Source organism: Demetria terragena DSM 11295, assembly GCF_000376825.1.
GTDB classification, from domain to species: domain Bacteria; phylum Actinomycetota; class Actinomycetes; order Actinomycetales; family Dermatophilaceae; genus Demetria; species Demetria terragena.
On sequence record NZ_AQXW01000004.1, the window covers coordinates 2229192 to 2285159 of the forward strand.

Consider the following 55968-nt stretch of genomic DNA (forward strand, 5'->3'; position numbering starts at 1 on the left):
GCGAATGCCGATGGACGCCGGGACCTCGTATCCCATGCATGAGTAGCCGTATTCGACGTGGTATCCCTTGCGGTCGCGCACCCGCCAGAGCTTGTGTAGGTCGCCGGGCATGGAACCAGCGGCGCATAGCACCACATCCCGGGGGTCACTTAGTTCGTTCACGGCGCCGAGCACGCTGCCCTGAGTGAGCAGGCCATCGGTGAGTGCGTCCGTCACCTCTGCTGGCGGGTCGTACGCCTCCGTCACCTGCGCGTCCCACTCTTGCCAGAGCGAAGCCTGCTCCGTGCGGTAGGTGTCCTCGACACTCCAGCCGTCGAGTTCACTCGTCAATGCAGTCAACGCTTCTCGTGCGTCGGCGACGACAGTGAGCGCCGATTGCTTTCCAGCATCAAAGTTCGCGATGTTGAGGTTGACGAAGCGCACGTCAGGGTGCCCGAATGCGGTGCGCGAGGCAGTGGTGAAGTCGCTATAGCGGGTGCCGATGCCGATGACGAGGTCTGCGTGCTCGGCGACCGTGTTCGCGGCGGTTGTGCCTGTCGAGCCTACGGCGCCGAGCAGTTGTGGGTGACCGTGGGGGAGCGACCCCTTGCCGGCCTGAGACTCCCCGACTGGAACGCCGGTGGCCGCGCAGAACTCCGCGAGCGCATCCTCGGCCTGCGCGTAGTGCACCCCGCCGCCGGCAACGATCATCGGACGCCTGGAAGCGCGGATCAGGTTGGCAGCAGCGGTAATTCGGCCGCTCTCAGCAGGTGGTCGGGCAACATTCCAGGTTCGATCCTCAAACAGTTCGACTGGCCAGTCGTGGGCCTCCGCCTGAACATCCTGGGGAAGGGAAAGGGTCACCGCGCCGGTTTCCACCGGGTCGGTAAGTACTCGCATGGCCGCGAGCAACGCCGACGGAAGTTGCTCGGCCCGGGTGACCTCGTCGAAGTAGCGCGAGACTGGCCGGAAGGCGTCGTTGACGGTGATGTCACCGGCATACGGCACCTCTAACTCCTGCAGCACCGGCGACGAACGCCGGGTGGCGAATGTCCCTGAGGGCAAAAGCAGCACGGGAATGCGGTTGATGGTCGCGAGCGCAGCACCGGTGAGCATGTTGGTCGAGCCTGGGCCAACGGACGCCGTGCATGCCCACGTCTGGAGTCGGTCGCGCTGCCGGGCGTAAGCGACCGAAGTGTGCACCATCGCTTGTTCATTGCGGGCCAACACATAAGGAAGCCGTGGCGTCTCGCCCGCCGCGATCGCCGCATCCTCCTGCTGCAGCAGCGCCTGGCCGACGCCGGCGACGTTGCCATGGCCGAAGATGCCAAAGCACCCGGCGAACAGCTTCTGGCGATTTCCATCGCGTTCAGTCCACTGCTTTCCTAGGAACTCTACGATCGCCTGAGCGACAGTCAGTCGCACTGTGCCTGAACAGAATTCGTTCATGACTTTCCTCCCAAGGGAAGGCGAGGGTCAATCTCCTGGTCACCCCAGGCGTCGCGTACCCACCCGTGATTCGGGTCATCACAGATCAACCAGGCGCGCTCGTCGCCTGGCCCAGCCATGACGTTGAGGTAGTAAAGGTCGTACCCCGGGGGCGCCGTCGCAGGTCCATGCCAGCCGTGAGGAACCAGCACAACATCACCGGTATGCACCTCGGCCAGGACGTCGATCGGTCGACTTTCAGTGCCGTAAACCCGTTGGTATCCCACGGGATCGCCATGATCGGAACCATCTTGAGTCTGGACCTCGAAGTAGTAGATCTCCTCGAGTTCGGTCTCCTCGCCGGGCCGGGCCTCGTCGTGCTTATGCGGTGGGTAAGAGCTCCAGTTGCCCGCCGGAGTGATCACCTCACAGGCGATGATCTGATCTGCGTCGAGAACGTTCGGCTGACCAAAGTTGCGCACCTCCCGCGAGGCGACGCCCGCACCACGCAGTTCGACGGGCACCTGGGATGCCGGAAGGTGTCGGAATTCCTGTCCGCTCGGGTGCTCGACAGCGGCTGCGCACACCGCGATTCGCGCTCCGTCGGCAATACCGGTGAGCGTGAGTGCGGAGCCCGCGGGGACGTACGCCACGTCCGTCGGCCCAGCAAATACCGAGGTTCGGCCAACCAGGTCGACCGACGACGTCTCGCCAGTGACGTCCGTCGCGGTCACGCGTACCGGGCCGGTCAGGGGCACGACGATGTGCTCGAATCCGTCGTCGGAGATGGTGACCGTTTCGCCTTCGACGGCTGTCCACACGCGAAGTCCAGTGTGTTTCCACCCCTCACGGCGATCATCAACCACGACATCGAATCCATCGTGGGCGGCAGTTCCACGTGGAATGACCCAGCGGGCGTTGTCCTGTCCGAGTCCGCTCATGAGTGAGCTCCTACGTTGTGGACGAGTTGGGCCGCAATATCGACGGCTGCGGCGACATCGTTGTCGGGTGGGTAGAGGAGCGCGCGTCCGACGACGAGGCCACGCACCGACGGGAGCGCCAGGGCCTTCTCCCAGGAACCGTACGTCTCCGTCGGGTCTCCCTGCGGATCGCCACCAAGGAGCAAGGTTGGCAGCGTCGTAGCGTCCATGACCCGAGCAAGGTCGTCAACGACCGGGAGTTTGAGCCAGGTGTGCGCGCTGGTGGTCCCGAGTCCTGAGGCAACGTGAATCGATCGGATGGTGCTGTCTGGATCGAGCAGATTCGTGACCCGACCTCGCTCATCGCGCGTGGACAGGAAGGGCTCGACCATGGCCATGAGGCGCCGCTCGGCGAGTTCGTCCACGGCGTGCGCCGAGGCCTGCAGCGTGGCGACGGTGCCCGGGTCGTCCAGGCAGATGCGGGTCAGCATCTTGCCTCCGTCGAGTCCACGCTGCGATATGCCCGAGGGGGTGTATCCGGTGAAGCGGTCGTCCATTTCGAACGAAGCGCCCTGCAGGCCACCGCGATTCATCGACCCAATGACGATCTTGCCCTCGAGCGCCCCCATGAGGAGAAGGTCCTCCAGGATGTCGGCTGTTCCGAGCACGCCGTCGACACCTGGCCGGTCTAGCGCCGCCGCAAGTCGATCGAGAGTGTCACCGCGGTCGGCCATCGCCATCGGGTTGTCTCTGACGCCGAGCGCGGCTCGGGCGGGGTGGTCGGCTGCTACCAGCAGCATGCGCCCGTCGTCGTGCAGCAACGGCCGGCGGCTGCGCGAGGCCCAGGCGTGATCGATTCGCTCGGGCTCGGTGGCGCGGATCATCGTGAGGTCTTGGCGCGACATCATGGTGTCTCCTCGGAACGGGTGGCCAGGGCGGCGGCCACTTCGGTCTCGTCCGGCATGGCGGTGGAGCACTCCAGTTTGCTCGCGACGATCGCCCCAGCGACGTTTGCGAACTCCAGGGTGCGGCGCAGGTCCCACCCGGACAACAGGCCATGGACGAGCGCCCCACCGAAGGCATCTCCGGCGCCGAGGCCGTTGACGACCTCGACGGGGAAGGGTGGCACCTCGACCCGTTCGTCGGCTGTCGCGGCGAGGACCCCCTTGGGCCCTTGCTTGACGATGGCGAGGTCGAGCCCGCGGTCGAGTAGCGCGTCGGCGGCTCGTTGCGGGTCAGTCTCGCCGACGGCGACTTCGCACTCTTCCTTGTTGCCGACCGCGACGCTCGCGCATTCGAGGGCGGCCTCGACATGCGTCCTCGCATCGCCAGGATCCGCCCAGAACATGGGCCGATAGTCAAGGTCCAAGACCGTGTGAGCGCGCCTTCCGCGTGTTTGGAGCGCCGCGAAATGCGTTGCACGAGAGGGTTCTTGGGATAGCCCAGTCACGGTCACCCAGAAGATATGAGCCTGCCGAATGGCATCCTCGCTGGGCAGATCGGCGGGCTCCAGCTGCAGGTCTGGCGCGGTGGGGTAGCGGTAGAAGTAGAGCGGGAAGTCGTCTGGCGGGTAGACCTCGCAGAAAGTCACGGGGGTGGGCGGACCCTCGTGGGCGCTGATGTAGGTCGGGTCGACGCCCAGGCGCTGGGACTCTTGGGCAACATAACGTCCGAACGGGTCCGCGCCGGTCCGGGTGACGAGTGCGCTGCGGCGGCCATACTGGGCGGCAGCGACCGCGACATTGGTGGCCGATCCGCCCAAGAACTTCTCGAAGGTCTTGACCTCCTCGAGACCGACACCGTGGTCGAGTGGGTAAATGTCGACGCCGGTGCGTCCCATAGCGATGAGGTCGTACGCGGCGCTCATGCGGCTCCCTTGATCTCGTTGAGGTCGACCAACCGACCCTCGAGCCGGGAGATGTCGCACGCCTCCGCGATGCGAAAGGCCTGGAGCGCGTCCTGCACGGTGCACGGACTCGCCTGGGTTCCGGCGACCACATCACAGAAGGCCGCCAACTCGAGCTGATACGCCGGGAGGAATCGCTCCATGAAGGACCATTTCTGTGGACCGCGGGGATAGTCGACCATTGCTTCGGCCGAGCGGACGGCAAGCGAGTCGTCGAAGCCGACGCCGATCGTTCCCTTCTCGCCCATGACCTCCATCCGGACGTCATGGCCGCCACCGTTGTAGCGCGTGGCGCTGACCGTGACCAGGGTGTCGTCGTCCAGGGTGAGGACGGCTGCGGCCGTGTCGACGTCGCCACCTTCGGCGAAGAAGTCGGCACCTTTGTTTGCCCCGGTGCCGAACGCATTTCTGACCTCGCGTCCGGTCACGAACCGCAGGATGTCGAAGTCGTGGACGTTGCAGTCCCGGAATAGCCCGCCGCTGGTCGGGATGTATTCAGCGGGTGGAGGGGACTGGTCGTGGGTGTTCGCTCGGATGGTGTGTAAGAAGCCCAACTCTCCTGAGTGAACGGCCTCGTGCGCTCGGCGATAACCCGCATCAAACCGGCGTTGGAAGCCGATCTGCACAGGCACCTCGCTGGTCTCGACGAGTGTGGCGACGGCCATCGTCTCATCGAGGGTTAAGGCCACGGGTTTTTCGCAGAAGGTGGGGAGTCCGGCGCCTACGGCCCGGGTCAGCAGATCAGCATGGCTCGACGTGGATGAGGTGATCACCACGCCATCGACGCGGCCGAGAAGTTCGTCGTAATCCGCAGCAACGACGTACCCATGCTCGGATCCGAGCATGGCGGCTGCGCCGGGGAGCGCGTCGGTGACGACGATCTCCTCGACATGGTCGAGTCCGGCGAGGGTGGCGGCGTGGAACGCCCCAATGCGCCCTGCGCCGGCGACTCCGATCCGCATGTGGCACTCATTCCTGACGTTGGTGGTTTGGGCTTCACTTACTCTGCCGGGTCTGCTCGTGAAGGGCAACTATATGTTAGGACATATTAACCTCACGCCGTACGGTTGACTAGGGATACGATGCGGCCATGAGTGCCATGCAGGTGCCGATCGTCATTGACCGGAGTTCGCCAGTCCCCCTGTATCACCAACTGGCCCAACAGTTTCAGCAGGCCGTTACCGACGGTCGGCTCCAGCCTGGGGACCCGTTCGAGAACGAGGTGGCGATAGCTCAGCGCCTGCGTCTTTCGCGACCCACGGTGCGTCGGGCGATCCAAGAACTTGTCGACCAAGGTTTGGTTATCCGTCGTCGTGGCCTCGGGACGACCGTGTCCAACCGCAAAGTGCACCGCAAAGTCGGTCTGACCAGCCTTTATGACGACCTGCAGGGTGCGGGCCAGACGCCGCGCACGGAGTTGCTGGAGCTGGAACTCGTTGAGAATGAGCCCGCCGCGGTGGGACTCGACCTGCCACCTGACACGCCGCTGCTCTATGTGAAGCGGCTGCGCTTCGCTGGCGATTCCCCGCTGGCGTTGTTGCAGAACTGGCTGCCGCCGGCGTACCACGACTTGTCGGAGGACGAGTTGCGCACGGGCGGGATGTATCAAGCCCTCCATAATCGTGGAGTGCGCCCGGTCGTCGCGCGCCAGAGCATTGGTGCCCGGATGCCCACGGCGCCGGAGCGTCGGCACCTACAACTCAGGGGAACCCAGCCGCTGCTGACGATGACGCGGCTCGCGTTCGACAGCGCCGGGCAGGCCGTGGAATATGGCGACCACTGCTACCGCGCCGCCGATTACACCATCGATCTGATGCTCGACGAGCGATAGCCGACGCGGGCGCCTTCGGCTTACTTCTTCGTCGGGGTGAAGTTGAAGCGAACGGTCTCGTCGTTCACCGCGGACACCTTCGCGGTGAATTTCTGCGCCTTGCCGTCCACCTTGACCTCGCACTGAGTCGTCTGGCCGACCTCCGCCTTCAGGCTGCCATCACAGGTGCTGTCTGTGACGTCTTTGCCCTTCAGTGCGGGCAACTTCTCCAGCGCCTTCGTGAGCTCGTCGGCGACCTGGTCGCTGTCCGCCTCCTGCGTGCCGCACCCTGAGGCGCCGAGGGCAATAGCGAGCGCCGCGGCTGCGACGGTCATGGTGCGACGAGTGCGGGGCATGGGTTCCTCCAGGAAAACGTACGGTTTCGCGCCATGCTAGTGGGCTCGCGCTAGAGGTCGGCCAGCAGTTCGATGGGGCGCTCGATGCCGTCGGCCACGGCCCGCAGGAATCCTCCTGCTGAGCCGCCGTCGCAGACCCGATGATCAAACGTCAATCCAACCTGCGTGACGTGGCGAATCGCCAACTCATGGTTGAGGACCCAGGGACGCTCGATGATGCGACCGACGCCGATCATCGCCGCTTCGGGGTGATTGATGATGGGCGTGGAGCCATCGACCCCGAAAACTCCGTAGTTGTTGAGCGTGAAGGTGCCACCGGTGAGGTCGGACGGAGCGAGGTTGCCCTCGCGGGCTCGCACGGTGAGATCGCGCAGTGCCTCGGCCAGGCTGCGGGTGGTGAGTTGGTCGGCGCCGTGGACGACCGGGACCACCAGCCCGCGCGGTGATTGTGCAGCGAATCCGAGGTTGACGCGTGGATGACGCACGATCTCGTGGCGTTCGGTGTCCACGCTGGCGTTGAGCTCGGGGTATCGCGTGAGCGCGGCGACGCAGATGCGGGCTAGTAGCGGGAGCACACCAATTCCCGCGTCCGGGTGCGCGGCCCGCAGCGCATCCTTCGCCTCCACCAATCCCGTCGCGTCCGCGTCGACCCAGGTGGTGGCGTCGGGAATCTCGCGACGGCTCGTGGTGAGTTTGTCCGCGATCGCGCGGCGAATTCCGGTGAGCGGGATCCGTTCGCCAGCGGATTGCTCGACGGCGGTCGAGCCTGCCTCGACGGCTGCTGCGATCTCTGCTTCGATATCGCTTCGCCGCAGCACCGCACCTCCGTGCCGCGCAGACAGCGCAGCCAGGTCAACGCCGTGCTCGCTGGCCAGGCGGCGCACGATCGGTGAGATGACGCGTACGGCCGCATTCGATCGGACCGTTGGTGCGCTAGAGCGCTCGATCGGTCCGATCGAATGCGCGTCCCCGCGGCGCAATTGCGCTCGACGGTTGGCGCGGGCGGTCGTGGACACACCGCCCGAGTCGCTGGTGCCATAGCCGATGAGTACGGCACCCGAGCCTTCGTCCGTGGCGGGGGGCTTAGCACCAGCCCGCTCCTCTTCGCGGTATTGCTCCTGGCTGGGGTCTCCAGCCGGAGCTACCGTCACGAGGGGCGTGCCCACGGCGATGAACTCGCCGACGGCACCGTGCTGTCGCTCGACCTGGCCGGCGTAGGGGCAGGGCACGTCGATTGTTGCCTTGGCGGTCTCGACCACCACCACGGGCTGGTCGACGCTGACCTCCGCGCCCTCATCGACGAGCCATTCGACGATTTCGGCTTCGGTGAGGCCCTCGCCGAGGTCGGGGAGCATGAAAACCTGACTCATGACGATGCTCCAACGTGAACCAGATCGGGCTGATCGTCCCATTGCAGGCGAGCAATGGCGTCCAGGATGCGATCGACGCTGGGCAGGTAATGCTCCTCCAATTTTGGTGCGGGATAAGGGATGTCCAGCCCGCTGACACGTAGCACTGGTGCGGCGAGCGAGTGGAAACAGCGCTCGGTAACGCGTGCCGCGACCTCGCCGGCAACGCCAGCAAATCCCTGGGCTTCGGCGACGACGACGCATCGGCCGGTGCGGCGTACGGACTCCACGACGGTCTCGTCGTCGAACGGAACGATGGTGCGAAGGTCGACGACCTCGACGTCCCATCCTTCGGCAGAGGCCGCCTCGGCAGCCTTCAGCGCGGTGGGGACGGACGGCCCGTAGGTCACGATCGTGACGTCAGTTCCTTTACGGCGCACTGATGCTCGTCCGAAAGGTGGTGCCTCAACCGGCAGGGAGAGCTCTTCCTTAGACCAGTAGAGGCTCTTAGGCTCCATGAAGATGACCGGGTCTGGATCCTCAATCGCGGCCCGCAGCAACGCATAGGCGTCGGCCGGTGTTGACGGTGTCACGACCTTGAGGCCGGGGGTGTGCGCGTAGTAGCCCTCGCTGGAGTCACAGTGATGCTCGACGCCCCCGATTCCGCCGGCGTACGGCACGCGAATGACCATCGGAAGTCCGACCCGGCCGGAGGTGCGATTGCGGGTCTTGGCCACGTGTGAGGTGATCTGCTCGAATGCGGGATACGCAAAGGCGTCAAACTGCATCTCAACAACGGGCCGAAAACCGGTGAGGCACATGCCAATTGCGAAGCCGACAATCCCGGCCTCAGCGAGTGGCGTGTCGAAGCAGCGGTCTTCACCGAGGTCCTTTGCGAGCCCGTCCGTGACCCGGAAGACGCCGCCAAGGGTGCCGACGTCCTCACCAAACATCACCACGTTGTCATCGGCCGCCATGGCATCCCGCAGTCCGTGATTGAGCGCCTGGCCCATCGTGAAGGTGCTCATCGAGTGACTCCTTCGGCGTGTAGTTCGCCCATGAGCATGTCGCGCTGTTGCAGCAATTGCGGGGTGGGCTCGGCGAAGGTGTGGTCGAACATCGCGGCCGGGTCAACCACGGGCTCAGCGTTCATGCCGTCGCGCAGATCGCTTGCGAGGCGCTCACTTTCGGCCTCGACCTCGTCCTGAAGCGCTTGATCAAGCAGCCCCTCGGCACGCAAGTAGGCCGCTATGCGGTCGATGGGGTCCTTGGCCAGCCACCCGGTCACTTCATCGGGCTGCCGGTATCGACTCGCATCGTCAGCGTTGGTGTGTGCGTCGATGCGGTAGGTGTGCGCCTCTACGAGGAAGGGGCCTTGGCCAGTGCGGGCGTGCTCGACTGCGGTGTCGAGGACGGCGAGAACCGCTGCCGGGTCGTTGCCGTCGATCTGCTCGCTGCGGACGCCGTAGCCAATTCCCTTGTATGCCAACGATGGCGCCTTGCTCTGCTTCGCCAACGGGACGGAGATCGCGTACTTGTTGTTCTGGACGAAGAAGATGACCGGCGCCTTGAAGACCGCCGCGAAGTTAAGTGCCTCGTGGAAGTCACCCTCACTGGTGGCGCCGTCGCCAATGAAGGCCAGCGCGACAGCGTCCCGGCCGCGGCGGCGTTCGCCATAGGCCGCGCCTGCCGCGTGGATGAGTTGGGTCGCCAGGGGAGTGCACTGCGGGGCGGTCTTGTGCGCGACCGGGTCATAGCCGCAGTGCGATGAGCCGCGCAGCAGGCTGAGGACCTCCAAGTGGTCGATTCCACGCGTGAAGAGGGCGACCGACTCCCGATAGGTCGGGAACATCCAGTCGGTCGGTCGAATGGCCATCGCGGCACCGACCTGGCAGGCATCCTGTCCGCGCGAGCTGGGATAGACCGCGAGCCGTCCCTGCTTGGTGAGGGCCGTGCATTGCATATCCAGACGGCGGCCGATGACCATTTGCCGCCACACCTCGACCAGGCGTTCGCCGCTTGGCATCGAGTACGGGCTCTGCTCGTCGGCGCGGCGCCCATCCGCCGTGAGCAACTGCACCGGCACCGGACTGGGCAGCAGGCGCGCCACGTCCGCGACCTGACCCTCCACGCTCGACCCACCACCACCGTTGGTCGAGTAGCCCGAGCCGGTGCCCTCAACGTTGGTCGAGTAGACCGAGCCGCTAGGCGAGGGCGTATCGAGACCCGCACCCAAACCATCCGCACGCGCTGTGGTGTCCATCACACCATCGTCGCTCCCGCTTGTCGATTGGCGTGCATTGGGCTCCCACAACAAGACATAATGACTTTCATGTCACCGTCAGCGACCAATTCGTCCAAGACTGGCGCTCCGAATGCCGCTGCTTCTGGACGCACTGCCGAGCTTGATGACACTGACCGTGCCCTCGTGGCGGAACTCCTCGCCGACGCCCGACTATCAATTCGCGCTATCGCTGAGCGTTTGCACATCAGCCGCGCGAACGCGTACGCACGACTCGACCGCCTCACCAGCTCCGGGGCGATCCAGGGCTTCGCCGCCCGCATCGACCCGCACCGGGTCGGGCTGACGACGACGGCGTATGTCTCGGTCAACATCGAGCAGAACACGTGGCGCCGGGTCTCGGCGGAGATGGCCCAGTTGCCCTTTGTCGACTCCATCGCACTGCTGGCCTCGGAGTTCGACGTCCTGGTGCTGGTACATGCGCCCGACAACGTCACGTTGCGCACGCTCGTGCTGGATCGCATTCAGGCGATCCCTGGGGTGACGGCGACGCGAACCTCACTCGCCTTCGAGGAGATTCGCGGGCCCGGGCCGGACTGGTCAGCCCTTCGGGGTAGGAAGTAAGGCAAACCTGCCTTACCATCGGCGTATGGCAACAGACGCAGGACTCGACCCACGGTTGGTGGAGTGTGCGCATGCCTGTTTCGATCTTGCGCGCGAAGGCGACGCGGAGCGTCTCGGCGCGATGCTCGACCGCGGGGTGCCCGTCGACCTGACCGATCCGTCCGGCAATACCCTGCTGATGCTCGCGGCCTATCACGGCCAGGCGGGTGTAGTGAGCGTTCTGCTGGAGCGCGGCGCCGACGTGAACCGCCTCAACGATCGCGGCCAGTCACCGATCGCCGGTGCGGTATTCAAGGGTGAGGACACCGTGGTGTGGCTACTCATGGATGCGGGCGCAGACCTTGATCTTGGCTCGCCGTCAGCGCGGGAGACGGCACTTCTTTTTGGTCGCGGCGAACTCATCAGTTAACGACTCGGGAGGCCCGGCCGGAAGTAGGTTAACCGGCGGGCACGCCCGCCGGGTGGGGCAGTTGGTAGTGACTGGCGTTGCGTAAAACGCAACTCTGCCCGAGGAATCTCAATATGCAAGAAGCCCCGTAACGACCCTTGATCGGCCAGTGCCGCTGTGAAACGTCCGTGATTGGAAGGCCGGTCGAATGACTGCTTTTGGGTGTGGGGTGGGAGCACACGCAGTAGCTGCGCCAACAAATGCTGGCATGGAGCCCGGATTTACCGCAATTAAAGTAGCCGACTCCCTCCAGTGGGCCACTGTCGGTGGGCTTAACTTCAGAAGACATTGAACGAGTGAAGGCGAGTGTTGGAGTCGACAGCACGGCCGTCCAGCTTTCGAGCATTCGTTCCGTGCGCGTTGATGCGGACCGGCAGGTTGAATTTCAGGGCAAGGATGGGCGTGTTGTTAAGGGAGGTTGGTTCGACGACGGTTTTTGTGTTCCACTCGTGACCGCTGGCCTCCTCGCCCTTGGGACGGCCGTGGTTGCGGGTCTGGCTGCGACGGGTGGCTTTACGGTTGCAGGCTTTTTCGTGAGTCAGGCGACCGGAAACGCATTGGCTAGCGCGCTGGCTGCTGGGTCAGCCCTGGAGGGGATCGTTGCTCATTCGATCTGTTGACTTTTAGTTCAGCCTGTGACCACAAATTGGAGGACTTGTGTCTGACGCAGAAAGTGTGCTTGTTCTGGTAGGCGTAGGTTTTGTCCTCGCCTCGGTCGGCACCATGTGGGCTAGCCAGAAAGGTGGGGCGTCTCGCCGCACACAGTTGTTAACCTTGACGACTCAGTTGCTCCTAGGATTCGCATTAGGGATTTGGTTCGCCGTGGTCTTCATGGGAGTCGTGGCCTGAATTCCTAGCGCACGATCTGTATCGGTAAACGGCCTTTAGATATATTCTCTGCCAGTCTGTAGGCCGACTCATGTGAGGTCAGGGTTCATCCTCGTACAGGAACCCATTGATTCGGGCAGTCGATTTGTTACCGTCATGAGTGCTGAACTCATGACCCGAACGTCCAGGAGGTCGTCGATATGTGGCCGTTCCGTCGGGAGCAGGAACGCGAAAGCGTTCCGCTCCTCCTGCCCGAACCGCTGGCTGCTGAGGTAGATGCCCTGCTCGTGCAGGACCAATACCACGACGCGATCAAGTTGGTGCGCAAATCAACCGGCGCTGGTTTAGTCGTGGGGGTCCAAGCCGTTGACCACCGGCGAGAGCTCCTCGGTGGCGTGTGACGAGGTTCTGAGTGCGAGGCGTCAGTCCGGGTCTTCGACGACCCGGACTGACGCTCGTACGTACATCGAACTCGACTCCACCAGATCGAGGTAGACCGGCGCCCCGCCAGGTCGATCAAAGAGTCGAACACCATCGCCGAGGAGCACGGGCGTGAGGTAGACGAGGACTTCGTCGAGTAGCCCGAGTTCTAAGCACTGTCGCGCGACGTTCGCGCCAAGCACACTCACGACTTTGTCGCCCGCTGCGGCTTTGGCCAAAGAGATCGCAGTCTCCACGTCGTCGATGAACGTCACGTCTGGCGTGGGGATGTCCGGGAGGCGGTGAGTGAGAACGAACATGGGTCCGCCGTACTGCCCGTCGTAGGCGCCTTCCTTGTCCGTGGCGGCATGGGGATCGTCGCCGTCATAGGTGCGACGTCCGCACAGGACCGCGCCCACCCTGTGGACTAACGGGTTGGTCCCGGTCTCGCTGTGGGGTTCGTCTTCGGGTGGGGTGGACGCGCCGCTGAGCCAGGACATGTCTCCTCCGGCTCCGGCGATGAAGCCGTCCAAAGACATGGCGCACTGATATTGCACGGTGCTCATGGAGGTACCTCCGCTAGGCGATGCGTTCGTCGGTGCTTGCGGGTCGCAGTCGGATCGTAAGTGGAAATGTGGGTCGCGAGGTCTGCGGACGTCCTGGCTGCCGTGCCCTTTCCCTAAGTCGCTCACTCGTCTGGGCCCGGTGGCTCAAAGATGTCTTCAATGGCGCATCCAAAATGCCGGGCGAGGCGGAACGCCAGTGGGAGGGAGGGGTCGTAGCGCCCCTTCTCCAAGGAGATGACGGTCTGGCGGGAGACACCCAGCGCTTCGGCAAGAGCCTGCTGCGACTGGCCGCTTGCGGCGCGAAGTGCGCTGATGGTGTTGCGCATCAGGATTCCCGGCGCTTGATGAGGAAGTAGCTCACGGCATAGCTGCCCAAGCCGACGACGGCGACATGAGCGGTGCCCAGGTGTTCCAGCCACGAGACGCCGATAGCTTGGCCGAAGAGGCTGATCGCGATCAGGATGACGATGGTGGCAGTCCAGGCTGGCAGGCCGGCTTGTTCGGCCCAGTGCGCCTCGACGTTGTGCCGCGCTGCCTCCTGTGCTTCATTCATCACGCGGCGGTTCAGGAGTAGGTAATAGACCCCAGCGGCCAGGATCGGCCCGCAAGCCGCCGCATAGGCGAACACCGAGACCCACAGCGGCTTGTCAGGATGAGCGTTGGACATTCCGAGGCCGATGAGTGCGCCGGTGCTGATGCCGAGCACCGTCGCGAGGGTGATCTTTGCGAACGGTTTCATGGTGTTGCCTCTCGTGGTCGCGACTGGACGCTAAGTAAAGCGTCATTGACGTTAAGCAACCTTGACACTTGGGCATGGACGATGTCAAGCGTCCTTGTCATGACCCCGTCGTGGCGGTATCGAACCTTGAGCGTTCGCTCGCGTGACAAACCCGGCGTGCGCCAAGATGGCGTCCGTGCCAGTTCGCAGACGCCTCCTCGCCCTCGTCGCCATCACGACAATGGGCACTGCTTCCTGCAGCGCTGGGGCGGGCAACGTTCCCGACGGCGCTGGTGTCGGGGAGGGTCAGCGGAACGTACGCATCGGGTTGGCGGCCGAACCGACGAGCCTGGACTTCACCAAGAACGACGGCGTCGCGATCCCGCAGGTCGAGCTCGGCAACATCTACGAGACGCTCGTGAAACAGAGTCAGAATGGCGATCTGGTGCCAGGCCTCGCGAAGGGGTGGACCGTCTCGAAGGATCGCAAAACCTATGTCTTCACCCTGTGGCCCGGTGTGAAGTTCAGCGACGGCAGCGCGTTCACGGCAGCGGACGCAGTCTGGTCAATCAACCAAGTGAAGTCGGACGCTTGGACGATCTCGCTCAAGGCCGGCATGGACCCGGTCAAGAAGGCCGAAGCGGTCAGTCCCACCCGGTTGAAAGTCACGTTGAAGCAGCCCAGCAACTCCTGGCTTTATGCGATGACGACGCGCATCGGCGCGATGTTCCCCGAAGGCGCGAAGGATCTGGCGACTAAGCCAGTCGGCACCGGGCCGTTTGTCTTCTCCCACTGGAAGCGCGGCGACTCAATTGTGTTGCGTCGCAACGAAAATTACTGGGGCAAGCAGCCGTACTTCAAGAGCGTCGCGCTGCTGTACTTCAAGGACAGCATCTCCGCGAACAACGCCATGAAGTCGCGGACGATCGACGTCTTAGGCACGGTGCAGGCGCCAGAAACGATGAGCGAGTTTCCGAGCGATGACTTCACTATCGTTGAGGGCACGACGAACTCAGAAGTGGTGCTGTCGATGAACGCCTCGACCGCGCCCTTCAATGACAAACGGGTGCGGCTCGCAGCACGGCACGCGATCAACAAGAAGAGCCTGATCGACACCTGCTGGGCGGGTTACGGCAAGCAGATTGGGTCGATGGTGCCGCCCACCGACCCTTGGTACGAAGATCTCACCGGCGTCACGCCGTATGACCCGGCGAAGGCCAAGCGCCTCCTGAAGCAGTCTGGCAAGGCGGACAAGCCCGTGCGTCTGCGATTGCCGAGCCTGCCGTATGCCGCCTCGTGCGGGCCCGTCGTCAAGAGCGCGCTTGAGCAGGTCGGGTTCACCGTCAAGGTTGATGTCCTGGAGTTCCCGGCCGCGTGGCTGACGTCGGTTCTGACGGGCAGCGACTATGAGCTGTCGATGATTGCGCACGCCGAACCCCGTGACATGGCAGCCGTTTTCGGCAACCCCGACTACTACACGCACTTCCAGAACCCACAGATGGCCACGTTGCTGAAGCGCGCCGACACCGGAACCCCGAACCAGCAGATTGAGGCGATGAAGAGCGCCGGCCGGCTCATCGCGCAGGAAGGCGCGGCCGACTTTTTGTTCGTGCTGCCCAACCTCATAGTGTCCGACAAAGACATCACGGGACTGCCGGAGAACTCGATCACCGAGGGCTTCGATCTCGCGGCGTTGAAGAGGTCCTGATGGTGCTGCGATTCCTGACACGCCTCGGTGTCCTGTTGATCAGTCTGGCGGTGAGCAGCGTGGTGGTTTTCGGTTTCATGGCGGTCCTGCCGGGCAGTCCCGCCCGCGTCGCGCTGGGTGTCGGAGCCACCGACGAAGCGGTCGCCGCGATGGAGAAAACCTACGGGCTCGATCAGTCTCTTCCTGCCCAATACCTTGACTGGGTCAGCGGATTGGTGCGCTTTGACCTAGGGGAGTCCTACATCTCCGGAGCGGCCATCGGACCGCAAGTGTGGGACCGCTTCCAGGTAACGCTCTGGCTGGTGGTGTGCGCGATCGTTCTCGCGCTGGTGGTGGCTGTTCCGCTCGGCACGCTCATGGCCGTACGCCACCGCAACCTCAGCGGAATGCTGTTGTCGGCCTTTTCCCAGCTCGGGGTCGCGATCCCGGCTTTCCTCGCCGCGCTGCTGCTAGTGGCAGTCTTCGCGGTCGGGCTGAACTGGTTGCCTAGCGGTGGATGGACGCCACCCGCGTACGACCCTGTCTTGTTCTTGAAACAGCTTGTGCTCCCGGTGATTTCACTGGCCCTGGTGCAGGCCGCTGTGCTCGCGCGCTACGTCCGCTCGGCGGTGCTGGACGTGATGCGCGAGGACTACATCCGCACCGCGCGCGCCAAGGGCCTCACGCCGATGCGGGCGCTCACGAGGCATGGTTTGCGCAACGCGGCCATCCCGGTGGTGACTGTTCTTGGACTGCAGTTGGCCACCCTGCTGATCGGGGCCGTTGTCGTGGAGCGCGTCTTCGCAATCCCGGGTCTGGGCAGCGGCCTGCTCGATGCCGTCGCACAGCGCGACCTGATCCTCGTGCAAGACATCGTCATGCTGCTGGTCGCGGCCGTCCTGGTGATCAACTTCGTTGTTGACCTGCTCTATGCCCTGATTGACCCACGACTGCGAGGTGCAGCATGAGCCATAACGCGCCACTAACGCTGGTCGAGGCCGGTGAGCGGGCTAGCGCGAGTCGTGTCGAGGCCTTGGTGGGTGGTCTCGATACGGCGGGTCACTGCGTTCCCGCCTACTCGACCGGCGTTGGTCTCGCGAGTCGTGTCGAGTGGTCTCGATGCGGCGGGTCACTGCGTTCCCGCCTACTCGACCGGCGTTGGTCTCGCGAGTCGTGTCGAGTGGCCTCGATGCGGCGGGTCACTGCGTTCCCGCCTACTCGACCGCCGTTGGGCTCGCGGGTCGTGTCGAGGCCTTGGGCGTTGGTCTCGATCAGAGGTGGCGGTGATGGGTGATGCGTAACCTGCGCGCTCGACTCAACCCGTCGCTGCTGGTGGGCGTCCTGCTGGTCAGCCTGGTCGTCGGCGCGGCGCTGTTGTCGTTTGTCTGGGTGCCCTATCCGCCGGATCTGGTGGTGCCAGAAGATCGTCTCGCGGGGATGTTCTCCGACGGGCACCTGCTCGGGACCGACAAGCTCGGTCGAGACACGCTCTCCCAAATCCTGGTGGGAGCCCGCACGACTTTGCTGGTCGGCATCGTCGCGGTCGGTGTGGCGGCTGTGGTGGGCGTACCACTTGGGCTGCTGGCCGCCATGACCTGGCCATGGTTGGGCAACCTCATCATGCGGGCAAGCGACCTGGTGCTGGCGTTCCCGGCGCTGCTGCTGGCCATCATGCTGGCAGCGGTTTACGGCGGCAGCGTCGTCACCGCGATGGTCGCCATTGGCATCGCCACGGTTCCGGCGTTCGCCCGAGTCGTGCGTAGTGGCGCGCTGACCGTGCTCACGCAGGATTATGTGTTGGCCGCGCGAGTCGCTGGACGCGGCAAGTTGGCTATCGCACTGCGCCACGTCCTGCCCAACGTCACCAGCCTGATCATCGTCCAAGCTTCCGTTGCTTTCGCCATCGCCATCCTCGCCGAGGCGGCGCTGTCGTTCCTTGGTCTTGGCGCGCCACCTGATGTTCCATCCTGGGGGCGGATGCTGCAGGAGAGCCAGTCGATGCTGTCCCAGGCGCCGCGGCTTGCGCTCATTCCCGGTGCCGCGATCGCGGTCGCCGTGCTCGGGTTCAACCTGCTCGGCGACGGATTGCGCGACCTGCTCGATCCGCGACTGGCCAAGACTTCCGAGGAGGCACGATGACCACCCCGGTGCTCGAGGCCCGCAACCTGGTCGTACGCGCCGGGCAGCGATCCCTGGTCCGTGGCGTTGATCTGACCGTTGGTGCAGGCGAACGCGTGGGACTCATTGGAGAGTCCGGGTCGGGCAAGTCCCTGACGTCCCTGGCGTTGCTGGGGCTGCTGCCTGAAGGGCTGACCGCCACAGGCGAGGTCGTCGTCGACGGTGTTGAGGGCAACCTGCTGGAGGCATCGGAAACAACCTTGGCGAGCCTGCGCGGACATCGGATGTCGATGATCTTCCAAGAGCCGATGACCGCGCTGAATCCCACCATGCGAGTAGGGAATCAGGTCGCCGAGGTCATGCTGATCCACGGCACCAGGCAGGGACGAAAAGCCGCGCGCCAGGCGGCCATCGCCTTGCTCGACGACGTCGGTCTGCCCTCACCGGCCGAGGCGGCGAAGGCATACCCACACCAGTTGTCCGGCGGCCAGCGCCAACGCGTGGTCGCCGCCATCGCGCTCGCGAACGACCCGGACTTGCTCATCTGTGATGAACCGACGACCGCGCTGGATGTCACCGTGCAGGCGTTGGTGCTCGACCTCATCACGCGGGGCATCGCGCAACGCGATGCCGCGATGCTGTTTATTTCCCACGACCTGGCGGTGGTGGCGACAGTCTGCGATCAGGTGTTGGTCATGACGGACGGGAAAGTCGTGGAACGCGGACCGACCAGTGAGGTGCTGGCCAGGCCGCAGCATGAGTACACCCAGAAATTGCTTGCCGCCTCCGACCTATCGAAGGGGGCGTCATGACCGCCGAACGGCCCCTCGTGCGTCTCCACGACGTACGCCGCGACTACCGCCGGCAGCGGACCTCGCTGTTCCGTCCTGCGCCAGTGGTTTCGGCGTTGCGTGGTATTTCGTTGGATATCCCGGCCGGTAGCCGGTTCGGGATCGTCGGGGAGTCCGGGTCCGGGAAATCGACTCTGCTGCGCATCCTCGCCGGGCTGGACCGTCCGACCTCGGGCACGGTCGAGATCGATGGGCGCGACATTGCGGGTGTGAGCGAGAAGAAGCTCGGGTTCCTTCGGGACCAGATGCAGTTGGTGCTCCAGGACCCGATGGGTTCGCTCAATCCACGCATGCGGGTCCGGGACATTGTTGCCGAGCCGCTGGTCGCCCAGGGCAAGCCACATGACGCGAAACGGATCGCAGAGCTGCTGGAATCGGTTGGCCTGCCGTCGGATTCAGCGCGTCGATACCCGCACCAGTTCTCCGGCGGCCAGCGACAACGCATCTCAATCGCACGTGCCTTGGCACCCGAGCCGAGCATCCTGCTGGCGGACGAACCGGTGAGCGCGCTCGATGTGTCGGTGCGCGCCACTGTCCTGGAACTCATGCTGGACCTCGTTGATCGGCTCGACCTGACGCTGATCTTCGTCTCGCACGACCTGTCCGTGGTGCGCTATGTCTGTGATCAGGTCGCGGTCATGAAGTCGGGCGAGGTGGTTGAGGCAGGGCCGACGGCACAACTGTATGACCACCCACAGCATGACTACACCCGTTCCCTGGTTGCGGCCATCCCCAGCTTGAACGACGCGCTCGCTGGCCGGTCTGCTGCCGACCTGGCGGCAGGGGTGCGACAGGATGTCTGAGATGAGCTCTGCGCTAACGGGATCCACGAATTCGCTGCACGATGTGGCAGGCCTGCGTGTTGGTCACGCGCAGCGGATGGGTGAAGGGTGGCTCAGCGGGACAACCTGTGTGCTGGCCGGGGACGATGGCGCCATCGCGGGTGTTGACGTCCGTGGCGGCGGGCCGGGAACGCGCGAGACCGACGCGTTGGACCCGCGCAACCTGGTGGAACGCGTGCACGCGGTCGTGCTGACCGGCGGAAGCGCATATGGGCTCGACGCAGCGGGCGGCGTGATGCAGCGATTGGAGGGTACCGGGATAGGGCTGCCCATCGGCGGTGGCGTGGTGCCGATCGTGCCGACCGCGGTGCTCTTCGACCTAGGTCGGGGAGGTGATTTCGCGGCTCGTCCCGACGCCAGAATGGGCGCGGAGGCGTACGACGCAGCAGCGGCTGCCTCATCAGACTCGGCGTGCGCGATCGGTGTCATCGGCGCCGGAACGGGCGCCAAGGCAGGCGGACTCAAAGGGGGGATCGGGTCAGCCAGCACGGTGCTGCCCGACGGCACCACCGTGGCGGCGCTCGTTGCAGTTAATGCTCTTGGCTCCGCGGTAGATCCGCGCACCGGTGAGTTGTATGCGACCCGCTTCGGCATGCCAGGCGAGTTTCCTGCGATGGGGCCCGCCGACCCGGAGGAATTGGCGGCAGCTCGGCAGCTCGCTCGCGATCGCTCCGAACAGGAGAGCTCCCCGACGCCGTACGCCATGGCGACAACGATTGGCGTGGTCGCGACCGACGCGACGTTGACCAAGGCGCAGTGCCAAAAGATGGCAGGAGTCGGTCATGACGGCCTCGCTCGCGCGGTGAACCCGGTGCACACCATGTTTGACGGTGACACGATCTTTGGATTGTCGACCGCTCGACGAGACCCGTTGGATCTCTATGGTTTTCACGATCTTCTGGAAGCAGCGGGTGACTGCTTCACTCGCGCCGTCGGGCACGCAATGCTGGCGGCGGAGACGGTGACAGGCACCCAGGAGTGGCGTTCCTATCGTGACGCGCTCCCGTCCGCATTTGCTGTCGAGACCTCGACAGGCGTTGTGAGCAAAGGAAATTGATGACATTCGAGTGGCCAGACGGTCTTCCCATTGGCGAGGTGTGGACGGCAACGACCGACACCCGCGACATCCATTTTCCTTTTGACGGATCGGTTGTGGCCCAAGCGCCCGAAGGCGATGCCGAACTGGCGCGGCGGGCAATCGACGCCGCCGATGCCGTGAAGCGACGCGTAGCCAGGATCTCGTCATACGCTCGCCGGGCGGTCCTTCGTCAGGTTCATGCTGAACTCGCAGATAAGCGAAGCGAGTTCGAGAACCTGCTCGTGCTGGAGACGGGCAAGCCACTCCTCGACTGCCGGGTCGAGGTGGACCGAACCTTGCTGACCTTGGAGACATCCGCTGAGGAAGTCGCCCGACTGCACGGAGAGACGGTGCCGCTGGACCTGCTGCCTAGCGGTGACGGCTTGATGGGCTTCTGGCAGCGCAAGCCGATCGGTGTGGTGGTCGGGATCGCTGGCTATAACTACCCGCTACTGCTGGCTGCCCATAAGGTTGCCCCGGCGTTTGCTGCCGGGTGCCCGGTCGTGGTGAAACCCGCGGAGCCGACGCCCCTGGCGACATTGTGGTTGGTGCACCTTATGCGCGAGGCGCTCATCCAGCACGAACTTCCGTTGGCGGCAGTGCAGTTGGTGACCGGCGACGCGGCTGTTGGGCAGGCGCTCACCACCGACTCGCGGGTGTCGGCTGTGTCGTTCACGGGGTCGGCTGGAGTTGGTCACGCCATTGCGAAGGCGGCTGCGCCGACCAAGGTGTTGTTGGAGTTGGGGTCCAACTCGGCGCTCGTGGTAGCCGAGGATGCCGACGTGGATGCGGCCGCGGCGGCGGTTGTGCGAGGCGGTTACTACGCCTCTGGCCAAGCGTGCATCTCGGTTCAGCGGGTAATCGTGGTCGACTCGGCGCGGGAGGCCTTCATCGACCGGCTGCGCTCGCGTATCGGTGATGTGGTCGTCGGCGATCCGCGCGATGAAGCGACTCGGGTGAGTTCGCTTATCGATGAGCGTTCCACTCAGCGGGTGCTCGACTGGGTCGAAGAGGCCGTCGAGGCTGGCGCCGAACTCGCGGCTGGAGGGGCAAGGACAGAACGCTCCATCCAGCCGACCATCCTGCTCAATGTGCGTGCTGGGCAACAGATCTGGGAGGAAGAAGTCTTCGGGCCGGTGGTGTGCGTACGCACCGTTGCGGACCTCGATGAAGCCTTCGACCTGGTCAATGACTCGCGCTACGGCCTGCAGGCCAGTGTGTTCACCTCGTCGCTAGCAGCGGCCCACCGGGCAATCGACGAACTCGAAGTGGGCGGCGTCGTCATCAACGAGGTCCCCGGATTCCGATCGGATGTCATGCCGTATGGCGGGGTTAAGGACTCCGGTATCGGCCGGGAGGGTCCGCGTTTTGCGATCGAGGAACTCACGGTCACGCGGATGGCGATCATCCGTAGTTCCACAACCTGACGACCACCACCTGTCCGCTGCCGGGCGGGGGATTGCCTACGCTGAGCGCTATGGACTACCCCACGATGTTTGATCTCACCGGCAAGCGCGCTGTCGTTGTCGGCGGTGCCGGAGGCATTGGGAGCGAGGTCGTTGCAGGACTGCGGGCGCACGGCGCGGAGGTCGTCATCGCCGACATTGTCGATAGCGCCGACTACATTCTGAATGTCCTTGATGAAGAAGCCATTTCGCAGGCGGCGCACGATCTCGACCCAGTCGATGTGCTCGTATTGACGGCCGCGACGAATGTGCGAAAGCGGATGCTCGACTACACCTCTGAGGAGTTCAGCAAGGTCATCGACCTCAACCTGCGTAGTTCTTTCGACCTCATCCGACTCTTCGGCGCACGGATGGCGAAGCGTGGCAGCGGAAGCATCATTGCGTTCACCTCGATCCGCGCAGTGACCGTTGAGCCAGGGCAGGGCGCGTACGCCGCCACCAAGGCCGGCGTCATGCAACTGGTACGCACCGCCGCGGCCGAGCTGGGGCCCGACGGTGTGCGCGTCAACGCGATCGCTCCAGGCGTGGTGGAGACACCCCTGACCGAGCAGATCCGCGCGAATCCCGAGTGGGGACAGGCCTATGCGAGCAAGAGCGCCCTTGGACGTTGGGCGCGGCCGGAGGAGTTTGCGGGAGCTGCCGTCTATCTGGCGAGCGAGGCGGCGTCTTTCGTCACCGGCTCACAACTGTTCGTCGATGGCGGCTGGACCGCGATCGATGGGCGTTACACGCCCCCGGACTGATTCCATTCGTCACGCGAGATCGCGTAGACGACCTCGCCGTGTTCGATTCCCGGCAGCGGGTCCTCGAAGTCCTCGTGGAAGGTATGCCAGTAGGTCATCCCGATAGACCGCATTACGGCACGGGAACCCTCGTTCACCGCCATCGTCTCGGCAGTGACCCGTGGCAGGTCGAGGCCGACGAAGGCATACCGCAGCAGTTCGCGAGAGCCCTCGCTTGCCAACCCCTGTCGCCACCACTTTCGGCGTAGCCGATAGCCGAGGACGCCATCGCCCGGGTCGCCCTTCTCCGGGCGGTCCGGCTCAACCAACAACCACCATCCGACGAACTCCTCTCCCACGAAGCCACACCAGAAGCCGCGCCCGTCCGCGGCCCGCTCTGGGTCCAGGCGCGATGGCATGCGTGCCTCAACCTCGGCGCGACTGAGCGCGCGACCGTACAGATAACGCAGCACTTCCGGGTCGCTGTCCAGTTCGACCAGGTGCTCGAGGTGGTCTGCCCGCAACGGCTGCAAGGTGAGCCGTTCAGTGCGCAGAACGGGTTGGGTCATGTCACCCGACTCTAGTCATCACGCGCACGCATCGGCTTCCAGGTCGATTCCCGCCACGCAGACCTCCTGGGGGTCTGTCGCGAGTGCGGGTCGACGTCGTAGGGTCGCGCTGATGACTCGTTGGACGCCCTTGGAATGGCCGGTGCTTCGCCAGTTGCGGAGCGGCGACCGGTTCGGTCGCGGCCCGGCCGTCACCTCGGCCGCCACCCGAGAAGTCAGCGCCCGCACCACCACGGCCGATCGAGTTGTCCAGAGCGTGTGCCCCTACTGCGCAGTGGGGTGCGGGCAGCGGGTCTATGTCAAGGACGAGAAGGTCGTCCAGATCGAGGGTGACCCAGACTCTCCGATCTCGCGGGGTCGCTTGTGCCCCAAGGGGTCCGCGAGCGAGCAACTGGTCAACTCACCCGGCCGACAGACCGAGGTTCTCTACCGTGCGCCGCGGGCCAAGGACTGGCAGCGTCTCGACCGTGACACCGCGATCGACATGATCGCCGACCGATTCATCGACGCCCGTCGGCGTGGCTGGCAGGACCACGACGACCAGGGGCGACCGCTGCGTCGCACCATGGGCCTCGCCTCGCTCGGAGGGGCCACCCTCGACAACGAGGAGAACTACCTCATCAAGAAACTCTTCACCGCCGCCGGCGCGGTGCAGATCGAGAACCAGGCGCGCATATGACACTCCGCCACGGTTCCCGGTCTGGGAGCCAGCTTCGGACGCGGTGGAGCCTCACAGCCGCTACAGGACATGGCCAACGCCGACTGCATCGTCCTCCAGGGCGGCAACATGGCCGAGGCGCACCCGGTCGGATTCCAGTGGGTGACCGAGGCCAAGGCGCGCGGCGCCCGGGTCATCCATGTCGACCCTCGCTTCACTCGTACCAGCGCGGTCGCTGACAAACACATCCCGATCAGGGTCGGCTCCGACGTGGTGCTGCTCGGCGCGCTCATCAACCATGTCCTCACCCACGACCTGTGGTTTGAGGACTACGTCGTCCACTACACCAACGCGGCCACCCTCGTGTCCGAGGAGTTCCGCGACACCGAGGACCTCGACGGCTTGTTTTCCGGTTTCGATCCCGACACCGGGCAGTACGACTCGGCGACGTGGGCGTACGCCCACCGCGACGGCGGCACGGTCCGCCCGGCCGGAAGTCCCGAAAGCGGGGGCAGCAAGAAGGAGCGTGCGGTCGGCGACGAACACGGCGCCGGCGGTCCGTCCCTGGAGGATCCCGCGGTGGTGCGCGACGAAACGCTTCAGGATCCGCGCACCGTTTTCCAGATTCTCAAGAGGCACTTCGCCCGCTACACGCCGGAGATGGTGCACGAGATGTGCGGGATCAGCCGGGAGGACTTCGACTACCTCGCCCGGTCGGTCACCGAGAACTCCGGGCGAGAGCGCACCACCTGCTTCGCCTATGCCACCGGCTGGACCCAGCACACCTTCGGCGCGCAGTTCATTCGCAGTGCCGCGATCCTGCAACTGTTGCTGGGCAACATGGGTCGGCCCGGCGGCGGCATCATGGCGCTGCGCGGTCACGCCAGCATCCAGGGCTCGACGGACATCCCGACGCTGTTCAACCTGCTGCCGGGATACCTGCCGATGCCCAAGGCCGGGGTGCACGACACCTTCGCGGACTACGTCGAGAAGGTTCACTCCAAGAAGGAGAAGGGCTACTGGGCCGAGGCGGAGTCCTATTTCGTGAGCCTGCTCAAGGCGTGGTGGGGTGACGCGGCGACCGCGGACAATGACTTCGCCTTCGACTACCTGCCGAGGCTGGACGGTCCGCACGGGACCTACCAGACCGTCCTGGCGATGCTCGCCGACCAGGTCGAGGGCTACTTCATCCTCGGTCAGAATCCCGCCGTCGGTTCGGCCAACGGTCATCTGCAGCGGATGGGCATGTCCCACCTGAAGTGGTTGGTCGTGCGTGACCTCAACATGATCGAGTCGGCGACGTGGTGGAAGGACGGCCCCGAGATCGCCTCCGGTGAGCTGCGCACCGAGGACATCGAGACCGAGGTGTTCTTCCTGCCCGCCGCGACGCACGTGGAGAAGGCCGGCACTTTCACCCAGACCCAACGCCTGGTCCAGTGGCGTCACCAGGCGGTACGCCCGCCCGGTGAGGCACAGAGCGAGCTGGACTTCTTCCACCGCCTCGGGCGGTGCATCCGCGCAAAATTGGCCGACTCCGCCGACCCGCGCGACCGACCGCTGTTGGACCTGACCTGGGATTACCCGCTCGATGAGCACGACGACCCCGCCCCTGAGGCGGTACTTGCCGAGATCAGCGGGCGTTACCTCACCGGCGACAAGGCAGGCGAGCAGGTGCCCGGGTATTTCGACCTTGAGGCCGATGGCTCCACCAGTTGCGGGTGCTGGATCTACTCGGGCATCTACTCAGGTGGCGTGAACCGCGCCGCGAACCGGGTGCCGCACGGCGGGGACGGCCCGGTGGCCGCGGAGTGGGGCTGGGCGTGGCCCTACAACCGGCGAATGATCTACAACCGCGCCTCCGCGGACCCGGACGGCAACCCGTGGAGCGAGCGCAAGAAGTACGTCTGGTGGGACGCGGAAGCGGGTCGCTGGACGGGCTACGACATACCCGATTTCCCGATCGATCGTGACCCACGTGCGCGCCCTGGCCCAGAGGCGACCGGCGCCGAGGCGATCGCCGGTGACGACCCGTTCGTGCTGCAGTCCGACGGCAAGGGATGGCTGTTCGCACCCACCGGTCTGGTCGACGGTCCACTGCCGACCCACTACGAGGCGGACGAGTCGCCGGTCGCCAACTCCCTTTATCCGCAACAGGAGAAGAGTCCGGCGCGGGTGACGTACGACCGGCCAGGCAATCTCGGCGCGCCGAGCGCAGGCCACCCTGGGGTCGAGGTGTTCCCGTATGTCTTCACTACGTATCGCCTCACTGAGCAGCACACGGCTGGGGGCATGAGTAGGTGGTTGCCCTATCTCGCCGAGCTGCAGCCGGAGATGTTCTGCGAGGTATCGCCGCAACTGGCCGCCGAGCGTGGCTTGGAGAACGACGGGTGGGCGACGATTGTCTCGCCGCGCGGAGTCATCGAGGCACGAGTGCTCGTGACCGACCGGGTGCGCACGTTGACGATCAACGGGCGCGAGGTGCAGCAGATCGGTCTGCCCTATCACTGGGGCGTCGGGGAGGATGCGCTCGTGCAGGGTGACGCGGCGAATGACCTGGTGTCGATTGCACTCGACCCCAACACGCAGATCCAGGGTTCCAAGGTCGGCTCGTGCGATATCCAGCCGGGGCGGCGCCCACAGGGTGCGGCCGCTGCTGAACTGCTGCAGACGTACCTCGAACGCGCCCATCTGACGGCACCGGACAGGAGGACCTGATGGCCCAGCTCAGCGGCCCGACCGACCCGGTCGCCGACGCGCACTGGCCGGCGGGGCCGGCCCGCAAGGGATTCTTCACTGACACCTCGATCTGTATCGGCTGCAAGGCGTGCGAGGTGGCCTGCAAGGAGTGGAATCGCAACCCGCGCGACGGCGACCTTGAGCTCAGCGGCACGTCGTACGACAACACCGGCGCTCTCGGCGCGAGCACCTGGCGGCACGTCGCGTTCGTCGAGCAGGGCGCGAAGGAGATCGAGCAGGCACGCGCCTCGGGTCGGGCTTTGGTCGACCTCGGCATGCCGACCGTTCGCCCAGACACCACAGGTCGAGTAGGCGAGCCTCCCGCCGCTGGTCGAGTAGGGGAGTCTTCCGCCGCTGGTCGAGTAGGCGAGCCCCCCAGGGCGAGCCGTATCGAGACCAATGGCGCCATCCCCGACACTCCCGAATTCCGTTGGCTGATGGCCTCCGACGTCTGCAAGCACTGCACCCACGCCGGATGCTTGGACGTCTGCCCGACCGGGGCGCTGTTCCGCACCGAGTTCGGATCGGTCGTGGTGCAGGACGACGTGTGCAACGGCTGCGGAACCTGTGTCGCCGGGTGCCCGTTCGGCGTCGTCGAACGCCGCAACGACGGCACCGCTGCTCCGACCACTCGGCAGGGCGAGCGCAAGGGCGAGCAGCCGGAGATCCCTAAGCGGGGTGTCGCCCAGAAGTGCACGCTCTGCTATGACCGGCTCGTCGACGGTGACCAGCCAGCGTGCGCCAAGACCTGCCCGACGACGTCGATCACCTACGGCGACCACGAAGACCTGGTGTCGCAGGCGCAGGATCGTGTCGCGCAATTGCACGCGCAGGGTATGACCGAAGCGCGGCTCTACGGTGCCAACGAGAACGACGGCGTGGGCGGCACAGGCTCGGTCTTCCTGCTGCTGGATGAGCCGGAGGTCTACGGCCTGCCGCCCGATCCACGCGTGTGCACGGCCGACCTGATGACGATGTACAAGCGGGCGGGCGTGGCCGCCCTCGGTATGGCAGCCGGCGCAGCCGTCGCCTTTCTCGGAGGTCGACTGTGAGCCCCTCGCCGTACGACGAGTACCGCCCGCCGGAGCCGCCCCGCCGCAAGCGTCGGGTCAACGGCCCGCGCCGTCGTCGCGGTGCGGGAGGCGACGGTGCCCGCGAGATGGTGATGGTCCCGGAAGCCGAATTCACCTCGTACTACGGCAAACCCGTCGTCAAGGCGCCACCATGGGGACACGAGGTCGCGGCCTACCTATTCCTCGGGGGCGTGGCCGGCGGGTCCGGTCTGCTTGCGGTGGGAGCCCAGGCATCCGGTCGCGCACTGCTGCGCCGCAACGCCCGACTCGGAGCGCTAGCCGCCGTGAGTCTCGGGGGCGTCGCGCTGGTCATGGACCTGGGGCGGCCGGATCGTTTTTACAACATGTTGCGCACCTTCAAAGTCACTTCACCGATGAGCGTCGGCTCCTGGATTCTCGCGGCCTTCAGCGGTGGGGTCGGGGTGACCGCGGTCAATGAGATCGACCGGATTGCGGCGAATCGCTTGCCACTTGGGCCGATTCGACCGGTGCTGCGTGCTGTGGAAGGCCCGGCCGGAGTGGGGGCGGCGGTACTCGCTCCGCCGTTGGCGGCGTACACCGCCGTACTGCTCGCCGACACGGCCGTCCCAACCTGGAACGCCGCTCACCGTGACCTGCCATTTGTGTTCGTCAGCTCGGCCAGCCTTGCGGCTGCCGGGCTAGCAATGGTGACCACCCCGACGCGGGAGACCGGACCGGCCCGGTGGATGGCGGCGCTGGGCGTCGTCGGCGACCTGGCTGCGATGAAGCTCATGGAGCGCCGTATGGACCCGGTCGCCGCCGAGCCGCTGCACCACGGGACGGTTGGCACGATGTTGCGGTGGAGTGAGGGGCTCGCGATCGCCGGCGGCGTCGGAGCGGTTCTCGGCGGGCGGCACCGCGCGATCGCGGCCGCCTCCGGCGTGGCGCTCATGACGGCCTCAGCCCTGACCCGGTTCGGCGTCTTCGAAGCCGGCATGCACTCGGCGAAGGATCCGCGCTACACGATCGAGCCACAGAAGCGTCGTCTCGCTGCCCGCCGCGCCGCCGGGGTCACCGACGACTCGATCACGACCGTCTAAGCGGGGGCGTACTCCTCGGCCTCGCCCTGGAGTTCCTCGACGTTCTTCGCTGCCCGGTTGGGCAGCGCCAGGGCCAATGCGATGACCACGAGCGAGATCGCGGCTGAAATACCGAAGGCGAGCTTCATTCCTCCGAGCTGAGCGGCGATCGCACTCGCACCGCCTTCAGCCAGCGCCGCCGAGCGGGCGGACATGACGGTGATGACCAGCGCGGTGCCGAACGCCGCGGCGACCTGCTGCAGCGTGCTGAGGATCGAGCTGCCATGGGAGTAGAGGTGCGGCGGCTGGGTGCTCAGCCCAATCGTGAACACCGGGGTGAAGGTGCACGCCAGCGCGAGCATCAGCAGGATGTGCAGGCCGAGCAACTGCCAGAACGGCATCGTCTGGGACACCTGGCTGAAGCCGGCCAGCGCCAGCGTGACGCCGACCGTCCCAGGGATGACCAGCGGTCGGGCTCCGACGCGGTCGAAGGTGCGACCGACCCTCGGCCCGGCCAGACCCATAAGGATGCCACCGGGCATGACGAGCAGGCCGGCCTCGAGCGGGGTCAGGCCCCGCACGGACTGCAGATAGAGCGGCAGCAGGATCATCGAGCCGAGCATCGCCATGAAGCCGACGGACATGAGGGCGACGGAGATGGCATACGTGCCGGACCGGAAGACGCGTAGATCCAGCAGCGGGGTGCCGCTGCGCTGTAGGTGAAGCTGACGGATGACGAAGGTGGCCACCACGACCAGTCCGGCGACGGTGAAGCCGACCGGGGTGGCGCGGATACCTGACTCGAAGTGGCTCAGGCCGTAAACCAGGCTTCCGAACCCGAGCGCTGCCAGTCCGACGCTGAGCACGTCGATCGACCCGGTCCGCGTCTCACCGATGTTGTCCAGGCGCTTCAGGCCAAACCATGTCACCACGGCGGCCAGCGGCAGCATGGACACGAACATCAGTCGCCACGAGCCGAGCGCGAGCAACCCACCGGACACGACCGGACCCATCGCCGGCGCGACTGACATCGCTAGCGTCACATTGCCCATGACCCGGCCCCGGTCGCTCTGCGGGACGACGGTCATCAAGGTCGTCATGAGCAGCGGCAGCATGACGGCGGTCCCGGCCGCCTGGATCGCGCGACCGCCGAGCAGCACCGGCAGGTTGGGCGCGATCGCCGACAACGCGGTCCCGACGATGAAGGTGCTCATAGCGGTGGCGTAAGCCTGCCGTGTGCTGAACCGCTGCAGGAACCAGCCGGTCGTCGGGATCACCGCCGCCATCGTGAGCATGAAGATCGTCGACACCCACTGCGCGGCGACCTCGGTCACCCCGAGATCGGCCATGAGCCGCGGGATCGCGTTGACCATGATCGTCTCGTTGAGGATGACCACGAAGGTCGCCAGCACGAGCAGCCGGACGACCGGCGGGGTCTTGCCGCTCATCGTCTCGTCGGTGGAGGGGAGGTTGGATGCTGCGAGAGAGTCGGCGGGGTTTGGGGACGTGGACGGCACAGGGAGTCCAACACTCGACAGGCCGGGGTATTCCGCCTTGGCGTGTTGGGGTGCTCGCCGCGTCCCGGCCCGACGGACCGGTTCACACAGGGGGCCTCAGATCACCTCGATGCCGAAGCCCGCGACCGTCTCACCAATGACCGGATATCCGGGCACCTCGCCCACGACGAGGAGCCCACCGGAGGTCTGGGCGTCGGCGAGTAGGAGCAGGTCGTCCTCACGCACGTCCGCCGCCGACTGCAGGTGCGGACGTACCCAGTCGAGGTTGCGGCGGGTGCCGCCGGAGACGTACCCCTCGGCGAGCGCCTCGAGCGCTCCATCTAGCAGCGGTACGTCCGACCTGACGATGCGCGCGCCAACTCCGGAGGCGCGACAAAGCTTGTGGAGATGGCCGAGCAACCCGAATCCGGTCACGTCCGTCGCGGCCTGCGCGTCGGCCGCTAGCGCAGCTTCGGAGGCCGCGCGGTTGAGCGCGACCATCGATTCGATGGCGTGCGGGAACACCTCGCCGGTGGTCTTGTGCCGGTTGTTGAGCAGTCCCACACCTATCGGTTTGGTCAATGTCAGAGGCAGTCCGGAGACGGCAGCATCGTTGCGTAGCAAGCGATTCGGGTCGGCCACACCGGTGACCGCCATGCCGTATTTTGGCTCCGGGTCGTCGACGGTGTGCCCGCCGATCACCGGGCAACCCGCCTCTTGGCCCACCGCGAGCCCGCCGCGCAACACCTCGGTCATGAGTTCCAGCGGGAGCTTTTCGCGCGGCCAGCCCATCAGGTTGATCGCGACGACTGGCCGACCGCCCATGGCGTAGATGTCGGACAGCGCGTTGGCCGCGGCGATGCGCCCCCAGTCGTAGGCATCGTCCACTACGGGGGTGAAAAAGTCGGCAGTCGAGAGTATGGCGAGATCGTCGCGGACAAGCACCGCAGCCGCATCGTCGCCATCGTCCAGACCCACCAGGACGTGGTCCCCGGACTGGCCGGTGAGCCCGCGTACCGCCTCTTCCAACTCGCCCGGTGGGATCTTGCACGCGCACCCACCACCGTGGGCATAGCCGGTTAAGCGCACAGTTGCGTCGGTCATGCGTAGCATTGTGCCCCTGCCGGGGAGGTGTCTGAGTTCCTGGTGGGCTCCCCGGCCTTCAAAGCCGGTGAGACCGAGCATCTCGGTCTGGCGGGTTCGATTCCCGTCCGCCTCCGCCACCCGGCCGTTTGCGTGTCGAGAGGTTCGCTTATGTCGCAGGTCGATCCGCGTCGGCTGATTCCCCGCACGGACGTTCTGTTGGCCCTGCCTGGGGTCGCGGAGTCTGGGTTGAGTGGCCACGTCGTGCGCGAGATCGTACGCACCGCGCAGGATCGCGCGCGTCGCGGCGACCTGCCTCCCGAGCAGGTCGAGCCGACGGTGCTGGCCGCCGTGCGCGCCCAGACCGCCACCTCGTTGCGGCCCGTGCTCAACGCGACAGGCGTCGTGGTCCATACCAATCTGGGTCGGGCGCCCCTTTCACCCTCCGCAGTCCGAGCGCTCGTCGCGGCCAGTGGATATGTCGACGTCGAACTCGACCTAGCCACCGGGGCGCGCTCCTCTCGAGGCGCCGCGGCGCGCGCCGCGCTCCTTGCCGCCTGCCCGGCGGCAGAAGACGCGCTGATCGTCAACAACGGGGCCGGAGCGCTCGTCCTGGCCACCACCGCACTGGCCCATGACCGTGAGGTGGTCATCAGTCGGGGAGAACTCATCGAGATCGGCGCGGGCTTCCGACTTCCCGATCTGATTGCCTCAACGGGCAGTCGACTGCGTGAAGTTGGCGCGACCAACCGCACCCACCGCCATGACTACGCCGACGCGATCGGCGCCGACACCGGCTGCGTGCTCAAGGTTCATCCCAGCAACTTCCGTGTCGAAGGCTTCACCTCAGGGGTGTCCGTCGCCGACCTCGCATCGCTCGCCGCAGAGCAGGGGACCGTCCTGGTCGCCGACCTCGGGAGCGGGCTGCTGTATCCCGAGGATGTTCTGCCCGATGAGCCGGATGCCACGTCTGCCCTGACCGACGGCGCCGACCTGGTGATCATGAGTGGCGACAAGCTCCTCGGAGGTCCGCAAGCCGGTGTGCTTCTCGGTAAGGCCGAGGTGATCCAACGGCTCGCGAAGCACCCCCTGGCGCGGGCCGTACGCGCCGACAAGTTGACCCTCGCCGCGCTAGAAGCGACTCTCACCACCGAGCGGGTGCCGGTCACCGAGTCGATTCACGCCGACCGGGAGCGCCTGCGAGCACGGACTGAACGCCTTGGTGCGGCGCTGGACGTTCCAGTGGTCGAGCACGGGGGCCGGGTCGGTGGTGGCGGGGCGCCGGGAGTTCCGTTGCCTGGCTTTGCTGTTCGACTTCCCGAGGCCGCGGCAGAGGCCTTGCGTCGCGGTGAGCCGGCTGTCCTGCCGAGGGTCCGCGAGGGTGCTTGCCTCGTCGATCTGCGGTGCGTGCCGGAGGACGACGATGAACGCCTGACTGCCGCCGTCCGGGCCGCCCTGTCATCGATTGATTCCGCTGCTTCGACGGACTCGACCAACCAGCGATGACCCGCCACGTCGTCGCCACGGCCGGGCACGTCGATCACGGGAAAAGCACCCTGATCCGGGCTCTGACCGGCATCGAGACTGACCGGTGGGCCGAAGAACGCCGCCGTGGGCTGACCATCGATCTCGGGTTCGCCTGGACCGCGCTCCCTTCCGGACGACACGTCGCCTTCATCGATGTGCCGGGGCACGAACGCTTCGTCGCAAACATGCTTGCCGGGCTCGGTGGAGCGACCTCGGTGCTCTTCGTCGTCGCCGCCGACGAAGGGTGGAGCGCTCAGTCCGACGATCATCGAGATGCGTTGCGCGCCTTAGGTGTAGAGCGCGGGGTTATCGCCGTCACCCGGTGCGACCGAGCGCCCGAAGAGGTCGAAGCAACCAGTGCTCGTGCGCGCGCCGAGCTCGCGGACACTGGTCTGGCGGAGGCACCCGTCGTCGCGGTCTCGGGCGTCAATGGCGCGGGATTGGAGTCGCTGCGCGCGGCACTGGACGACATGCTCGCGACCGAGCCCGAGCCAGACCCGGCGGCGCGCGTGCGCTTCTGGGTGGACCGGTCGTTCACGATCACCGGCGCCGGCACGGTCGTCACCGGCACTCTGCTGGCCGGGTCGATCGCGCGGGGCGACGAACTCCACCTCGCCACCGCCGACGGACTCCGGTCAGTCACGGTGCGGAGCATCGAGAGCGAAGGCGCGCGCCTGGAGCAGATCGGCCCGGTGGTGCGCACGGGGCTCAACCTGCGCGGCATCTCCGCCGAAGAGGCGCACCGCGGCGACCTGCTCCTCACCCCCGGTGCGTGGAATTTGACCGACACGGTCGACGTTCGGAAGGTCGCAGGCGCAGCAGAGAACGTCCCGGAGCAAGTGCTCGGCCACGTCGGGAGCGCCTCAATTCCGTTGCACGCCAGGCAGTTCGACGCTGACCACCTGCGCCTGCGACTGCCGCGAGCATTGCCCCTGGTGCGGGGCGACCGCCTGGTACTGCGCGATCCGGGGCGTCAGGGCATCTTGGCTGGCGTCCAGGTCCTCGACGCCGATCCGCCCGAACTGACTCGCCGTGGCGACGCCTCGCGACGGTCAGTCGCACTTGCCGCTGCGACCCTGTCCGGCACCGTGCACGACGAGGTCGCGCGACGCGGAGCGGTAAGCCTCGCGCATCTGCGCCGACTCGGACTCGTGGATGGGGCTGAGGAAGTGCCGGCCGGGGTGCGCACGGTCGGTGAGTGGTGGGTGCAGGAGTCGACCTTCGCGGGCTGGGCGCGGGAGGCCCTGGCCGCCGTACGCGCCGACCATGAACGAAACCCGTTGAGCCATGGGATTTCTCGCGGGTCTCTCGTTGACCGAATCGGTCTCCCTTCGCCAGATCTGCTGAGCGCCGTCGCGCGGGAAGCGGGTCTGGATCAGGACGCCGGGCGGGTACGACTCCCTGGCCGACCCGACGACCTCGGTCCCGCAGAGCCGGGCATTGCCACCCTGGAGGTCCGGCTCTCAAGTGATCCGTTCGACGCGCCCTTGGCCGATGACCTGATCGAGCTTGGCCTGGGAGTCTCAGATTTGGCCGCGGCCGAGCGGGCCGGTCGGGTGCTCCGGCTGGGGGAGGTCGTGCTGTTGCCCTCGGCGCCGGCCCAGGCGATGCGCGAATTGGCGGCGCTGGAGCAGCCGTTCACCACCAGCCAGGCACGGCAGACGCTCAACACTTCGCGTCGCGTCGCCATCCCGCTGCTGGAGCACCTAGACCGACGTGGGTGGACCCGCCGTCTCGACGCTGGGCATCGCGAAGTCGTCCGCTAGCGATCGAATTCAGGGAGGGTCCCTCGACACAAGGCACCCCGATGGCCAAAACTGGAGGAAGGCGCAGCCTGAACCAGCTGCGCTGGACCGTGCGGCCAACCCGGCCGCCATGACACTCGGGGGTTCACATGTCACAACGCACGATCAAGTCACAACGCACGATCAAAGTCGCTGGCGCGCTAGGTGTGCTGGCCATATCCGGAACCGTCCTTTCGGCGCCCGCGATGGCCGATGAGTATGTCGGCCCGAACGGGTCCATCTCCGCGGCATGTTCGGGCAAGCAGATAGCTACCGGAAGGCTCTACGACGCTAAGGGCACCGCGCACGCCACCGCGCGTTGGCGGCTCTATTCGTCTGCGGCCAAGGGAGGTACGAGGTGCCTTCAGGTATGGGACGGAACGACCGGTAGCCACACCATGGCGGCGATGATCCGTCCCGCAGAGCAGTTTCACGACGGAGCCAAGAAGGCAGGCCCGGTCAAGGAGAAGACGTCCGCGGTGAGTCTCACTGGAGTAGGAAAGCAGTGCATCGGCTTTACCGCTGAGCTGACCGACCGGGCGTTCTACCAAAGGAACGTTAATTCGTACGGCTGCAACTAGGCTGCACGCGAAAGCCCTCGGCACCAATACTGTTGGTGCCGAGGGCTTTTCGTCTGTGGAGCGGGCGACGAGAATCGAACTCGCGTATTCAGCTTGGGAAGCTGATGTTCTACCATTGAACTACGCCCGCGCGTGGCCTGCTGCGGCCAGCGTCAGCGAGTCTAACCGACCTGGTGGCTCGTCTCACATGGGGATATCGGTGACTCGCAGTGCGGCACCATGGTCGGGTGACAGAGGTTCTCGAGGGATTCGCCACAGTTGGGTTGGTCATCGCTCTGGGCGCATTCCTTGCGCATATTCGCCTTGTTGACGATCAAGCTCGCGTGGTGTTGGCGCGACTGGCCTTCTTCGTCGCTTCCCCTGCGCTGATGGTGACCACGATCGGTGCATCCGACGTGAGCGATGTGTTGTCCGGCAACCTCGTAGCCACGGCGGCCGGCGTCCTCGTTCCCGCAGCGATCTACGCCCTGGTCGCGCGCCTGGTGTGGCGGCGGGAGGTTGGCGACACCGTGATCGGCGCGCTCGCCAGTTCGTATGTCAACGCGGGCAATCTTGGAATCCCGGTGGCGGCGTACGCCCTGGGCAACGCGTCCTATGTTGCTCCCACGCTCTTGCTCCAACTCTTAGTCCTGCAGCCCCTCGCGCTTGCGGTGCTCGATGCTGATCGCGGCGATCGACGGATCTCAGCGAAGGACCTGATCGTGCGGCCCTTCACGAACCCGCTGACACTAGGAAGCCTTGCGGGTCTGGCTTTGGCTATTACCGGTTGGAAACTCCCGTTCGTGCTCCTGCACCCCGTCGAACTGGTGGGCTCTATGGCGGTTCCGGCCATGTTGATCGCGTACGGCATTGCTCTTCGCCTCGGTCCCGGCCTGGGCGGCGGGATTCCCAAGGGTGAACTCGTGCTCACCACGATGCTGAAGACGGTGGTGCAACCGTTGACCGCCTTTGTCGTGGCGAAATTCGCGCTAGGTCTGGACGGGCACGCGCTCCTGGCAGTCGTGGTGTGTTCGGCACTCCCCACGGCACAGAACATCTACGTGCATGCTGCCCGATTTGACCGGGCCACGACGCTTGCGCGGGACACGATTCTCCTCACGACAACCCTCGCGGTACCCGTGATCGTGGGAATCGCCTACGTGCTGGGCTAGGTTTGGCGTCGTGCTGCTTTCAGACCGCCACATTCTTGCCCAGGTCAAGGCTGGCCGGGTGCGCCTGGACCCCTACGACGCCGAGATGGTGCAGCCATCGAGCATCGACATTCGCCTCGACCGGCACTTTCGACTTTTCGACAACCACAAATATCCCTACATCGATCCGGCCGAAGAGCAGCCGGAGCTCACCCGCGCCCTGGAGGTCTCGGGAGATGAACCGTTCGTGCTGCATCCTGGCGAGTTCGTGCTGGGGTCGACCTATGAAGCGGTCACTCTCCCCGACGACATCGCCGCGCGCGTCGAAGGAAAGTCGAGCCTCGGTCGACTCGGGTTGCTGACGCACGCCACGGCCGGCTTTGTTGACCCTGGGTTCTCCGGCCACGTCACGCTCGAGCTCTCCAACGTGGCGACCCTGCCCATCAAACTGTGGCCCGGAATGAAGATTGGGCAGTTGTGTTTCTTCCAGCTCACCTCGCCAGCCATGCACCCCTACGGCAGCGACGCCACCGGCTCGCACTATCAGGGCCAGCGGGGCCCTACCGCGAGCCGGTCGTACGAACGCTTTCAGCGCAGCGACCTCCGCCCCACCGAATAAGGAAATCTCTCGTGGTGTCAGATCCGACGGTTAGGTTTGCGGCATGATCACGTTCGAGGAGGTCACCAAGTCCTATCCAGCAGGTAAGGACGCGACCCCAACGATTGCTGTCGACCACTTGAGTCTGCAAGCTCCCACGGGAAAGATCACCGTGTTGGTGGGCCCATCTGGTTGTGGCAAGACAACCTCCCTGCGCATGGTCAATCGGATGATCGAGCCCACCTCCGGCTCGATCTCCATCGACGGTGAAGACATCATGAAGCCCAGCGCGCCCGAACTGCGTCGCCAGATCGGCTACGTCATTCAGCACGCGGGCTTGTTCCCCCACCGCACGGTGGTTGACAACGTCGCCACGGTGCCGCTGCTCCTGGGCTGGGACAAGAAGAAGGCGCGCGACCGCGCCCGTGAAGTGCTGGAACTCGTGGGACTGCCCGGTGGCTTCGCAGAGCGCTATCCGGCGCAGTTGTCCGGTGGCCAACAGCAGCGAGTCGGCGTTGCCCGGGCGCTGGCGGCAGACCCACCCGTGATGCTGATGGACGAACCGTTCAGCGCAATCGACCCTGTCGTGCGCGAACAACTCCAGGACGAGTTCCTGCGGCTGCAGGACGAACTCGACAAGACGATCATCTTTGTCACCCACGACATCGACGAGGCGATGAAGCTCGGTGACCAGATCGCCGTGTTGCGCGTCGGGGGAGTGCTGGCCCAGATGGCCTCTCCGGACTACTTGCTGGCGCATCCGATCGATGATTTCGTGGCGGACTTCGTCGGCCGAGACCGCGGTTATCGCTCGCTGTCCTTCCAGGACGCGCCCGACTTGCCCCTGCACGCTGAGCCGACGGTGCCGTTGGGCGCGACACCCGATGAAGTACGCACGGCCGCCTCCGGTGATGCCTGGGCGCTCGTGGTCGATAACGGTCGCCCGCAGGGCTGGGTGGAGCCCGCTCGCGTCGAGGCGCCGATAGAGCCAGCGATGCTGCACCGTGGAGGCACCGTCGCGCGGGCCCGCGGACCACTTCGAGCCATGCTCGACGCAGCGCTGTCCTCGCCAAGTCGCCGTGGCGTAGTCGTCGATCAAGACGGCGCGCTCCTGGGCACCGTCCGGGCGCACGAAGTGCTGGCGGAGATCGAAAACACCGATCGCCCGGAAGTCGACCCAGATGACATCGCCCCGACAGGTGACGCGGTGTGACCACCCTGGACACCGGCTACGTGGCGGACAACGCGGGGGATATCGCCTACCGCATGTTCCTCCACGCAGAAATGGCCGGCATCCCACTCATTCTCGGCTTGGCCATCGCCTTGCCGCTCGGGTGGCTGGCGCGTCGCAACCGGGTCACCCGATTGGTCTTGCTCACCGGGTCCGGGTTGCTCTATACGATTCCCTCCCTTGCGCTCTTCGTGGTCATGCCGCTGATCTTGGGCACGCCGATTCTCGCCGGGTGGAATGTCGTCGCGGCCATGACGCTCTACACCCTGGCGTTGCTAGTCCGCACCGTCGTGGACGGCCTTGATGCTGTCCCAGATGACGTACGCCAGGCTGCCGTCGCCATGGGATACCCGCCGCTCAAGCGGTTTGTCTCCGTCGAACTCCCGCTGGCCGTGCCGGTGATTGCGGCGGGACTGCGGGTCGCGGCGGTCAGCAATGTCAGCATCGTCAGCGTCGCTGCGCTGCTGGGCATCCCGCAACTCGGGATCTATCTCACCAACGGCTACAACCGCACCTACTGGACTGAGATCTGGGTGGGCATCGTGGCCATCCTGCTGCTCGCGCTGGTCTTCGACCTCGTCATCCAGGCGGTCAGCCGCTCCCTGACACGGTGGCAACGAGTGGGGGCGGCGACGTGATCCTGACAGATGTGTGGACCTGGCTCACCAATGGCGAGAACTGGGAGGGCGAAGGCGGTATCGCCAACCGACTCCTTGAGCACCTCACCTACACCGGGCTGACGATGGTTTTCGCGGTCGCCATCGCGATCCCGCTCGGAACCTGGATCGCGCATTCCGGCCGCGGTGCCTGGATGATCACGGTCGCTAACTCCGCCCGCGCGATTCCGAGCCTGGGGCTGTTGCTGGTCCTGGTGATGTGGTTGCAGCCGAAGTTCCAGGGCGAGACCAACCTGGGCTTCTTGCTGCCCTCGGTGGTGGCGCTGGTTGTTCTAGCCCTGCCGCCGCTCCTGGCAGGCGCATATTCCGGAGTCAGTGAGGTCAATCCAGCCGCCCGGGACGCTGCCACCGGCATGGGCATGACCGGTCGAGAAGTGTTCTTCAAGGTCGAACTTCCCTGCGCGCTTCCGCTGATCTCCTCGGGGATCCGAAGCGCCACCCTTCAGGTCGTCGCGACCGCCACGATCGCGGCTTTCACCGGTCTCGGTGGCCTGGGGCGATACGTCATCGACGGCCGTCAGACCAGTCAGCCCGACATGATGATCGGCGGCGCCATTCTTGTGGCACTGCTCGCGCTCAGCCTCGAACTCATCTTGGCGACCATCCAACGGTTCGTGGTCTCGCCGGGGCTTGGCGGGCGCGCCCGACGCGGGCCGCGCACGTCGGACGCCGCCGATGTGGACTCCTCTCACCCGACTCCGCCAGCCGCCGCGACGAGAGAACAGGCCTCCGTATGACCTCCCGACCTAGCCGACGTGTCGCTCTGACGGCAGCTGGACTGATCACCCTCCTGACCGGGTGTGGCCTTTCTGGAGAATCCCTCGACTCCGGGGGAGGTGGGGCGCAGGCGTGTTCGACCGAGGCGCCTCAGAGTGGGCCGATCAAAGTTGGCTCGGCCGACTTCCCCGAGTCCGGGTTGATCGCTGAGATCTATGCCGGCGCGCTGAAGGCTAAGGGCATCGATGCGACCACCACGGATCCCATCGGCGCGCGGGAGGCATACCTCCAGGCGTTGCAGGACGGCTCGGTGCAGGTCGTCCCGGAATACACCAACTCGCTGCTCAACTATCTCGACCCGAAGGCCAAGGTCAAGGGAGCCGAGGAGATCCATGCGGCGCTGCAGACGACCGTGCCATGTAGCCAACTCGTCCTGCAGAAGTCCGCCGCCGAGGACTCCAACGCGCTGGTCGTGAGCCAACCGACCGCGAAAAAGTGGAACCTCAAGACCGTCTCCGACCTGGCCAAGCGCGCCAATGAGGTGAGCATCGCGGCCTCGCCGGAGTTCCGCACTCGCCAGCAGGGTCTGGTCGGGTTGAAATCCGTCTACAACCTGGAGCCCAAGAGTTTCCGAGCCATCGGCAACGCCGCCACGCTCGCCGCCTCGCTCAAGAATGGCCAGGTGACGGCAGCCAACATCTACTCCACCGACCCGTCGATCACCACCAACAAATTCGTGGTCCTCAAGGACGATAAGCAACTGTTTGGGTCCGACAACGTCGTGCCCCTCGTCGCCCGCTCGTCGGCCACGCCCCAGGTACAGACCACCCTCAACGCGGTCTCGGCCAAGCTGACGACTCCTGAGCTCGCACGCATGCTCAAGGAAGTGGTGGTCGACAAGAAGAGTCCGGCGAAGGTTGCCGAGGCGTGGCTTTCGAAGAATGCGTTGAGTTAATTTGATGAGTGAGCGCTCACTCACTTAGGCTGGAGGGATGCCTCCAGCGTCGACACCTTCACGTGCCCCTGCGCTTGCCCCGGGAGAGCGGCGTCAGGCTCTGATCGAGGCGACGTTGCGCGCGATCTTGGAATTACGAACCTCGCCGTCTACCCGTCAGATCGCCGCCGCAGCTGGGGTCGCGGAGGGCACGATCTTCCGAGTGTTCGACACCAAGGAAGAGTTGATCGACGCGGCGATCGCGCAGGCCTTCGACCCCGAGCCGTTCGCGGAGCAAGTAGCCGCGATCGACCCGGACCTCACGCTTCGACCAAGACTCGAAGCATTGGTGGCGGCGGTCCAGGACCGGTTTCGCGAGGTCTTTGACGTCATGGCTGCGCTGGGGTTGACCTCACCGCCAGATGAACATCCGAACGCCTCCCAGACGCAGGTTCGTGACATCACGCAACGTCTCACGGACGTGATCCGGCCCGACGCTGAGGCGCTGCGAGTCACGCCCGAGGAAGTTCTGAAGTATGCCCGGCTCCTCACGTTCTCCGGGAGTCACCCAGAGTTGACGGACGAAAACCCTTTGACGCCAGCAGAAATCACGAGTGTGCTGCTCGATGGCCTATTGATTGAACCAGGAGTCACCGGATGCTGATCAGATTGATCCGCGAGTTCCTTCGGGCATACTCCTCGTGGTTGTGGTTGCTCGTGGGGCTCCAATTGATCAGCGTGATCACCAACCTCTACCTGCCCAGCCTCAACGCTGACCTGATCGACAACGGACTGGCAAAGGCCGACGTCGACCACATCTGGAAGGTCGGCGGCGTGATGCTGCTGGTCAGCTTGGTGCAGATCGTGGCGGCGTCGGCCGCTGCCTTTACCGGCGCGCGTACGGCGATGGGCTTTGGTCGGGATGTCCGAGGCGCGATCTTCGCTCGCGTCGGGCGATTCTCCTCACGGGAGTTCAACCAGATTGGAACCCCGTCGCTCATCACCCGCGGCACCAATGACGTGCAGCAGGTCCAGATGCTCGTGCTCATGAGCTGCACGCTCATGATCATGGCTCCGATCATGATGATCGGTGGAGTGATCATGGCGCTGCGTGAGGACGTGGGGTTGTCCTGGCTCATGGTTGTTGCCGTGCCACTGCTTGCCGTCTCCATCGGTTTGGTCATCCGCAAGATGGTGCCGTGGTCGCGTCGCCAGCAGACTCGTCTCGACGCGGTGAACCGCGTGCTGCGCGAGCAGTTGATGGGCCTGCGGGTCGTACGCGCCTTTGTAAGGGAACCTCAAGAGCAGCAACGGTTTGCGGGCGCTAACGACGACCTCACCGAGGCAGCAATCCGGATGGGGCGACTGATGGGTGCCATGTTCCCCATCGTGATGATCGTGATGAACGTCTCCACGGTTGCCGTGGTCTGGTTCGGTGGACACCGGGTGGCCGCGGGCGACATGGAGATTGGGGCGCTCACCGCCTACATGACCTACCTCATCCAAATTCTGATGGCGGTCATGATGGCGACCTTCATGTTCATGATGGTGCCGCGTGCCTCGGTGGCTGCTGAACGCATTAGAGAGGTTCTTGATACAGAGCCGTCCGTACGTCCTGCGGATGAACCCGCAGGGTTGGAGACGATCACCGGGGTCCTCGATCTGGTGGATGCGGGAATGAGATATCCCGGAGCCGAATCTCCCGTGCTGCGGAACGTCAATCTGCACGCCGAGCCCGGCCAGATGGTGGCCGTGATCGGGTCGACCGGAGCGGGCAAGACGACCTTGCTGTCGCTGGTGGCGCGTCTTTTTGATGCGACCGAAGGGCAGGTCCTGGTGGACGGTGTCGACGTGCGCGAGGTGCGACCCGACGTGCTGTGGGGACACATCGGGATCGTCCCCCAGAAGCCCTACCTCTTCTCGGGAACGGTGGCCAGCAATCTGCGGTACGGCCGCCCGGACGCCACGGACGAGGAACTGTGGGAGGCGCTGGAGGTTGCCCAGGCGCGTGAATTCGTCTCGGCTATGGACGGCGGCCTGGAGGCGCCGATCAGTCAGGGCGGGACGAATGTGAGTGGTGGTCAGCGTCAGCGTCTCTGCATTGCCCGGGCGATTGTCGCGCGCCCGAAGATTTATCTGCTGGATGACTCCTTCTCGGCGCTCGACATGGCGACCGATGTCCGCCTTCGCGCGGCGCTGAAGCCCATCACGCGGGACGCCACGGTGGTGGTTGTCGGTCAGCGAGCGTCGAGTATCAGGGACGCCGACCAAATCTTGGTGCTCGACGACGGCTTGGTCGTGGGCTCCGGGACCCACCAGGAGTTGCTGGAGACCTGCCAGACCTACCAAGAGATTGTCGCCTCACAGAGTGGAACGGGGGTGTCGGCATGAGTGCTCCTCCCGTAGAGAAGTCCGCGCAGTTCCTGCCGTCAGCGAAGCGGTTGCTGTCCTTGATGCGACCGCAGCGAGCTCGACTGATTCTGGTTTTGATCTTGAGCGTGATGTCGGTCGTGCTCAACGTGCTCGCGCCAAAGATCCTTGGCGACGCGATCGACGCGGTGTTCTCCGGGTCGGTCTCCCAGGCGCTTCCCGCGGGTCAAACCAAGGATTCCGCCATCGACGGTCTCCGGGCGAGTGGGGACATAAAGCTTGCCGACATGGTGTCGCAGATGGACCTCGTCCCCGGGGAAGGCGTCGACTTTGGGGTTGTCGGGCGTCTACTCCTGATGGTGCTGGGGCTATACCTCATCGCTGCGCTCGCACAGTTCATCCAGGCGTGGATCTTGAACGCCGCAGTCCAGGCCACCATCCGCAAACTGCGATCCGATATCGAAGCCAAGATTCATCGAGTTCCGTTGTCATACCTCGATGGTCGGCCTCGTGGTGAGTTGCTCTCGCGCGTCACGAACGACGTCGACAACATTGCGCAGTCCCTGACCCAGACGTTGAGCCAACTGTTGGTGTCCTTGCTGACGGTCATCGGTGTGCTGGTGATGATGCTGACCATCTCACCGATGCTCACCGTCGTGGTCCTGGTCTCGATCCCGGTCGCCCTGTTGATTACCCAGCAGGTCATGAAGCGCAGCCAGAAGCTCTTTGTGCAGCAATGGACGAGTACCGGTGCCCTCAACGCGCAGATCGAGGAGTCCTTTACCGGGCATGAGTTAGTGACCGTGTTCGGACGTGGCAAGGAGGTTCGCGAACGCTTCGACGAGACCAACGCTGAGCTCATGCAGGTGAGTTACAAGGCGCAGTTCATCTCTGGCTTGATGATGCCGATCATGATGTTCGTCGGGAACTTGCTCTACGTCGTCGTGGCCGTCGTAGGCGCTGTTCGAGTGGTCAACGGTCAGATGACCTTGGGTGGGGTGACTGCCTTCGTGCAGTACTCCCGCCAGTTCACTCAGCCGTTGTCCCAGGTCGCGTCGATGACCAACCTCTTGCAGTCCGGAGTTGCCTCTGCTGAAAGGGTTTTCGAGGTTCTGGATGCGCCCGAGCAGGAGCCGGAGAAGCAGGATTCCTTGTCCTCACCGACACGCGGCCGGGTGGCCTTCGAGGACGTCGCCTTCGGGTACGGCGAGACGCCGCTCATCAATGGCCTCGACCTCGTCGCCGAGCCAGGCCAGACGGTTGCGATCGTGGGGCCTACCGGTGCTGGAAAGACCACCCTGGTCAACCTCTTGATGCGCTTCTATGAACTCGACCGCGGTCGAATCACGTTGGATGGAGTCGATATTGCGGCTGTTCCGCGTCACGAACTGCGCTCGCGTATCGGCATGGTGCTTCAGGATGCGTGGCTGTTCGAGGGCACGATCCGCGAGAACATCGCGTACGGCAACCCGGACGCGACCCCGGAGCAGATTCAGCAGGCCGCCGAGGCGACCTTTGTCGACCGATTCGTCCACAGCCTTCCTGAGGGCTATGACACGGTGGTTGACGAGGAGGCGAGCAACCTCAGTTCGGGCGAACGTCAACTGGTGACGATCGCGCGGGCCTTCGTGGCCGACCCGGCGATGTTGGTTTTGGACGAGGCCACCTCGTCGGTCGACACCCGGACCGAGTTGCTCCTGCAGGAGGCTATGGCCGCACTCCGATCGGATCGGACGAGTTTCGTCATCGCGCACCGACTCTCGACCATTCGGGACGCCAATCTGATCCTGGTGATGGAAGACGGCGGGATTGTCGAACAGGGCACCCATGATGAGCTCATCCGTGCCGAAGGAGCGTACTACCGGCTCTATCAGGCACAGTTCCTCGGCGCGGCGGTTGAACTGGATGAGGAAACCGCCGCGCATTAGTCCTCAACTAACTCACGGTGGGCGTCTAATCAGCGACTCATAGGACGTGGCCGCGGTTCCGTTGAGAAAGTCGTCGTGGTTCGAATACCACTGGCGCAATTGCGGATCGAGCGGCGCGTCGGGGTCAAGATGTGCTTGGGCGCTGCGGGCATACGTCAATGGGTGATGCGCGCTCGCCACCGAGCCTTGGCGCCCAGGTGCGGGCGAGTCATCCAGCACCACACGTACCACGTTGCTGCGATCGACGGCGTTGCGAGCATCGAGGCGCGGTACGACGTCTTGGCGGTGTTCGAGTGATAGCACGGAAATGTCGCGGGGTACGGCGATTCGGCCGGTAGGCGCCCCAGCCGTGACCACACTGGTGACGTTGAAGCGGCGGCGGAAGGCCGAGTCCGCGGCAAGCCTGGTGGCGACGAGCCCACCCTGACTGTGGCCGGCGAGCATGACCGGCTCGGACCCAGGGCGTACGCCTGCCTGGCGCATGGCGAGCTCCAGGGACTCTGCAATCGCGGGGTAGAGCGGGTTGGATTTTCCAGCCAACGCGGCCAGGTTGGAGCCGAGGTCACTGGGGTTGGCCGGCGATAGGGGGCTCCAGTCTTGGGTGCCAGGGACGCTCACGATCCAGCGATGGACCCCGTCAGGCCCGAGCACGCGCTGCGCGCGGACGCGGGTCCCGCGGTCAGTTTCCGCCGGTGTGGACAGGACTTCCTTTTGGGCCTTCATTAATCCGCTGAGGTCGCGAACTGGGGTGTCGGCGCGCGGAGGAAGGCTTCGTACGGTGAGCGTGCGGTGGTGGTCGAAGGCGCCGAGCGCTCGACCGGTCATGAGCAGGAAGGCGATCTCCTGCTCGAACTCCTCGCCGGGTACGTATCGTCGCGCGCCCGACACGGCGAGATTCGTGAGGTCAGGATTGGCGTAGACGGATGTGCCCAGGCCATCGACGAAGCGATCCTTCAACTCCCCCATGGCGGTGTCCACGGACGTTGGCTGAGCCAGTGCGGTGCCAGCCGCGGCCTGGCCCGCTTCACGCGCCACGACCGCGACCGTGATGGCGACACCGACGGGAATCTGAACCCTCTCCAGGGTCGCTCGCGCCACCTGATCAGCGTGCTCGTACGCGCCCGCAGTCAGACGGAGTCCGCGCGCCAGCACCTCCAGTCGAACGGCAAGGCCGGTTAGGCCGTGTCGACCCAGTACGAGCATCGCGAGGTGCGAGGTGACCGCAGCGCCTGTCGCGGGTGACATCGCCAGGCTGGTCGGTGGCAGAGCTACGCCCAAGTCGGTCACCGCGCGAACGATGCGCCGCACCTCATCTCCACTGCGATCGATGCGGCCGGCATGGGAGCGCATGTCCTGCAAAGAGGCGTCGACGGACGTGGTCCCGCCGGTGACTACAGGGCCGTCAAGTGGTGCATCCATCAGGCGATCCAGTCCGCTAGCGCCGTGGCGGCATCTATGAAGAGTTCACGAATTCCGTTGGTAGGTAACGGAACAGATATGACGCGTTCCTGGCTGTCAATGGCCACCACGTGCCAGCCTGTGGGAGTGGCGATCGCTCCGCGGGGTGCTGCGGGATCCCCAGACCCGTGCCGGACCGTCATCGTCATGCCGCCCGTTGCCTGGGCGAGTGGAGCGGTCGGGTCGACCTGACTGTCGCGAGGTTTGGCGCCAGCGCCGGGAACCATGCGAAGAAGTTCGTCGATCATGAATTCGACTGGGCCGGTGGACAATCCGTGTGCGCGCACGACGTCGTTGTGGATGAAGGTGGCCAGGAGTGCGTACTCCCCGCTTGGGCTGACACTCGCCACCGCCGCGACCCGATCAGGTCCTTGCCACGACGTCAGGAGGATGCGCGGGCCGGGGGAGTTGCAAAGCTCGAGAACGGTCGGATCATTGGAAGCTGGATCGATGGCGCGGTGCACGACGCTCGTCACCATGGCAGCGCGACCTCGCGGGTGATTTCCACGGCCTTCTTCAGCGCTCGCTCACGCGACTCCACGGCGCGAGCGTGGTGTTGTAGCAGCCGATCAAGTTCGTCAAGGTCCTCCGCGCACCTGGTCAGTTCTTGGCCGCGGTCGCGTAAGCGTTGCCGAAACAATTCAGCCGAGGCGCTGCGCCACTGCACGCCATGGGCGGCGGTGAGGGCGGACGCTTCGGCCCGGGTTTCGTAAGCGAGGCGCCGGGCGCGCCGACCGGCGGTCCGAATCTGTTCGGGGTCATCTGTCATGACCGGATGGTGACCCACAGAAGGGGAGGGCCGCAGCCGTGCCAGATCGCCCTGTGGATAGACCGCGCCCCACAGGAACAGCGCGACAGATGGTCGCGCTGTTCCTGGAGGAGTCAGGGCTTGGTGTCGAGCCGAATCAACTCAGTCCATGTTGCCGGGCCACAGAACCCGTCTTCAGGCACGACCTCTGCCCCGGCGAGATGATTGACGTGCCGCTGGTACGACAGCACCGAATCCTGGGTGCGTGGACCAAACATTCCGTCGACCTCGACCTTGCTGGCCTGGCCCGACGCGTTGAGTTCTCGCTGCAGGGCAATGACAGTGTTTCCCTTTCCGCCGATGGTGGCGGTGCTTCGGAGCAGGATCCGATCCCAGCTCCGCATCGTGTCCAATGCACCCGTGGCGGGCAGACCTTCACGCACCTGGAAGGTTTTGACAGCTGCCCTGGTGCCCGGACCGAAGGACCCGTCCACTGCGAGGCTAGGCGTCCATTTCCGAAGGAGGTACTGCGCCGTGGTCACCGGACGCTTAGTCCCGTTGGTCATTCCATAGCGCAGTGCAGGAACGGTCCATTTGCCAGAACTTGCCGCCGCGCTTCGACCAACTCCCAACCCGAGCACGGCAACGCTGGCGATCGAGCCGCCCAAAATAGCGCGACGTGAAAAGTCTTCCATCGTGATTCCCCATTCCGCCCTTTCGGGCACCCAAGCCAAAGGCCCCCGCCTTTGGTCTTGGTATGAGGACGCCGACCGGGTCAATCTGGTTGCATCACGGGCGGTAGAAACTCACATAGTCCGCACCTCAGGTGCGCTTAACCGCCGCCAGCAACATGTTGGCGACGTCGACGACCTCGACGTCTTCGCGTGCCTCGCCGTCAGACTGCTTGGCGGTCAGACCGTCGGTCATCATGACCCGGCAGAACGGGCAGCCAATCGCAATGCGGTCGGCGCCAGTCTCGACGGCCTCGGTGGTGCGGTTGAGGTTGATGCGCGATCCGAGCTTTTCTTCCATCCACATGCGCGCGCCGCCAGCGCCACAGCAGAACGAGGTCTCTCCGGAGCGCTTCATCTCTTTGTATTCCACACCGGGCAGAGCGCCGATGAGCTCGCGGGGCGGGGCATACACGCCGTTGTGGCGTCCGAGATAACACGGGTCGTGGTACGTCACGCTCGCGCCGGTGGACGCGGCGCCGGAGGTGTCGGCTTCATCCGGGCGGGCCACCGGTGTCAGCTTCTTCTCCCGGACGAGACGGTTCAGCAACTGCGTGTGGTGCACCACCTCATAGTTGCCGCCGAGCTGGGGGTATTCGTTCTTGATGGTGTTGAAGCAGTGGGCGCAGGTCACGACGATCTTGGAAGCCGACGCCTCACTGAGTGTTTCGATGTTCTGCTGGGCGAGCATCTGGAAGAGCATCTCGTTGCCGGCGCGTCGAGCGGAGGCACCGGTGCAGGACTCCCCATCGCCCAGCACCGCGAACTCCACGCCGGCCATGTGCAGCAGCTCGGCCACGGCACGGGTCGTCTTCTTGGCGCGGTCCTCATAGGCCCCTGCGCACCCGACCCAGAACAGCCATTCGACGTCGGTTGCGGACTCGACATCGGACCCAATCACCTTGATTTCGAACGGAAGTCCCTTGGCCCAGTCCATGCGGGCCCGGGCTGACATGCCCCAGGGGTTTTGTTTGTTCTCAAGGTTCTTGAACAGGCCGCCGAGCTCGCTCGGGAAGGCTGATTCCAGCAGCACCTGGTGACGGCGCATGTCGACGATGTGGTCGACGTGTTCGATGTCGACGGGGCATTGCTCGACGCACGCGCCACACGTGGTGCAGGACCACAGCACGTCTTCGTCGACGATGGCCCCGGCCTGCGCCAGGCCGATGGGGTCGTACGCCGTCAGCGGGTTGTCGAGGTCGTAGCCGGTGGTGCCCACGAGTGGGGCCTCGAGCAACGAAACGCCGGTCGGACTCTCGCCGGTCGAGGCCTGCAGGTATGGCGCCTTGGCATGCGCATGATCGCGCAGGCTCATCATGAGCAGTTTGGGGGAGAGCGGCTTCTCGGTGTTCCAGGCCGGGCATTGGCTCTGGCATCGACCGCACTCGGTGCAGGTGGAGAAGTCGAGCAGACCCTTCCAGGTGAACTGTTCCACGGACCCGACCCCCAGCGCTAGCTCGGAGTCTTCGTCCTCCATCAACTCATCGAGGTTCTCGAAGTCGATGTTCTTGCCGTCCGGGCCGCGCATCGGCTGCAGTGGGCCGAGCGAGGTGGCGCCGTCGGCGTAGCGCTTGAAGAAGATATTGAAGAACGCCAAAAAGCGGTGCCAGGCGACACCCATCGTGGTGTTCAACGAGATCGTGATCATCCACGCGAAGGAGATGACGATCTTGAGCGTGGCGACCACCACGATGAATTGTTCGAGTGACTGAGCCGACATCCCACCGAACGCCTCGCCGACAGGGAAAGTCAGCGGGTAATGGGCGATCGCGTTGACCTCGCCCTCCGTGGACTGAAGGGCGTACTCCAACCCCCTGAGCGCGAGGATGCACAACATGACCCCGAGGATCGTCAACTCGACGTAGTAGGCCTGCCAGAAGGTGGAGCCGTAGAAGCGGGACGTACGCCCCTCTTTAGCGGGGTGCTTCTTGCGGCGCACGACCATGAGGGTCACGATCCCGACGAGACCGGTGATGACCAGGATGTCGGTGGCCCACTCATAGACCGGGAAATGCCCGATCAGCGGGATCGCGAAGTGCGGGTTAAAGATCTGCCCGAACGCGGTGACCAGGGTAAGGAACAGGAACCCGAACCCGACCATGGTGACCCAGTGCGCGGCCGACACGATACGAATCCGCGACATGCGGGTATGCCCAAGAAATTCCCGGAGCAAGGTGAGGGTTCGCTGGACCTTGCGGTCGCCGCGGGCTTCGGGGGCGCCGACGTGCAAGGTGGCGAGGATTCGGCGTACCGCGCGGACCAGGAGGGCAGTGCCCACTGCGGTGATGCCGAGAGCGATGATCGCGCAGACGATCTGGAGTGCCGACATGGGCGCAGTCTAGCCAGCCGCTACTAATTGGTAACAACAGCAGGGGAATTGATCATGGATCGGCACCTGCACCGTCGCAGCATTTAGGCTCTGCTGCGACATGGCGAATTCTTCCTCACGTGACCCACAAGCACCCGCGCGCGCCGTAAGCGCCGCGTCGAAGCCGGTACCTTCGGGCCTGCGGACGGATATTCAGGCGCTTCGAGCGCTCGCGGTCATGCTGGTGGTGCTCTACCACCTATGGCCCGGAGCGTTGCGCGGCGGGTTCGTCGGTGTGGACGTGTTCTTTGTGATCAGCGGATTCCTGATCACCGGCCACCTGCTGCGCGATGCCGAGCGCAAGGGCACGATCTCGCTGGTTCAATTCTGGACTCGGCGCGCCTTCCGGCTGTTGCCGGCGTCGCTGCTGGTGATCGCTCTGACGATGATCGCCGCGTTGATCTGGGTCGGTGAGGACCAATGGAACCGCTATGCCCAACAGGCGCTCGGTTCCGGTTTCTATGTGCAGAACTGGGTTCTGTCCGCCACCTCGACGGATTACCTGTCCTCGAGTGAGCCACCGACCGCCTTCCAACACTTCTGGTCGCTGTCGATCGAAGAGCAGTTCTACCTGGTTCTTCCGGTTGTTCTGGTTGCCGTCCTCGCGGTCGCCGCAGCGAAGTGGCGTACCTGGTTTTTGGTCGCGCTGTCCGGCATTACCGCAGCGTCCCTCTGCTGGTCGATTTACCTGACCGCCACCAACGCCGACGCCGCCTACTTCGTCACCACCACCCGCGCCTGGGAGTTCGGTCTCGGTGCGCTGGTTGCCTTTGCCCGACCACATCACCTCGGCCGGATGCACCCCGCCTTGGCCTGGGTCGGCGTTGCTGCCATCACGGTCTCGGCCCTCACGTACAGCGCTGACACCGCATTCCCCGGGTACGCCGCGGTCCTGCCCACCGCGGGAGCCGCTCTCGCCTTGGCCGTCACCAGGCACGAGCGGCTTTTCACCAGCATTGCCGAATGGCGGCCAGTGCAAGTCATTGGCGACGCGTCGTACTCGATCTACTTGTGGCACTGGCCGATCTTCGTCATCGCGCCGTACGCCCTTGGGCGCGACCTTGGCCTCTTCCCGCGGGTCGTGATTCTCGCCGCCTCGCTAGTGCTGGGTTACCTCAGTCTGCGTTTCGTCGAGGCACCGTTCCGAGCTCGTGGAACGGCTCGTTGGAAGACCCCAAGCGGTGCAGCGGTCGCAGTGGGCATGACCGCAGTTCTGGTGGTTTCGTGCTCCAGTCTCGCGCTCGTGCAGCAACGCTCGGCCTCATCGGAGGAGGAACTGCGGCAGGCAATGGATCGAATCCCATCCGATTCGTCAGCGGAGTCGTGTTTCGGAGCGCCAGCGCTCGGTCGCGAAGATTGCCCCAAGCCGACCGCGCTGACTCCGAGTCTTTCGCTGCTGCGCAAGGACGACGGCAACCGCGCGGCATGCTGGGCCAGCCAAGGGGACGCGACCTTCAAACGCTGCATTGTGAGCAACCCGCCCAAGCCAGTTCAGCGCGTGATCGCGATAGGCGACTCGCACAACAACTCGCTGATCCCGGCCTACGAGAAGGCGGCGAGGACGCTGAACTGGAAGTTTGAGGTCGCGGGAAAGGCGGGCTGCTATCCCAGCACCACGCGCATCGCCGTCGTCGACCGTGATGTCAGGGCCTGCGAGACGTGGCGGAAGAAGGCCATGGCGCAGGTCGCTGCCGATCCCTCGATCGATACCGTCATCGTGACCCGCAGGGACGCACCGGTGGCGTCGACTGACGCTTCGTCGCGGGCAACAACCGAGCGGGGGCTTCGTGGCGCGTGGTCGAAGTTCACTGCTGCTGGCAAGAAGGTGGTCGTGGTTCAGGACGTGCCACCAGCCGATCAGGGCGTCTTGGACTGCGTGTCCAACGAGGGCGTGGACGCGGCGCAGAAGTGCAGCATGACTCGCCGGGCGGCTTTTCCCGACGATGCGACGCTCCGTGGGGCCGCTCAAGGGCAAAAGGGCGTCAAGTACCTGTCAGTCGAGGACCTGTACTGCCTTCAGGATCGGTGCCCGTCGGTGATCGGCTCGGTGCCGGTGTTCTTTAACCCCGGCCATGTCTCGAAGACGTTCGCCGCCACCCTTGGCCCGGCCCTCGCCGAAAAACTCCGTGCCAGCACGCGATGACGTCCTATCACCCGTCCGCAAAGGCGAATTGACACTCTGGTCGAGGGGGCCAAGGCTGGCGCGCATGACTTCCACTCCACTCGCGCTCGGCGCGATGTACTTCGGCACTCGGTTGGACGACCGCGCCTCGTTTGCTCTCCTCGACCGGTTCGTCGAGGAAGGCGGCCAGTGGATTGACACCGCTAACTGCTATTCGTTCTGGACTGACCCTTCGGGCATTGGCGGCCAGAGCGAGGAAGTCATCGGGCGGTGGCTCAAAGCCAACCCGGGGGCTGACGTGAAGATCAGCACCAAGGTGGGTGTCCAGCCACTTGAAGCTGGCGGTGCTGTCGAAGGGCTCAGCCGTGATGCCGTACGCGCGGGTTTGGAGAAGAGCGTCGAGCGCCTGGGCGGAGCACGGATCGATCGGTTCTGGGCGCACTCCGAGGACCTGACGGTGCCAATCGAGGAAGTTGGGGTGACCTTCGGCGAACTGGTTCGCGACGGGCTCGTCGGCGAAGTCGCCATCTGCAACAACCCGACCTGGGCGGTCGAACGGGCCCGCAACGCCGCACTGCAGGCTGATCTGCCGCCGTTTGTGGGCCTCCAACTGCGCCACTCCTACCTGCAGCCGCGCCCAGGCGCCGTGATTGAAGGCCAGGACTGGCGCTTTGGCATGGTCACGCCAGAGACCCTGGACTACGTCGAGCGTGCCGGGGACCTCGATCTGTGGGTATACACCGCGCTGCTCCTGGGTGCGTACGACCGCAATGACCGCGACTTCACCCCCGCCTACCGCCACGAGGGCAACACCAGTCGGCTCGCGGCGCTCGGCGAGGTCGCTCGCGCCCATGGCGTCAAGCAGGGTCAGGTGGTGCTGGCATGGCTCGCCGGTGGCGCCACCCGCATGGTCCCCATCCTGGGGGGCAGCAAGGTCGAGCAGCTCGAAGAAGCTGTCGCCGGCGTACGACTGGAATTGACGCCCGAACAGCGTGCTCGCCTGGACGACGCCGCCTGACCCGGCGCCGCTCGCGCCGGTCGAGCACCCACTTAACGCCGGTCGAGCACCCACTTAACGCCGGTCGAGCGCCCACTTAACGCCGATCGAGCACCCACTTAACGCCGGTCGAGCTTGTCGAGACCACTGACCGGGTCTCGACGCGGCTCGCGCTGGGCGCTCGCCGGCTCGACCGGCGTGTGGAAAGGGCGGCTCGCGCTGGGCGCTCGCCGGCTCGACCGGCGTGGGGAAGGCCGGCGCTCGCTTCCCCGGCTCGACCGGCGTACGGAGGAGAGGCCGCCGCTTGGGATGCGGACGGGGAATAACGTTATGTTGGGATTTGTATAAACTATCAACAGGGCTCGTCGTGGGCCCGGACTCAACGTAAAGGAGAAGACGTGCCCATCCTCGACGACGTCACCCAGGCCATCGGTGGAACTCCCTTGGTGCGGATCAACCGCATCATTGACAGCGAGGCGACAGTCGCCGCCAAGCTGGAGTTCAACAACCCCGCCGCCTCGGTCAAGGACCGTATCGGCAAGGCCATCATTGAGGCCGCGGAGGAATCCGGCCAGTTGAAGCCCGGCGGCACGATCGTCGAGGCGACCTCCGGCAACACCGGAATCGCCCTGGCGATGGTCGGTGCGGCGAAGGGCTACAAGGTGGTCCTCGCGATGCCGGAGACGATGAGCAAGGAGCGTCGCGCGCTGCTGCGGGCATACGGCGCAGAGCTGGTCCTGACGCCCGGTTCCGAAGGCATGAAGGGCGCGGTCGCCAAGGCCGAGGAGCTCGCCGCGGACGGGGCGGTGCTGGCGCGCCAGTTCGCGAACGAGGCCAACCCGGCGGTGCACCGCAAGACGACCGCCGAAGAGATCTGGAATGACACCGACGGCAAGGTCGACATCGTCGTCGCTGGCATCGGCACCGGTGGCACCATCACCGGCGTCGGCGAGGTGCTCAAGGAGCGCAAGCCGGGTGTGCAGATTGTCGCGGTCGAGCCAGAAGAGTCCCCGATCCTCAATGGCGGACAGCCTGGCCCGCACAAGATCCAGGGTATTGGCGCCAACTTCGTCCCCGAGATCCTCAACCGCGAGGTCTACGACGAGGTCATCGACGTCAACTTCGACACCGCGATCGAGTGGGCGCGCAAAGCTGCCACCCAGGAGGGCTTGCTGGTCGGTATCTCCTCTGGCGCGGCGCTGTCCGCGGCGGCTCAGGTCGCGGCGCGTCCCGAGAACGCTGGCAAGACCATCGTGGTCATCATCCCCAGCTTTGGCGAGCGGTACCTCTCGACGCCATTGTTTGAGGGTCTGGTCGACTAATGGTCATGGCCGGGGCGCTGCGCTCGGCGCCGGGGCGTGGCTCGCGTCTCGCGTCGGGCGTCAGTCGAGCGCGCGCGCGAGTACGCGAGGACGTCGACGCGGCAATGGAGCGTGACCCGGCCGCGGAGTCCCGGCTGGAGACGGTCCTGACCTCACCGGGGTTGCACGCGATCTGGTCCTACCGGGTGGCGCACACCATGTGGGAACGCGGAGACAAGTGGCGCCTTCCAGCGCGGCTCGTCGCACACGTAACTCGAGCGGCGACCGGCGTCGAAATTCACCCGGCTGCACAGATCGGTGACCGTTTTTTCATCGACCACGGTATGGGGGTCGTCATCGGCGCGACCGCCGAAGTGGGCGACGACGTCATGCTCTATCACGGGGTCACGCTGGGCGGTCGATCCCTGGCCAAGATCAAGCGGCACCCCACCCTCGCCAACGGCGTGACCGTCGGTGCAGGCGCTCGCATCCTCGGGCCGGTGCTCATCGGTGCTGGCTCGCAGATCGGCGCCAACGCCGTGGTGGTGAAGGATGTGCCAGCCAATTCCAGCGCCGTTGGCATTCCGGCCACCGTGCGCACGAACGCGCCACCCAGCTACGTCGACCCGGCGATCTACATCTGAGCTGAACCTGGCCACGACATGCGGGAGCCCGCGTCACCCAATGGTGGCGCGGGCTCCCGCTGTCGAGATGGCGTACTCAGCCCTTGGCGGCGGCCTTGAGCTTGCTGCCTGCGGTCACCTTGGCGGCCTTGGATGCAGCAATCTTGATCTCTTCGCCGGTCTGCGGGTTACGACCAGTACGAGCAGCGCGGTCCACGACCTCGATGGTCAGCAGTCCGGGCAGCTGGATCTTCTCACCGCGGCCGACGGCCTCGAGGATGACGTCGTTGAGTCCACCGATGACGGTGTTGGCGTCCTTGACGCTCACACCGGTCTTCTGCGCGATGGTGCTGGCGAGGTCACTGCGGTTCATGGATTTGTGTCCTGTCCTTGGGTACGTGGTCTAGATGTCGAGCCACAATCGGGCCCGTTATGCCGAAACTACGCTAGATCACGCGGAATCTCGCGTTCTGCAGGCCCGGAGTGTCCGTGTGTCGTGCCGATCCGATACGCATGAGGCGAGTGGTGCTGATGTCAGTCATGGGGGGATGCGATGGGGTCGTAGACTGTCCGCCGTCCCGTCCTGCGGGATCGGGAGGGCTCGCATAGTGGCCTAGTGCGGCGGTCTTGAAAACCGCTAAGTCGGTAGCCCCGGCTTCGTGGGTTCGAATCCCACGCCCTCCGCTGTTGCTCTGAGGCGCGACATCGTTGTCATGGTGTCGCGCCTCAGGGCGTTTCGTTACACGCAGGTGAGGGTGGGAGATCCAAGCAGGACGTCATCACCGGCTGGCGGCCCGAGAAAAGACAGCGAGACGGTCACGGCCAATGTCGCGGTGGCAAACTCATCCGGCTCGAAGACGTGCACGAGCGTGCCAGGGTTGGGCTGCTCCGTGGTGAAGGTCGTGGACTGAGCACCCGATCCGAACCCGTCTGTCAGCTGGACAGTGAGGGTCCGCGGCGAGTCAGTCGTCCAGGTCAAGACCGGGAAACTGATCTGATAGCTGCGGCCCGGTTCGAGCGCGATCTCCAGTTCGGTTCGCGCGAAAGCGAAGAGCTCGTCAGGGTCAGCGTCTGCCGATGCGCCAAAGGTGTCGCCGACAAAGCCGACGAAGCCGGTAGAGGTGTCGAAG

At 65.1% G+C, this 55968-nt stretch carries 54 protein-coding genes and 3 tRNA genes (2 of these 57 running past the window's edge); 34 read left to right on the plus strand and 23 right to left on the minus strand.

Annotation, left to right across the window (positions count from 1 at the left end; all coding sequences use genetic code 11):
- The 5 genes in view from iolD to F562_RS0115015 are tightly spaced (each overlapping or abutting the next) and all read right to left on the minus strand, a layout consistent with a single transcriptional unit that may run on beyond the window.
- A protein-coding gene (iolD, locus tag F562_RS0114995) for a 3D-(3,5/4)-trihydroxycyclohexane-1,2-dione acylhydrolase (decyclizing) (RefSeq protein WP_018157791.1) crosses the window boundary here: on the minus strand, positions 1 to 1428 show its 5' portion. The gene continues 633 nt to the left of window position 1, outside the view; 1428 of the gene's 2061 nt are visible here — the first part of the coding sequence; its start codon is at positions 1426 to 1428; the stop codon falls past the left edge of the window.
- On the minus strand, positions 1425 to 2348 hold the full coding sequence (iolB, locus tag F562_RS0115000) for a 5-deoxy-glucuronate isomerase (RefSeq protein ID WP_018157792.1): 924 nt from the start codon (positions 2346 to 2348) through the stop codon (positions 1425 to 1427). Before iolB ends, iolD begins: the two co-directional genes overlap by 4 nt.
- Positions 2345 to 3235 carry a Cgl0159 family (beta/alpha)8-fold protein gene (locus F562_RS0115005; RefSeq protein ID WP_018157793.1) on the minus strand — a complete coding sequence of 297 codons (891 nt, stop codon included), beginning with the start codon at positions 3233 to 3235 and terminating at the stop codon, positions 2345 to 2347. Before F562_RS0115005 ends, iolB begins: the two co-directional genes overlap by 4 nt.
- Positions 3232 to 4194: a 5-dehydro-2-deoxygluconokinase gene (iolC, locus tag F562_RS0115010; RefSeq protein ID WP_018157794.1), complete on the minus strand. Its 963-nt coding sequence runs from the start codon at positions 4192 to 4194 to the stop codon at positions 3232 to 3234. Before iolC ends, F562_RS0115005 begins: the two co-directional genes overlap by 4 nt.
- Complete coding sequence (locus F562_RS0115015; RefSeq protein ID WP_018157795.1) at positions 4191 to 5195, minus strand: Gfo/Idh/MocA family protein; 1005 nt, start codon at positions 5193 to 5195, stop codon at positions 4191 to 4193. Before F562_RS0115015 ends, iolC begins: the two co-directional genes overlap by 4 nt.
- Positions 5196 to 5332: 137 nt before the next feature.
- Here F562_RS0115015 and F562_RS0115020 point away from each other — a divergent pair, with 137 nt between their 5' ends.
- Positions 5333 to 6064, plus strand: coding sequence for a GntR family transcriptional regulator (locus F562_RS0115020; protein WP_018157796.1), 732 nt, complete (start codon positions 5333 to 5335; stop codon positions 6062 to 6064).
- A 20-nt stretch (positions 6065 to 6084) separates the two neighbouring features.
- On the opposite strand, the gene F562_RS0115025 is transcribed toward F562_RS0115020, so the two are convergent.
- The 4 genes from F562_RS0115025 to pdhA are packed head-to-tail and all read right to left on the minus strand — an operon-like array spanning position 6085 to position 10011.
- Positions 6085 to 6399, minus strand: a complete 315-nt coding sequence (locus F562_RS0115025) for a DUF4333 domain-containing protein (protein WP_018157797.1) — start codon at positions 6397 to 6399, stop codon at positions 6085 to 6087.
- A 50-nt stretch (positions 6400 to 6449) separates the two neighbouring features.
- A complete protein-coding gene (locus F562_RS0115030) occupies positions 6450 to 7769 on the minus strand; it encodes a dihydrolipoamide acetyltransferase family protein (RefSeq protein WP_018157798.1) in 1320 nt (439 codons plus the stop codon).
- Positions 7766 to 8776 (minus strand): alpha-ketoacid dehydrogenase subunit beta, encoded by a 1011-nt coding sequence (locus F562_RS0115035; protein WP_018157799.1) that lies wholly within the window; start codon positions 8774 to 8776, stop codon positions 7766 to 7768. Before F562_RS0115035 ends, F562_RS0115030 begins: the two co-directional genes overlap by 4 nt.
- The gene (gene pdhA / locus F562_RS0115040) at positions 8773 to 10011 is read right to left on the minus strand and encodes a pyruvate dehydrogenase (acetyl-transferring) E1 component subunit alpha (protein WP_083915571.1); all 1239 of its coding nucleotides are present in this window, start codon (positions 10009 to 10011) and stop codon (positions 8773 to 8775) included. The genes F562_RS0115035 and pdhA overlap by 4 nt, the downstream gene beginning before the upstream one ends.
- Positions 10012 to 10080: 69 nt before the next feature.
- On the opposite strand from pdhA, the gene F562_RS0115045 reads away from it, so the two are divergent.
- The 4 genes from F562_RS0115045 (at position 10081) to F562_RS19510 (ending at position 12291) form a co-directional block, all read left to right on the plus strand.
- Positions 10081 to 10614 carry an Lrp/AsnC family transcriptional regulator gene (locus F562_RS0115045; protein ID WP_018157800.1) on the plus strand — a complete coding sequence of 178 codons (534 nt, stop codon included), beginning with the start codon at positions 10081 to 10083 and terminating at the stop codon, positions 10612 to 10614.
- Positions 10615 to 10639: 25 nt separating this feature from the next.
- Positions 10640 to 11023 carry an ankyrin repeat domain-containing protein gene (locus F562_RS0115050; protein ID WP_018157801.1) on the plus strand — a complete coding sequence of 128 codons (384 nt, stop codon included), beginning with the start codon at positions 10640 to 10642 and terminating at the stop codon, positions 11021 to 11023.
- Positions 11024 to 11415: 392 nt separating this feature from the next.
- The gene (locus F562_RS0115055) at positions 11416 to 11682 is read left to right on the plus strand and encodes a hypothetical protein (RefSeq protein WP_156822684.1); all 267 of its coding nucleotides are present in this window, start codon (positions 11416 to 11418) and stop codon (positions 11680 to 11682) included.
- Positions 11683 to 12090: 408 nt separating this feature from the next.
- A complete protein-coding gene (locus F562_RS19510; protein WP_018157804.1) occupies positions 12091 to 12291 on the plus strand; it encodes a hypothetical protein in 201 nt (66 codons plus the stop codon).
- A gap of 21 nt (positions 12292 to 12312) precedes the next feature.
- Here the strand turns inward: F562_RS19510 and F562_RS0115070 are convergent, their stop codons facing one another.
- From F562_RS0115070 to F562_RS0115080, 3 genes are all read right to left on the minus strand, one after another.
- Positions 12313 to 12876, minus strand: a complete 564-nt coding sequence (locus tag F562_RS0115070; protein WP_018157805.1) for a dihydrofolate reductase family protein — start codon at positions 12874 to 12876, stop codon at positions 12313 to 12315.
- Positions 12877 to 12998: 122 nt separating this feature from the next.
- On the minus strand, positions 12999 to 13202 hold the full coding sequence (locus tag F562_RS0115075) for a helix-turn-helix transcriptional regulator (protein ID WP_018157806.1): 204 nt from the start codon (positions 13200 to 13202) through the stop codon (positions 12999 to 13001).
- Positions 13202 to 13615 carry a hypothetical protein gene (locus F562_RS0115080; RefSeq protein WP_018157807.1) on the minus strand — a complete coding sequence of 138 codons (414 nt, stop codon included), beginning with the start codon at positions 13613 to 13615 and terminating at the stop codon, positions 13202 to 13204. Before F562_RS0115080 ends, F562_RS0115075 begins: the two co-directional genes overlap by 1 nt.
- A gap of 166 nt (positions 13616 to 13781) precedes the next feature.
- Between F562_RS0115080 and F562_RS0115085 the strand changes: the two genes are divergently transcribed.
- The 8 genes from F562_RS0115085 to F562_RS0115120 all read left to right on the plus strand — a co-directional run bounded on the left by F562_RS0115085 (position 13782) and on the right by F562_RS0115120 (position 22379).
- Complete coding sequence (locus F562_RS0115085; RefSeq protein ID WP_018157808.1) at positions 13782 to 15302, plus strand: ABC transporter substrate-binding protein; 1521 nt, start codon at positions 13782 to 13784, stop codon at positions 15300 to 15302.
- Positions 15302 to 16249, plus strand: a complete 948-nt coding sequence (locus F562_RS0115090) for an ABC transporter permease (RefSeq protein ID WP_018157809.1) — start codon at positions 15302 to 15304, stop codon at positions 16247 to 16249. The genes F562_RS0115085 and F562_RS0115090 overlap by 1 nt, the downstream gene beginning before the upstream one ends.
- A 325-nt stretch (positions 16250 to 16574) precedes the next feature.
- Positions 16575 to 17420 (plus strand): ABC transporter permease, encoded by an 846-nt coding sequence (locus F562_RS0115095; protein WP_018157810.1) that lies wholly within the window; start codon positions 16575 to 16577, stop codon positions 17418 to 17420.
- Positions 17417 to 18211: an ABC transporter ATP-binding protein gene (locus F562_RS21245; RefSeq protein ID WP_018157811.1), complete on the plus strand. Its 795-nt coding sequence runs from the start codon at positions 17417 to 17419 to the stop codon at positions 18209 to 18211. The genes F562_RS0115095 and F562_RS21245 overlap by 4 nt, the downstream gene beginning before the upstream one ends.
- Positions 18208 to 19053: an ATP-binding cassette domain-containing protein gene (locus F562_RS21250; protein WP_018157812.1), complete on the plus strand. Its 846-nt coding sequence runs from the start codon at positions 18208 to 18210 to the stop codon at positions 19051 to 19053. Before F562_RS21245 ends, F562_RS21250 begins: the two co-directional genes overlap by 4 nt.
- Before the next feature lies 1 nt (position 19054).
- On the plus strand, positions 19055 to 20149 hold the full coding sequence (locus F562_RS19515; protein ID WP_051080177.1) for a P1 family peptidase: 1095 nt from the start codon (positions 19055 to 19057) through the stop codon (positions 20147 to 20149).
- On the plus strand, positions 20149 to 21597 hold the full coding sequence (locus tag F562_RS0115115) for an aldehyde dehydrogenase family protein (RefSeq protein WP_018157814.1): 1449 nt from the start codon (positions 20149 to 20151) through the stop codon (positions 21595 to 21597). The genes F562_RS19515 and F562_RS0115115 overlap by 1 nt, the downstream gene beginning before the upstream one ends.
- 50 nt (positions 21598 to 21647) lie before the next feature.
- Complete coding sequence (locus F562_RS0115120; RefSeq protein ID WP_018157815.1) at positions 21648 to 22379, plus strand: SDR family NAD(P)-dependent oxidoreductase; 732 nt, start codon at positions 21648 to 21650, stop codon at positions 22377 to 22379.
- On the opposite strand, the gene F562_RS0115125 is transcribed toward F562_RS0115120, so the two are convergent.
- Complete coding sequence (locus tag F562_RS0115125; RefSeq protein ID WP_018157816.1) at positions 22361 to 22927, minus strand: GNAT family N-acetyltransferase; 567 nt, start codon at positions 22925 to 22927, stop codon at positions 22361 to 22363. The genes F562_RS0115120 and F562_RS0115125 overlap by 19 nt on opposite strands.
- Positions 22928 to 23039: 112 nt before the next feature.
- Between F562_RS0115125 and fdh the strand changes: the two genes are divergently transcribed.
- Genes fdh through nrfD form a run of 3 tightly spaced genes read left to right on the plus strand, consistent with a single transcriptional unit; the run spans position 23040 to position 28455 of the window.
- Positions 23040 to 26300 (plus strand): formate dehydrogenase, encoded by a 3261-nt coding sequence (gene fdh / locus F562_RS0115135; RefSeq protein ID WP_245553704.1) that lies wholly within the window; start codon positions 23040 to 23042, stop codon positions 26298 to 26300.
- Positions 26300 to 27373, plus strand: a complete 1074-nt coding sequence (locus F562_RS0115140; protein WP_018157819.1) for a 4Fe-4S dicluster domain-containing protein — start codon at positions 26300 to 26302, stop codon at positions 27371 to 27373. The genes fdh and F562_RS0115140 overlap by 1 nt, the downstream gene beginning before the upstream one ends.
- Positions 27370 to 28455, plus strand: coding sequence for an NrfD/PsrC family molybdoenzyme membrane anchor subunit (nrfD, locus tag F562_RS0115145; protein ID WP_018157820.1), 1086 nt, complete (start codon positions 27370 to 27372; stop codon positions 28453 to 28455). Before F562_RS0115140 ends, nrfD begins: the two co-directional genes overlap by 4 nt.
- Here nrfD and F562_RS0115150 read toward each other — a convergent pair.
- On the minus strand, positions 28452 to 29951 hold the full coding sequence (locus tag F562_RS0115150) for an MDR family MFS transporter (RefSeq protein WP_245553663.1): 1500 nt from the start codon (positions 29949 to 29951) through the stop codon (positions 28452 to 28454). The genes nrfD and F562_RS0115150 overlap by 4 nt on opposite strands.
- A 96-nt stretch (positions 29952 to 30047) precedes the next feature.
- The gene (gene selD, locus F562_RS0115155) at positions 30048 to 31034 is read right to left on the minus strand and encodes a selenide, water dikinase SelD (protein ID WP_018157822.1); all 987 of its coding nucleotides are present in this window, start codon (positions 31032 to 31034) and stop codon (positions 30048 to 30050) included.
- A 23-nt stretch (positions 31035 to 31057) separates the two neighbouring features.
- On the opposite strand from selD, the gene F562_RS0115160 reads away from it, so the two are divergent.
- From F562_RS0115160 to F562_RS0115175, 4 genes are all read left to right on the plus strand, one after another.
- A tRNA-Sec gene (locus F562_RS0115160) sits at positions 31058 to 31153 on the plus strand.
- A 31-nt stretch (positions 31154 to 31184) separates the two neighbouring features.
- Positions 31185 to 32519: an L-seryl-tRNA(Sec) selenium transferase gene (selA, locus tag F562_RS0115165; protein WP_018157823.1), complete on the plus strand. Its 1335-nt coding sequence runs from the start codon at positions 31185 to 31187 to the stop codon at positions 32517 to 32519.
- A complete protein-coding gene (gene selB / locus F562_RS0115170; RefSeq protein WP_018157824.1) occupies positions 32516 to 34306 on the plus strand; it encodes a selenocysteine-specific translation elongation factor in 1791 nt (596 codons plus the stop codon). Before selA ends, selB begins: the two co-directional genes overlap by 4 nt.
- Positions 34307 to 34434: 128 nt before the next feature.
- Positions 34435 to 34905, plus strand: a complete 471-nt coding sequence (locus F562_RS0115175; RefSeq protein WP_018157825.1) for a hypothetical protein — start codon at positions 34435 to 34437, stop codon at positions 34903 to 34905.
- Between the two features lie 56 nt (positions 34906 to 34961).
- Here the strand turns inward: F562_RS0115175 and F562_RS0115180 are convergent.
- A tRNA-Gly gene (locus F562_RS0115180) sits at positions 34962 to 35035 on the minus strand.
- 97 nt (positions 35036 to 35132) lie between these two features.
- Between F562_RS0115180 and F562_RS0115185 the strand changes: the two genes are divergently transcribed.
- The 9 genes from F562_RS0115185 to F562_RS0115225 are packed head-to-tail and all read left to right on the plus strand — an operon-like array spanning position 35133 to position 44490.
- Positions 35133 to 36056, plus strand: a complete 924-nt coding sequence (locus F562_RS0115185) for an AEC family transporter (protein ID WP_026181314.1) — start codon at positions 35133 to 35135, stop codon at positions 36054 to 36056.
- A 10-nt stretch (positions 36057 to 36066) separates the two neighbouring features.
- The gene (dcd, locus tag F562_RS0115190; RefSeq protein WP_018157827.1) at positions 36067 to 36654 is read left to right on the plus strand and encodes a dCTP deaminase; all 588 of its coding nucleotides are present in this window, start codon (positions 36067 to 36069) and stop codon (positions 36652 to 36654) included.
- A gap of 43 nt (positions 36655 to 36697) precedes the next feature.
- The gene (locus F562_RS0115195) at positions 36698 to 37846 is read left to right on the plus strand and encodes an ABC transporter ATP-binding protein (RefSeq protein WP_018157828.1); all 1149 of its coding nucleotides are present in this window, start codon (positions 36698 to 36700) and stop codon (positions 37844 to 37846) included.
- Positions 37843 to 38502 carry an ABC transporter permease gene (locus tag F562_RS0115200; RefSeq protein ID WP_018157829.1) on the plus strand — a complete coding sequence of 220 codons (660 nt, stop codon included), beginning with the start codon at positions 37843 to 37845 and terminating at the stop codon, positions 38500 to 38502. The genes F562_RS0115195 and F562_RS0115200 overlap by 4 nt, the downstream gene beginning before the upstream one ends.
- Complete coding sequence (locus tag F562_RS0115205; RefSeq protein WP_245553664.1) at positions 38499 to 39278, plus strand: ABC transporter permease; 780 nt, start codon at positions 38499 to 38501, stop codon at positions 39276 to 39278. The genes F562_RS0115200 and F562_RS0115205 overlap by 4 nt, the downstream gene beginning before the upstream one ends.
- Entirely contained in the window at positions 39275 to 40213 is a 939-nt protein-coding gene (locus F562_RS0115210) for an ABC transporter substrate-binding protein (protein ID WP_018157831.1), read from the plus strand. The genes F562_RS0115205 and F562_RS0115210 overlap by 4 nt, the downstream gene beginning before the upstream one ends.
- 37 nt (positions 40214 to 40250) lie before the next feature.
- Entirely contained in the window at positions 40251 to 40856 is a 606-nt protein-coding gene (locus F562_RS0115215) for a TetR/AcrR family transcriptional regulator (protein ID WP_018157832.1), read from the plus strand.
- A complete protein-coding gene (locus F562_RS0115220) occupies positions 40850 to 42583 on the plus strand; it encodes an ABC transporter ATP-binding protein (RefSeq protein ID WP_018157833.1) in 1734 nt (577 codons plus the stop codon). The genes F562_RS0115215 and F562_RS0115220 overlap by 7 nt, the downstream gene beginning before the upstream one ends.
- A complete protein-coding gene (locus F562_RS0115225; RefSeq protein WP_018157834.1) occupies positions 42580 to 44490 on the plus strand; it encodes an ABC transporter ATP-binding protein in 1911 nt (636 codons plus the stop codon). The genes F562_RS0115220 and F562_RS0115225 overlap by 4 nt, the downstream gene beginning before the upstream one ends.
- Before the next feature lie 12 nt (positions 44491 to 44502).
- On the opposite strand, the gene F562_RS0115230 is transcribed toward F562_RS0115225, so the two are convergent.
- The 5 genes from F562_RS0115230 to F562_RS0115250 all read right to left on the minus strand — a co-directional run bounded on the left by F562_RS0115230 (position 44503) and on the right by F562_RS0115250 (position 49756).
- Positions 44503 to 45909, minus strand: coding sequence for a PGAP1-like alpha/beta domain-containing protein (locus F562_RS0115230; RefSeq protein WP_018157835.1), 1407 nt, complete (start codon positions 45907 to 45909; stop codon positions 44503 to 44505).
- Entirely contained in the window at positions 45909 to 46427 is a 519-nt protein-coding gene (locus tag F562_RS0115235) for a hypothetical protein (RefSeq protein ID WP_018157836.1), read from the minus strand. The genes F562_RS0115230 and F562_RS0115235 overlap by 1 nt, the downstream gene beginning before the upstream one ends.
- Positions 46421 to 46717, minus strand: a complete 297-nt coding sequence (locus F562_RS0115240; RefSeq protein WP_018157837.1) for a hypothetical protein — start codon at positions 46715 to 46717, stop codon at positions 46421 to 46423. The genes F562_RS0115235 and F562_RS0115240 overlap by 7 nt, the downstream gene beginning before the upstream one ends.
- A 113-nt stretch (positions 46718 to 46830) precedes the next feature.
- Complete coding sequence (locus F562_RS19520) at positions 46831 to 47391, minus strand: peptidoglycan-binding domain-containing protein (RefSeq protein WP_018157838.1); 561 nt, start codon at positions 47389 to 47391, stop codon at positions 46831 to 46833.
- A 127-nt stretch (positions 47392 to 47518) separates the two neighbouring features.
- Positions 47519 to 49756, minus strand: a complete 2238-nt coding sequence (locus F562_RS0115250) for a (Fe-S)-binding protein (protein WP_018157839.1) — start codon at positions 49754 to 49756, stop codon at positions 47519 to 47521.
- A gap of 100 nt (positions 49757 to 49856) precedes the next feature.
- Here F562_RS0115250 and F562_RS0115255 point away from each other — a divergent pair, with 100 nt between their 5' ends.
- From F562_RS0115255 to epsC, 4 genes are all read left to right on the plus strand, one after another.
- Positions 49857 to 51938, plus strand: a complete 2082-nt coding sequence (locus F562_RS0115255) for an acyltransferase family protein (protein WP_083915573.1) — start codon at positions 49857 to 49859, stop codon at positions 51936 to 51938.
- A gap of 64 nt (positions 51939 to 52002) precedes the next feature.
- Positions 52003 to 52935, plus strand: a complete 933-nt coding sequence (locus F562_RS0115260) for an aldo/keto reductase (RefSeq protein ID WP_018157841.1) — start codon at positions 52003 to 52005, stop codon at positions 52933 to 52935.
- A 377-nt stretch (positions 52936 to 53312) separates the two neighbouring features.
- On the plus strand, positions 53313 to 54236 hold the full coding sequence (gene cysK / locus F562_RS0115265) for a cysteine synthase A (RefSeq protein WP_018157842.1): 924 nt from the start codon (positions 53313 to 53315) through the stop codon (positions 54234 to 54236).
- Positions 54236 to 54859 carry a serine O-acetyltransferase EpsC gene (gene epsC / locus F562_RS0115270; RefSeq protein ID WP_018157843.1) on the plus strand — a complete coding sequence of 208 codons (624 nt, stop codon included), beginning with the start codon at positions 54236 to 54238 and terminating at the stop codon, positions 54857 to 54859. Before cysK ends, epsC begins: the two co-directional genes overlap by 1 nt.
- Positions 54860 to 54935: 76 nt before the next feature.
- Here epsC and F562_RS0115275 read toward each other — a convergent pair whose 3' ends face one another.
- Positions 54936 to 55211, minus strand: coding sequence for an HU family DNA-binding protein (locus F562_RS0115275; protein WP_018157844.1), 276 nt, complete (start codon positions 55209 to 55211; stop codon positions 54936 to 54938).
- Between the two features lie 221 nt (positions 55212 to 55432).
- Between F562_RS0115275 and F562_RS0115280 the strand changes: the two genes are divergently transcribed.
- Positions 55433 to 55522 (plus strand) — tRNA-Ser (locus F562_RS0115280).
- Between the two features lie 55 nt (positions 55523 to 55577).
- Here F562_RS0115280 and F562_RS0115285 read toward each other — a convergent pair.
- Positions 55578 to 55968, minus strand: partial view of a hypothetical protein gene (locus F562_RS0115285; protein ID WP_018157845.1) — the 3' portion only. 164 nt of this gene lie beyond the right edge of the window; 391 of the gene's 555 nt are visible here — the last part of the coding sequence; its start codon lies beyond the right edge, outside the window — the gene reads right to left on this strand; its stop codon occupies positions 55578 to 55580.

Bases quoted from the DNA above. Each gene is read 5' to 3' on its own strand.
- iolB (WP_018157792.1), bottom strand. From the start codon at position 2,348: ATGAGCGGACTCGGACAGGACAACGCCCGCTGGGTCATTCCACGTGGA.
- F562_RS0115005 (WP_018157793.1), bottom strand. From the start codon at position 3,235: ATGATGTCGCGCCAAGACCTCACGATGATCCGCGCCACCGAGCCCGAG.
- iolC (WP_018157794.1), bottom strand. From the start codon at position 4,194: ATGAGCGCCGCGTACGACCTCATCGCTATGGGACGCACCGGCGTCGAC.
- F562_RS0115015 (WP_018157795.1), bottom strand. From the start codon at position 5,195: ATGCGGATCGGAGTCGCCGGCGCAGGGCGCATTGGGGCGTTCCACGCC.
- F562_RS0115020 (WP_018157796.1), top strand. From the start codon at position 5,333: ATGCAGGTGCCGATCGTCATTGACCGGAGTTCGCCAGTCCCCCTGTAT.
- F562_RS0115025 (WP_018157797.1), bottom strand. From the start codon at position 6,399: ATGCCCCGCACTCGTCGCACCATGACCGTCGCAGCCGCGGCGCTCGCT.
- F562_RS0115030 (WP_018157798.1), bottom strand. From the start codon at position 7,769: ATGAGTCAGGTTTTCATGCTCCCCGACCTCGGCGAGGGCCTCACCGAA.
- F562_RS0115035 (WP_018157799.1), bottom strand. From the start codon at position 8,776: ATGAGCACCTTCACGATGGGCCAGGCGCTCAATCACGGACTGCGGGAT.
- pdhA (WP_083915571.1), bottom strand. From the start codon at position 10,011: ATGGACACCACAGCGCGTGCGGATGGTTTGGGTGCGGGTCTCGATACG.
- F562_RS0115045 (WP_018157800.1), top strand. From the start codon at position 10,081: ATGTCACCGTCAGCGACCAATTCGTCCAAGACTGGCGCTCCGAATGCC.
- F562_RS0115050 (WP_018157801.1), top strand. From the start codon at position 10,640: ATGGCAACAGACGCAGGACTCGACCCACGGTTGGTGGAGTGTGCGCAT.
- F562_RS19510 (WP_018157804.1), top strand. From the start codon at position 12,091: ATGTGGCCGTTCCGTCGGGAGCAGGAACGCGAAAGCGTTCCGCTCCTC.
- F562_RS0115070 (WP_018157805.1), bottom strand. From the start codon at position 12,876: ATGAGCACCGTGCAATATCAGTGCGCCATGTCTTTGGACGGCTTCATC.
- F562_RS0115075 (WP_018157806.1), bottom strand. From the start codon at position 13,202: ATGCGCAACACCATCAGCGCACTTCGCGCCGCAAGCGGCCAGTCGCAG.
- F562_RS0115080 (WP_018157807.1), bottom strand. From the start codon at position 13,615: ATGAAACCGTTCGCAAAGATCACCCTCGCGACGGTGCTCGGCATCAGC.
- F562_RS0115085 (WP_018157808.1), top strand. From the start codon at position 13,782: ATGGCGTCCGTGCCAGTTCGCAGACGCCTCCTCGCCCTCGTCGCCATC.
- F562_RS0115090 (WP_018157809.1), top strand. From the start codon at position 15,302: ATGGTGCTGCGATTCCTGACACGCCTCGGTGTCCTGTTGATCAGTCTG.
- F562_RS0115095 (WP_018157810.1), top strand. From the start codon at position 16,575: ATGCGTAACCTGCGCGCTCGACTCAACCCGTCGCTGCTGGTGGGCGTC.
- F562_RS21245 (WP_018157811.1), top strand. From the start codon at position 17,417: ATGACCACCCCGGTGCTCGAGGCCCGCAACCTGGTCGTACGCGCCGGG.
- F562_RS21250 (WP_018157812.1), top strand. From the start codon at position 18,208: ATGACCGCCGAACGGCCCCTCGTGCGTCTCCACGACGTACGCCGCGAC.
- F562_RS19515 (WP_051080177.1), top strand. From the start codon at position 19,055: ATGAGCTCTGCGCTAACGGGATCCACGAATTCGCTGCACGATGTGGCA.
- F562_RS0115115 (WP_018157814.1), top strand. From the start codon at position 20,149: ATGACATTCGAGTGGCCAGACGGTCTTCCCATTGGCGAGGTGTGGACG.
- F562_RS0115120 (WP_018157815.1), top strand. From the start codon at position 21,648: ATGGACTACCCCACGATGTTTGATCTCACCGGCAAGCGCGCTGTCGTT.
- F562_RS0115125 (WP_018157816.1), bottom strand. From the start codon at position 22,927: ATGACCCAACCCGTTCTGCGCACTGAACGGCTCACCTTGCAGCCGTTG.
- F562_RS0115140 (WP_018157819.1), top strand. From the start codon at position 26,300: ATGGCCCAGCTCAGCGGCCCGACCGACCCGGTCGCCGACGCGCACTGG.
- selD (WP_018157822.1), bottom strand. From the start codon at position 31,034: ATGACCGACGCAACTGTGCGCTTAACCGGCTATGCCCACGGTGGTGGG.
- selA (WP_018157823.1), top strand. From the start codon at position 31,185: ATGTCGCAGGTCGATCCGCGTCGGCTGATTCCCCGCACGGACGTTCTG.
- selB (WP_018157824.1), top strand. From the start codon at position 32,516: ATGACCCGCCACGTCGTCGCCACGGCCGGGCACGTCGATCACGGGAAA.
- F562_RS0115175 (WP_018157825.1), top strand. From the start codon at position 34,435: ATGTCACAACGCACGATCAAGTCACAACGCACGATCAAAGTCGCTGGC.
- F562_RS0115195 (WP_018157828.1), top strand. From the start codon at position 36,698: ATGATCACGTTCGAGGAGGTCACCAAGTCCTATCCAGCAGGTAAGGAC.
- F562_RS0115210 (WP_018157831.1), top strand. From the start codon at position 39,275: ATGACCTCCCGACCTAGCCGACGTGTCGCTCTGACGGCAGCTGGACTG.
- F562_RS0115215 (WP_018157832.1), top strand. From the start codon at position 40,251: ATGCCTCCAGCGTCGACACCTTCACGTGCCCCTGCGCTTGCCCCGGGA.
- F562_RS0115220 (WP_018157833.1), top strand. From the start codon at position 40,850: ATGCTGATCAGATTGATCCGCGAGTTCCTTCGGGCATACTCCTCGTGG.
- F562_RS0115225 (WP_018157834.1), top strand. From the start codon at position 42,580: ATGAGTGCTCCTCCCGTAGAGAAGTCCGCGCAGTTCCTGCCGTCAGCG.
- F562_RS0115230 (WP_018157835.1), bottom strand. From the start codon at position 45,909: ATGGATGCACCACTTGACGGCCCTGTAGTCACCGGCGGGACCACGTCC.
- F562_RS0115235 (WP_018157836.1), bottom strand. From the start codon at position 46,427: ATGGTGACGAGCGTCGTGCACCGCGCCATCGATCCAGCTTCCAATGAT.
- F562_RS0115240 (WP_018157837.1), bottom strand. From the start codon at position 46,717: ATGACAGATGACCCCGAACAGATTCGGACCGCCGGTCGGCGCGCCCGG.
- F562_RS19520 (WP_018157838.1), bottom strand. From the start codon at position 47,391: ATGGAAGACTTTTCACGTCGCGCTATTTTGGGCGGCTCGATCGCCAGC.
- F562_RS0115250 (WP_018157839.1), bottom strand. From the start codon at position 49,756: ATGTCGGCACTCCAGATCGTCTGCGCGATCATCGCTCTCGGCATCACC.
- F562_RS0115255 (WP_083915573.1), top strand. From the start codon at position 49,857: ATGGCGAATTCTTCCTCACGTGACCCACAAGCACCCGCGCGCGCCGTA.
- F562_RS0115260 (WP_018157841.1), top strand. From the start codon at position 52,003: ATGACTTCCACTCCACTCGCGCTCGGCGCGATGTACTTCGGCACTCGG.
- epsC (WP_018157843.1), top strand. From the start codon at position 54,236: ATGGTCATGGCCGGGGCGCTGCGCTCGGCGCCGGGGCGTGGCTCGCGT.
- F562_RS0115275 (WP_018157844.1), bottom strand. From the start codon at position 55,211: ATGAACCGCAGTGACCTCGCCAGCACCATCGCGCAGAAGACCGGTGTG.